The following is a 57,671-nucleotide window of genomic DNA, read 5'->3' as shown; positions in this document are numbered from 1 at the left end:
TCGGCCATACGCAGTCAGATACAGCGCTTCCTGATCCAGCATGCCCCCCGCGAAGAACGACAGAAATGGGACCGTGAGGCCCGCTGGCCGCGTGAGGTTTATGCCGAGCTCAACAAAATGGGTCTGACCGGGCTGACCATAGCCGAGGATTATGGTGGTGCCGGGCAGGATCTGGTCGCGGCGATTGCCGTTATTGAGGAGCTGTCAGCAGGCAGTGCGGCGCTGGCCGGGCCCTATATTCATACCTGCTTCTATGGCGGCATGAACCTGTCTGAAAATGGCAGCGAAGCGCAGAAGCAGGCGCTTCTGCCCAAGCTGGCATCGGGCGAGATGTTCTTCGCCTATGGCCTGTCCGAACCCAATATTGGCGGCGACCTAGCCAGCGTGGAAACCCGCGCTGCGCGCGAGGGTGACGAGGTCATTATCAACGGCGCGAAACGCTGGTGTACCGGCGCGGATTGGGCAGATTATATCTATTGTCTGGTGCGTTCGGGCGAGGCTGATGCGCGCTATAAAAACCTGTCTTTCGTGTTGGTACCCACCGATGCGCTGGGGGTGACGATGCAGGATATCGAGCATGTCAATCTGCGCTACACCCATAGTCAGGATGTTTATTTCGACAATGTCCGCCTGCCCGCCAGTGCGATTGTCGGCGGCGAGGAGATGTGGAACAAGGGCTGGCAACAGCTTGCCGGGCGCGCGCTTGATGTCGAGAAGCTGGAGATCAGCGCGGTGGCTCTGGGCATCACCCGCGCCGCCATAGCCGAGGCGTGGAGCTATGCGCAGGAGCGCGAACAATTCGGCAAACCGATCAGCCAGCATCAGGCGATCCGCCACAAGCTGGTGACAGCACGCACCAAATGGCAGGCGGCACGGCATATGCTCTATCACGCGACATGGCTGGCGCAGCAGGCGCGGCCCTGTTCGGTCGAGACCAGCATGGCCAAGCTGTTTGTCGCCGATACCGGGGTCGAGATTGCGCTCACCTGTCAGCAGGTGATGGGCAGCTACGCGCTGAGCGATAGTTATGAGCTGGAACGCCATGTGCGCGATCTGCTGGGCATGCCGATTGTCGGCGGGTCTAGTGATATGCAGAGGAACAATCTGGCGAGCTTGATGAAGTTGTGAGGATGTTATTATCGTCATCCTGAACTTGTTTCAGGATCTCAGGCCGTTGTGCGCTGTCTTGGGAGATCCCGAAACAAGTTCGGGATGACGAAGTGAGAGGAAGGTAGACAATGCAAGCCATAGAAACCATCGCCCCTTTGGGAAAAGCCGTGGCCGAACGCCTCCCCACCATCGCCAAACGCGCCGATGAGATTGAGGCCGCGCGCCGGCTGCCCGCCGATATCGCGCAAGATCTCGCCAGCATCGGCATCTTCGACATGGTCAAACCCAAAAGCCTTGGTGGGCTGGAAATGGCACCGCTGGATATTGTCGCCATCCTCCACGCCATGGCGCGCGCAGAAGCCAGTGTAGGCTGGTGCGCGATGATCGGCGCGACCACTGCGGTCAACGCCGCCTATATGCCGCATGATGTCGCCAAAGAGGTATATGGCACGCCCGGCACCATCACCGGCGGCGTGTTCGCACCTATGGGCCGTGCCGATGATATGGGCGATCACTATACCGTCAGTGGGCGCTGGCAATGGGGGTCGGGCAATATCAACTGCCACTGGCTGTGTGGCGGCGCGATGATCTTCAAAGATGATGAGTTGCAACGCCTCGACAATGGCGCGCCCTATCACCGGATGATGCTGTTCCCCGCCGATGATGTGGAGCGGATCGACACCTGGCATGTCATGGGCATGCGCGGCACCGGCTCGGGAGATCTGGCGGTGAAGGATGTGATGGTGCCCAAGGCGCGCTCGGTTTCGCTGATCGTCGATACTCCGGTCGAGCAGGGCCCGCTTTATACTTTTCCGGTTTTCGGGATGCTCGCCATGGGTGTCGCCTCGGTGGCGCTGGGCAATGCCGCTGGCGCGCTGGATGAGATCAAGGCGATGGCCAAGACCAAGAAAAACCCGGCCACCGGCAAGACCATGGCCGAGCGGCAGGTGACGCAGGTCGATATCGCCAAAGCCGAGGCCAAGCTGGCCGCGGCAGAGGCGTATTTCCGCGAGGCCATTGCCACCTGTTGGGAGGCGGCCATCAGCACAGGTGAACTTTCACCCGAACAGCGTGCACAGCTGCGCCTCGCCGGAGCCTATGCCACGGAATGCGCCGCCGATGTCGCCAAAACCGCCTATACGCTGGGCGGCGGCGCGGCGGTCTATGAGACCAGCAATCTGCAACGCCGCTTCCGCGATGCCCATGTGGCGACCCAGCATATTGCGACGGCGCATGGCGTCTATGAACTGGCCGGGCGTATCAGCCTCGGCCTGCCAACGGATACGGGGATGCTCTGAGCAATGGCAGGACTGGAGGACTTTGCTGGCAAGACCGCGCTGGTCACCGGCGCTGGTGCAGGCATTGGCGAGATGCTGGCGCGCAAGCTGGCCGAGGCTGGCATGACGGTGTGTGTGCAGGATATCCGCGAAGAGGCGGCAGAGGCCGTGGCCGATGATATTGGCGGAGAAGCCTTTGCGCTTGGCGGCGATATCAGCGACCGTGACAGCCTGGCCGCCGCAGCGCAGTCCCTGGCGGATCGCGATATTACCCTCAATCTGCTCTGGCTCAATGCCGGCGCGGGGGTTGGCGCGCCGGTGCTCAAGGGCAGAGCGAATGCGATTGACTGGGCCTTTTCGGTCAATGTCATGGGCATGATCTGGTCGATGCAGGCCTTCTGGCCGCTGCTCGAGGCTGCCAGCGGGCCGCGCCATGTCGGCTTCACCGCCTCCAGCGCATCCCTGGTCGCACCCGATGGTGACTTCCCACTCTATGCGCTCACCAAACATGGCAGCTTTGCCACTGCTGAAGCGCTGTCTGCCGAATTGCAGGCTGATGAGGGCATCGCCTCGACCATCTTATGCCCCGGCCTGCTCAACACCGATATCTGGGACGGCGCCCGCGCCCGCCCCAAACGCTTTGGCGGCGCCAAACGTATGGACCCGGCGATTTCTGGCATGTGGAAAGCAGCGCAGACCCCCGATGTGATGTGGCCGTTTATCGCGGAGAAAGTTGCCAGCGGCGGCGGGTATCTGGTCTGTCCGACTGATGCTGATTTGATCGAGCGGTTTGATGAACGCCATCAATCGATCAGGGATGGTTTTCGGCCACTATATTGAGCGTCCGCGCGCCTTTCAGCGCAGTCGCTTAGCAGCAAAAGCTCTTCCGGAACCAGATTTCAGATATTTCTCAAAGGCTTGAGCTTTGGCTTCATCGGCAAAAGCGACATAGCTGACCAATCGCCAAGGGCGGTGCTTTGCTGTGTGCGGGGATTGGCCGTTGTTATGGGCTTCGAGGCGTTTCTTCAGGTCAGCCGTTATGCCGGTATAGTATTGATCTGGGGCGTTGATGCTTTGCAGGATATAGACGTAGTGCAATGTCTCATCCCCCTATGCCTTTAACACAAAGCTTGGAGATTGTCTCGCCCTCCTACGCCGTTGGCTTCGGCGGGCAGCCTTCCCTTCCAACGTTCGCTAACGGCTGGCCTGCCAGCCGAAGCTTCCGTAGGAAGCGAAGGCTGGTGGAGCCTACCGGGATCGAACCGGTGACCTCTTCGCTGCCAGCGAAGCGCTCTCCCAGCTGAGCTAAGGCCCCATATTGCTGCCCCATTGGGATGGATGGGCAGACCAGAGGCAAGCGCTCTAGTCCAACCGCATCAGGGCATCAAGCAAAATTTTGAACCGCGACTGATCCGGGATCAGTTTTCGTCCTCATTCTCGTCATCGGCCTTTTTGACGCCGAGATCTTCGTCACCGCCCAGATCGACATCGCTGTCGGCGGTGTTCTCTTCCTCGTCAATGTCCAGATCCTCGTCATCGGCGAGATCGCTGTCATCGTCCTTCTTCTTCGAGTTATCCTCGAACGGCATGGGCTGTTTCGATTTCAGCACCGGATCTGCGTGCCACTCATTACCGCATTCAATGCAGGTTATCGGGTCATCATTGCCCAGATCGTAGAAACGCGTACCGCATTTCGGGCATGTATGCTTGGTTCCCCATTCTGGCTTGGCCATGATTCGTCTCGATCTCTCTGTGATAATGCGCCAACTACCCAAAGGATAAAGGCTTTTATGGTTGCCGCCGATGCTTTGGCGGAAAATTGGCGTGCGCCTTGCCATAGCTTTGCGGCGCTGTCAAAAGCCCAGTGCACGCTACGCTCTATTGCACATAGGCAATTGGCATTTCAGATCAAGCAGCGAAAGACGGACCGCCCCCATGTCGCACAGCTCTTCCGACCCGATGCCGTGGCGCTTTGCTCCGGGCAAGCCGCTAAGCGGCTCGCTGACGGTGCCGGGCGACAAGTCGATCTCGCACCGGGCGCTGATCCTGTCGGCGCTGGCGGTGGGGAAAAGCCGGATCAGCGGCCTGCTCGAGGGTGAGGATGTGCTGGCGACGGCTGCGGCGCTGCGGGCCATGGGCGCGACGATTGATCGTACCGGCAAAGGCGAATGGCAGGTCCATGGTGTTGGCGTGGGCAGTCTGCTGCAACCCAATGGCGCACTCGATATGGGCAATAGCGGTACCTCGGCGCGGCTGCTCATGGGGCTGGTGGCAAGCCATCCTATCGCCGCGAGCATTATTGGCGATGCCTCGCTGTCGTGCCGCCCGATGGCGCGGGTGACCGCACCGCTGGGGCAGATGGGCGCCCAGTTTACCACCAGTCCGGGCGATACCCTGCCGCTGATAGTGCAGGGCATCTGCCCCGCTATTCCAATCCGTTACCGGCTTCCGGTTGCCTCGGCTCAGGTTAAATCGGCGATCATGCTGGCGGCGCTCAATACCCCCGGCATCACAGAGATTATCGAACCGGTGCCGACGCGCGATCATAGCGAAAATATGCTACGAGGCGCAGGTGCGGATGTTCGCGTCGAGTGTGATGATGATGGCACGCGGCATATCTTCGTCACCGGCGAGGCGGAACTGAAACCGCAGAATATCATCGTACCCGGTGACCCATCCTCGGCGGCATTCTTTATCGTCGCGGCGCTGATCGTGCCAGGCAGTGATCTCGTCATCCGCAAGGTCGGCATGAATCCGACTCGCGCCGGACTTATCACCCTGTTGCAACAGATGGGCGGCGATATCACTGAAATTGACCGCCATGATGTCGGTGGTGAGCCTGTCGCCGATCTGCGGGTGTGCGCCAGCGCGCTCACTGGTGTCGAGGTCGATCATGGGCTGGTGCCGAGCATGATCGATGAATTCCCGATCCTGTTTGTCGCGGCCGCTATGGCAAACGGGATGACACGTACCAGCGGTCTCGACGAGTTGCGGGTCAAAGAATCCGACCGTCTTGCCGAGATGGCGCATGGGTTGAAGGCGCTGGGCGTCATGGTCGAAGAAAATCCGGACGGGCTGGTTATCGAGGGGCGCGACGGTGCGCCTTTCACACCCGCCGCGCCGGTATCGATCGACAGGGTGCTCGATCACCGGATCGCGATGAGCTTTGCCATAGCCGGGCTGATGACCACGGGCGGTGTGACCATCTCTGATATGGCGCCGGTGGCGACCAGCTTCCCCGATTTCAGCGCGCTGCTGCTGCGGGTGACCGGAGGCCAGGATGCCAGCGCGGGACTGACTGTATGAGCATGGCGGACATATTCGGCTGGATCGGTTCGGCGCTTATCATCATCGCTTTTGCCTATAACAATATCCGCAAGCGCCCGCCTGATATGATCTTCAACGGCATCAACTTCGCCGGAGCGGCATGTCTGGCGGTATCGGTGTGGCAGAATTTCAACCTGCCGGTATTTCTGTTGCAGGTGATCTGGATGATCATTGCCGTTTATGGCATGGGATCGCTGATCCTTCGCAGAGACAATTCAGTGACTGATGCCGGAGACGGCCAGAATAATCGCGGCTAAGCCAGTCCATGCCGATCAACTATTATTTTTACGGCGAAATGTTCACCTTTTCGAACATGCTCGACTTTCGCGGTCGTGCCACGCGCCGCGAGCTTGGTGTTTTGGCCCTGAGCTATATGATCGTCTTGCTCATCCTGGGATATCTGTTTCCCGAAACCGCAATATTGCAACTGCTTTTCGGTGGCTATCTCCTCCTCGCGCTGATGGTGCGAAGGGTGCATGACGCCGACAGCGCATGGTGGGTGCTTCTGACGCTGTTTGTTCCGCTTATCGGGTATGGCATTGTGCTTTACCTGCTGCTGCGTTCCGGATCCTATGGCGAGAACAGCTATGGCCGTGATCCTCGGGGGCGGACCGACGATTATCTCTATTGAAACAACGCAATGATCATCGCGGTTGACGGACCCCGCAACGGTGTCGATAAGCTTCTTCCAATCGCCAACTCGCTGCAAACGATGGCGTTGGATGTTTCGCCTGTGGCTTATATTCTGCACAAAAGGACCATTGTCATTCCGAAAGCTTCCCGACGGTCGCTAAGCCTGTTTTTCAGTGCGCTTTGCCTGTTTGCGGCGTGTCCCGCATGGGCTGGGCAAGCGGGCCTTGTTGAAGCCTATGCCGATCCCGACCGCGAAGTGATGGTCCCGGTCGAGGGCGGGCGTGTTTATGTCCGGATCAATGGCGATCTGACCTCTGATGCCATACCGGTGATCTTTCTCCATGGCGGTCCCGGTGGGGTGCATAACGGCTTTGCGGCGATGCTCGGCCTCGCCAATGAGCGTCCGGTCATCATGTATGACCAGCTCGACAGCGGCCGTTCCGACCAGCCCAATGATCCGGACAATTGGCGTGTCGAACGCTTTGTCGATACGCTGGAGACAATCCGACAGACGCTGAATGTCGATCGGTGGCACATTGTCGGCCAGAGTTGGGGTTCCGCCATAGCGCTGGAATATACCGCCCGTTATCCGCAGCACAGTGTGTCGACAGTATTGGGCGGCACCTTTATCTCGACGCCGCACTGGATCACCGATGCCAACTTGCTGATTGCGGATTTGCCAGAAGAAAAGCTGCCGGTACTGGAAGCCTGTGAAAGCGATAATCCACCGCCGGCGGAGCAATGCCGCGCAGTCTTTACCATGCTCTATTCGCGTTATTATCAGCGTGTTCCATCCAGTGAGGCGGCTCGCGCCTATGCGGTACGCATTGGCGGCAATGGCCCTAATCCGATCATCTATCGCGGCATGTGGGGGCCGAGCGAATTCAGCTCTACCGGCATACTCAAAACCTATGATGCCACCCATTTGCTGCGCAAAGTCGATGGCAAACGCATCTTGTTCCTGATCGGCCAATATGATTCCGCGCGTATCGATACGGTGCAGGACTTTGTGCGGCTGGCGCCCGGTGCCGAACTGGCGGTTGTTCCGGGGGGAGCGCACAGCTTTATCCGCGACCGACCGCTGGAAACCGAAGCGATATTGCGCGGCTGGCTGGAACGGAACGACAAACCATGACCGTTATCGCCGTTGATGGACCCAGCGCTTCGGGCAAGGGCACGATTGCCAAGGCATTGGCCAGGCATTTTGGCCTGCCGCATCTCGATACCGGGCTGCTCTACCGTGCTGTCGGGCATAATGTCGCGCTGATGGGTGGCAATCCTGATGATCCAGGTGATGCGTTGGCGGCGTGCGCTTTTCCCGATGCCATGCTCGATGATCCGGTGTTGCGTGATGAGCGTACCGGCGGGCTGGCGAGCCGGGTCTCCGTGCACCCTGAAGTGCGCGAAGCCCTGTTCAAACGCCAGCAGGATTTCGCGCAACAGCCCGGCGGTGCCATATTGGACGGGCGCGATATCGGCACGGTGATTGCGCCCGATGCCGATGCCAAGCTGTTTGTCACCGCCAGTGTCGATGCCCGTACCGAGCGTCGGGTCGCGGAAATGGAGCGCTCTGGTGAGGTTCCCGATGCGGATGAAATTCGTGCCAATATCGAGCGGCGCGATGCCCGTGACAGTTCCCGTGCCGCCGCGCCGCTGATCCCCGCGATCGACGCACACTTGCTAGATACCTCGGATATGACTATAGACGCCGCCGTTCGCGAGGCGATTGCTGCGGTGAACAGCAGGATAGAAGGCCGTTAACGGTCCATCACGTACAATATGAGACCGGCAAGCGGGGGCGCAACAGCGCTTTCATCGCTTGTCGCTATTGGCGTATCTGCCTGCTGTGCAAAGCTGCTAACGCTTTGGGAATGCTGCCAATATATTCGGTATTGGCGGCAGTTCGGCCCAAGACCATCGGAGACAACCGATTGGCCGGAAAAATGAATATATAAGGACTACTTTATGGCCTCTGCGGCAAATCCAACACGCGATGATTTCGCGGCAATGCTTAACGAATCACTCGGTGGCGAAGATGGCGGCTTTGAAGGCCGCGTCGTCAAAGGCACCGTAACCGGCATCGAAAATGACAAGGCTGTCATCGATGTGGGTCTGAAATCCGAAGGCCGCGTGGCGCTGCGCGAATTCGCCGCGCCCGGCCAGAAAGCCGAATTGAAGATCGGTGACGAAGTCGAGGTCTATGTCGACCGCGTCGAAAATGCCGATGGCGAAGCGATGCTGTCGCGCGATCGCGCTCGCCGCGAAGCTGCATGGGACAAGCTGGAAAACGAATTTGGCGAAGGCAAGCGCGTTGAGGGTGTCATCTATGGCCGCGTCAAAGGCGGCTTCACCGTTGATCTTGATGGCGCTGTGGCGTTCCTGCCCGGCAGCCAGGTCGATATCCGCCCGGTGCGCGACGTTACCCCGTTGATGGATATCCCCCAGCCATTCCAGATCCTCAAAATGGACCGCCGCCGCGGCAACATTGTTGTCTCGCGCCGCGCCGTCCTTGAAGAGACGCGTGCCGAACAGCGTTCGGGCCTGATCCAGAACCTCACCGAAGGTCAGGTCATTGAGGGCGTGGTCAAGAACATCACCGATTATGGCGCATTCGTCGATCTGGGCGGCATTGACGGCCTGCTCCACGTCACCGATATGAGCTACAAGCGGATCAATCACCCCAGCGAAGTCGTCAATATCGGCGACACCGCCAAGGTGCAGATCATCCGCATCAACCAGGAAACCCAGCGTATCTCGCTCGGCATGAAGCAGCTGGAAAGCGATCCATGGGAAGGCGCTGCCGCCAAATATCCGGTCGGCGCGAAGCTCAGCGGCGCGGTTACCAACATCACCGAATATGGTGCCTTTGTCGAGCTGGAGCCGGGTATTGAAGGTCTGGTCCACGTTTCCGAGATGAGCTGGACCAAGAAGAATGTCCATCCGGGCAAGATCGTCTCGACCAGCCAGGAAGTCGAGGTCATGGTGCTCGAAGTCGACAGCGACAAGCGCCGAATTTCGCTTGGCCTGAAACAGGCGCAGAGCAACCCATGGGAAGCCTTTGCCGAGGCGCATCCGGTGGGCAGCGAAGTCGAGGGCGAAGTCAAGAACGCCACCGAATTCGGACTGTTCATCGGTCTCGATGGCGATGTCGACGGCATGGTGCACATGTCGGATATTGCCTGGGGCATTTCCGGCGAAGACGCGCTCAACCTGCACCGCAAGGGCGAGCAGGTAAAGGCGATCGTGCTCGATATCGATCCGGAGAAGGAGCGTATTTCGCTCGGCATGAAGCAGCTTGAAAAAGGTGCTCCGGCTGTTGGCGGCGCCGCTTCCAGCGGTCTGCGCAAAGGGCAGGTTGTTACCGTTACCGTTCTCGAGGTTCGCGACGGCGGTCTCGAGGTTCAGGCGGGTGAAGATGGCGCCACCGGCTTCATCAAGCGTTCGGATCTGGGCCGTGACCGTGACGAGCAGCGTCCCGATCGTTTCCAGACCGGCCAGAAGTTCGATGCAACCGTCATCGGCTTCGACCGTTCGAAAAAGCCGAATTTCTCGATCAAGGCGCTGCAGCTTGCCGAAGAGAAGCAGGCGGTCGAGCAATATGGCTCTTCCGACTCGGGTGCCAGCCTGGGCGATATTCTCGGTGAAGCGCTGAAGAAGAAAGACTGAGCCGCTTTCCGCTGGCAGGCAACGCAATGCCCAAACGGGGACGGACAACAGTCTGTCCCCGTTTTTGTATCATCTTGTGATATCATCGCCGTATAACATTGTATTATCTCACAACTTCTGCCACTATGCATGTTTCGAGCGCAGCCGTAGCGAGCAGGCATGCGCAAAGCCGATGCGGAGAGATGATATTCGGCGCAGATGATCCCGGTCGCTTATGGTTCCTTGGGAGTTCAGCTTATGATCCGTTCAGAGTTATTGCAGAAACTGGCCGATGAAAATCCAGGACTCAAGCCGGACGAGATCGAGAAGATCGTCGATATTTTCTTCAACCAGATCATCCAGCAGCTGGCCGATGATGGTCGTGTCGAACTGCGCGGCTTTGGCGCTTTCTCGACCCGCAAGCGTGAGCCACGCAAGGGCCGCAACCCACGCACCGGTGAACCCGTCGATGTCCCTGCCAAGCGTGTGCCCTATTTCAAGCCGGGCAAGGAAATGCGTGAGCGGCTGAACGGCTGAGGCCTACCGCTTGCCGTCATCAGGACCGGCAAAAATCACCGCGCAACAAATCCGGCCTTCCCCCTCTTGCACTTTGGCCCCTTGCACTTTGGCCCCTTGCACTTTGGGGTGCGTGATGCGACAGCGCTGGCGTAGCGAGCGGACGTGGCGAAATGGTAGACGCAGCAGACTTAAAATCTGCTATCCATAACTGGGTGTGCGGGTTCAAGTCCCGCCGTCCGCACCAGCTTTTCATGATCTGATAATGCCCTTGCTCCTAGCTCCCGCATTCTTCCTGATCGCGCTGCTTTATGCTGCGGTCGGTTTTGGCGGCGGGTCGAGCTATACTGCGCTGCTGGCGCTGGCGGGCACGGACTATCGTATCCTGCCGGTGCTGTCGCTGATCTGCAATATCGCAGTGACCAGCGGTGGGTGCTGGCGCTTTGCCCGGGCCGGCCATATTCCCTGGCGGCGGGCATGGCCACTGGTCGGTATCGCGCTGCCTTGCGCCTGGGTCGGCGGGCTGTTGTCGGTGTCGCAGCCGCAATTTACCGCCTTGCTTGGGCTATCGCTGCTGGTCGCCGGTGGCATCATGCTGTTTTACCAACCGCCGCTGGCTGTTGCCGAAGCTGCGCCGGAGCATAAGGCGCCGCCCATCATGCTGTTGCCGATGGCGGGTTTTCTCGGCCTGCTGGCGGGCATTGTCGGTATTGGCGGTGGCATCTTTCTTGCGCCTTTGCTCTATCTCGCCCGCTGGGGTGACAGCCGCGCCATTGCCGGCACCGCATCGCTGTTCATCGTCGGCAATTCTTTTACCGGCCTGTCGGGCCAATTTGCCCGACTGGCGGATGATGGCACGGCGATTGCCGCGCTTATCGGCTATTGGCCGTTGCTGCCTGCGGTGCTCGTCGGCGGTGGTATCGGCTCCTGGCTTGGCGCGAAGAAATTACCGCTGATCTGGATGCAGCGCGGCACTGCCGTACTGATCCTGATGGTTGCGATACGGCTGATTTGGCTTACAGTCGCCGGTCTATGACGCCGCCCTTGCCCGCTTCACCACTTGTCGACATGCATGACCGTGCGGTGCGCTATGTACGGCTGTCGGTAACTGATCGCTGCGATCTGCGCTGCACTTACTGCATGCCACGGGATCAGACATTTGCGCCGCGCGCCGATCTTCTCAGCCTGGAGGAACTGGACAGGCTGGCAAGCCTGTTCATCGCTCATGGCGTCGATCATATTCGCATCACTGGAGGCGAACCGCTGGTGCGCAGCGATACGCTGCCGCTGATGCGGCGGCTGGCACGGCATCTGGATGGTGGAGGCCTGAGCGAGCTGCTGCTGACCACCAATGGCACAAGACTGGCGCGCCATGCCGATGCGCTGGCCGATCTGGGGCTAAGACGGGTCAATGTGTCGCTCGACAGCCTGCGGCCCGAGCGGTTTGCCGCGATCACCCGACTGGGCCGGTTGGAAACGGTGCTTGACGGCATTGCCGCCGCCAGTCAGGCTGGGCTGGCGGTCAAGATCAACATGGTTGTTGATGGTCGCGATCCTGTTGATGCGGTGTTCGAGACGGTCGAATGGGCGCATGGCCAGGGCCATGACATATCGCTGATCGAGAAGATGCCAATGGCCAGTGGCAGCGAGGATTGTGGCTATGTTTCGTTGACGGATGTGCGGCACAAGCTGGCGGCGCGCTGGACGCTGGTGCCGCTTGATGTTCGTACCGCGGGGCCGTCGCATTATGTCGCGGTGAAAGAAACCGGTGGTCGTATCGGTTTTATCACACCGATGAGCGACAATTTCTGCGCCAGCTGCAACCGCATCCGTATCACCGCAACCGGGCGGCTCTATCCCTGTCTTGGTCACGACCTCTATTTTGATTTTCGCCATATCATGCGCGGCGGCGGTGACGATGCGGCGCTGGCGGAACTGACGCGCAAGGCATTGCGACAGAAGCCGGCGCAGCATGATTTCGTCGCCGCGCATGATGCCGGACGCGCAGCCGTGACGCGGGCGATGGCGGTGACCGGCGGATGACCGGAGAGCCGAAAATCATACTGCACGCCTATGGCGCGGTTGGCGATGTGGTTGCCACGGGCGAGCATTCCATCGATGGCGCCGCTACGGTGCAGGCGCTGCTCGACCGGTTGTGCGTGGCCAATGCAGCGTTGCAGCCGCTTATCGATCAGCCGCGCTTTCGTGTCGCTGTCGATCAGGTGATTGTCGAACCGGGTCATGCGCTGGCCGGAGGTGAAGAGGTGGCGCTGCTGTCGCCGGTCAGTGGCGGTTAGGACATGACAGGCAATGATCATGTCCGTTGCGCCAATGGTCCGATTGACCCGGAGGCCGAGCATCGCGCAGTGCGTCAGAAGATCGCAGGTGAGGGTGCAATGGCCAGCTTTACCGGTATAGCGCGGCCGCATAGCGATGATGCGATGGCAGCAGAGATTACCCTATTACGGCTGCAGCATTATCCCGGCTTTACCGAGCAGAGTATCGCTGACGGCATAGAGCAGGCGCGGGCGCGCTGGCCGCTGGGACACTGCCATATTGTCCATCGCATTGGTGATATGGTGCCGGGCGATCCCATTGTCTTTGTCGCAGCCACGGCACGCCATCGGCGCGCTGCCTTTGCCGCAGCCGATTTCCTGATGGACTGGCTGAAGACCGAGGCCGCTTTCTGGAAATGCGAGATCACCCGTGCCGGCAAGAAATGGATAGCGCCGCGCGATCAGGATTATCGTGACCGCGAGCGCTGGGAGGAAGGTCAGAATGGCTGACAAGATGACGCATTTCGATAGCAAGGGCCGGGCGCATATGGTCGATGTCGGCGACAAGCCGGTGACCCGGCGGCGCGCCGTCGCCGCCGGACATATCACCATGTCGGCAACAGCGCTGGAGCAGGTGATGTCAGGCAAGGCCGGCAAGGGCGATGTGCTGGGCACAGCGCAGCTGGCGGGCATCATGGCGACAAAGCGCACCGCCGAGCTGATCCCCTTATGCCATATATTGCCGCTCAGCGCGGTAAGGCTGACACTCGAATGCGATCACGAAAAATCCTGTGTGGCGGTGCGTGCCGAGGTCGAGACCCGGGCGCAAACCGGAGTCGAGATGGAGGCGCTGACCGCAGTCAGCATTGCCTGCCTCACCGTCTATGACATGATCAAGGCCATCGACCGGACCATGGTGATGGGCGATATCCGGCTGGTGGAGAAATCGGGCGGACAGTCGGGTGACTGGTCAGCCGGCTAGCCCCCGTAATTGGGTGGGAATAGCTTAGGGCACAATGCCGATCCCGCTTTCCAGACCCAGCGTATCGAAGTCTGCCGATGCGGCGGCGAGATCGGCACGGGCTGCAGCAAGGTTGAACTCTGCCTGCAAGCGGCGAATGCTGGCATTGGCGGCGGCTTCCTCACGCAGGTTTACCAGGAAAAAGTCACTGGCGCCGGCCAGGAACAGGCGGCGCTCACCGGCAGCCATTGTCTCGGCGGCCTGTTCTTCATCGCGGGCGATTTGCAGCAGATTTTCCGCTGCGCGCAGATCGATGATGATGTCGTTTATAGTGTTTTCGACCTGCTCCTCGACCTGTTGTCGGGCACGGCGCACCGCCTGCATTTGCGCCTGGGTCGCGGCGATGCGGCCGCGCGCCTCACGGCGTTGCAACGGCACCGAAAAGCGCAGGCCGACAATGGTCTCAAACCCGTCGCGCGAGGCACCGCCGGCACCCAGCGCGCCGAAGTCGTTGGAAACCTCGCCGAACACATCGAGCTTGGGCCGCAACAGGTTTTCGTCGAGTTGCAATTGCAACCGTGCCTGTTCGAGACGGGTTTCGACAATCTGGATGTCGGGACGGCGGGCCAGCACATCCTCGATGGTCTCGGTGCCGTTGCGGTCAAGCTGCGGCAACTGGTCGGGAATCGAACGCGGATCGGGTTGCAGCGGCCTGCCGTCATCGTCACGCCAGAACAGCGACAGCCGGTTTGCCGCCTGTTGCAGATTGCGCTCGGCCTGCACCAGCAAGGTCTGGCGTCGCAAGATATTCTGCCGGTTCTCTGTGAGGATGATATCTGCCTGTGCGCCCAGCGCTACCTGCCGTTCGAGGCCGGCCTGCCGATCATTGGCGAGGCTGAGCAGCTGGCGATAGATGCGCAGCTGCTGTGCCGCCGCGACCCAGCTATTATAGGCTTCGATGGCGCGCTGCTGCACCCCTATGGCGACGATATTGGTCTCGATCTTGGCCAGTTCGGCATTGAGCCGGGCATTGCGCTCGCCGAAGCGGCGTTCGTCGATCAGATTGTCGCGCAGCAGTGAATAGATGCCGCGTGCCTTGAGCTCGCCGACCTGATTGGTGAAGAAAAAGTCATTATAGACCGGGAAGCGCCCCTGCGAATTGCGATAGCCGACTTCGATCTGACCGCCATTATTCGCCAGCGGCTGTACCGCCTCGGCATTGATATATTGGCCGCCGTAAAAGCCGGTGAGATAGGAATAGCTCTCGGCGTTGAACACCAGATCGAAGGCACCCTGTGCCGCGGTGATGCGGGCATTGGCCGATTGCGCTTCGGCCAATGCTTCGAGGATTGCCGGGGCATAGCGGGCCGAGCTATCGAGCAACCGGTCGAGCGTCAGCATCTGCACCGCCGCGGGCGGGGTGCCGGCCCCTGCCTGATCACCATCGGGGATATCCAGCGCAGACCGGGCCTGATCTTCAGGACCGTCACTAGGCGCGGTACGCTCAAGCGGAGCGATGACCTGCGCCGCAGCCGGATTCGCGGTGCCGGGCAACAGCGCGATAAAAGCTGTCGTGGAGAATATGGAAAGCGTTGTTCGCAAGCGGTCTGGCTTACGGGACATTGGCTCCGCCTCCGGGCGAGTCATCGGTAACAGGCTGCAGCGGGAAGTCGTTGAGCTGGCGCCACAGTTCAAAACCAACGGTGACTTCCTGCATCAGGACCCAGCCGCGCACTGTCGCGCCGAGGCGGACAAAGGGTTCTTTCGGCCAGGGTTCCTTGTCCGGATGCTCCACCACCAATACCCGGAACAGGCCATTGGGGGAGCTGGCAAGATCGATAGACTGCACCTGGCCATCGAAGAAACCGAGTGCAACCGAGGGCCAGCCGGAAAACTGGATTGCCGGCCATCCCTCAAATTCCAGTCGCACCGGGCGTCCCGGCTGGATCAGCGGCACGTCACGGCCATCGATATAAAGCTCGACAACGCGCTCGGCCTCTATCGGGGCAAAGGTTGCCAGCACATCGCCCTGGCTGACCAGTGTTGCATTGTCGCCGCCACGAATGCGCTGGATCAAGCCGTCGCGCGGTGCGCGTACCAGCTGCACCGACTGGCGGCTGAGATTGATGTCGATGCGCTGGCGCTCGGCCAGCGCTTCGGCCAGTGTCGCTTCCATCTCGGCAACCTGGATACGCGCCAGCTCATATTCGCGCCGCGCGCCCAGACCTTCCTCGAACAGCGCACGGTCGCGGGTAACGTCGAGCCGGGCGGTGGCCAGTGCGCTTTCAGCTGCAGAGATGCGAGCATTGACCTGTGCCCGCTCCGCCTGCAGCCGCTGCAGCAGCTGCGGGTCATTGTCGGTGAGCTGGACAATCGGATCGCCTTCCTTCACCGGCTGGCCATCCTGCACGAACCACTCCTCGATCCGGCCGGACACCAGGGCAGTGACATTCTGCACCCGGTCCTGCGGGTTGAGCGCGATCACCTGTCCGCTTCCCGACGCGGTCTGTACCCAGGGCACGAAGGTCACAAACAGGCCGATGAAAATCAGGCTGGTCACAACAATCCATTTGAACACCCTTTGCGGCCTCGGCATTTTCAGTGAGGACAGGGTGTGGAAGTGCCGGATATGATCCTTGTAAGAGCTCATCTCTCTACCCCAAGGCTGGTTCGGTTCTTTGTTTTGGTCGCTTTGCACAAAGCGGCCAGTGTCTCTGCGTCATCGACAATTTTCTGTTCGTCACGACCGACCCACAGATACTGGCTGTCGGGACGACCAGTATTGCGTCCGGTAAAGTGAATGGTTGTTGTACCATCCTTGGCAAGGTCACAGCCAATAGTGTGGAGTATCTCCGGATCGATCATGTCGAACAAGGATGTCAGGATCAGTATTCGCGGCTGACGCATCATCGCGCCGGCCAGCTTCAGTGCCATGGCCTCGCCCAGTGACAGCGGCCAGCCGGTGGTCGATAACGGCGTATCCATGCCCTTGGGCAGCCCCGCAATGCGTTCGGTCAACCCGACCTTGTCGATAACCTCCAGCGCGCCCGAGGACGACAGGGCGGGATTGGAAAGCTGGAGATATTCGCGCACCGTCATATCCACCATGGTGGGCCGGTCGAGGACCACGACATCGGAGCGCAGCTTGAAGCTGTCGATGTTGAGAATGTCGTGACCGCCCACGGTGATCATGCCACGTTTCGGACGGATATGGCGCTTCAGCGCATGGGTGAAGAAGCGCTGGGTTTCATGGTCTTCGGCCAGGGCACGTAAATGCGAGCCTCCGGGAATGCAGATGTTGAATTCGGTGGTGCCGCCGCGATCCGATGAAAACATGGTCTCGCGGAATTGCAGCATGCCGCTTTCCGGCTCATCGTGCGAGGTCGGTTTGTCGTCTTCCTGCTCGATATGGAAGATCAGGCCGATTTCCTCCGCCGCCGCGACCAGGTCATAGGTGATGTCGAGATAGGCGCCGAGCTGGCCAAGGCCGAAAAAGGCCGCCGACAGGATCAGTTCTGCCGCCACCAACTGGCCGATCGACAGCTGCTGCTGGATTACCAGCCAGCCACCCAGTGCCAGCAGCCCGGCGCTGGAAAAGGCATAGAGCAACAGGAAGCTCACCGTCTGGGAGAAGCTGAAGAAAAAGTGGCGCTTGCGCTGTGCCATATAATTGGCGGTGACCACTTCGGAGCGGTCCATGGCATAATCAACATGGCGCTGCGATTTGTAGAAGCCGTTGGAGATGCCGACATTTTCCAGCCAGTGCGCTGCCTCATATTTGGCATGGCTAAGCGCAATACCGCTGCGGATGGCACCGCGGGTCCAGATCAGCAGGATGAGAAAGGCAAAGAAGATCACCAGGCCGTTAAACGCGAGGAAGAACGGATGGTAGAAGGAGGTGACGGCAAATCCGACCGCCGATTGCAGGATGATGGTGAACGCCCCGACGAGCAATGACGGCACCGCCTTTTGCACCGTAACCACGTCGAAATAGCGGTTGAACAGGTCCTCGCGCTTGGCGTCCTGGAAGAACGGATCGCAGGCATAGATGGCGCGGGTTGTGATTTCTGCCACCAGCCGGGCATAGAAGCGACGGATGAACATCTCCATCACATGCACGCGCAGCGCACTGAGCAGCACCGCGATCAGCAACAGCACCAGCAGCGCCATGGACAGCGTCACCAATGGTGTCACCAATGCGGTGTTGGCGACCGAATTGATCAGCATCTGCACCGAGATCGGCGTCGCCAGCGACAATATGCTGACGCCAATGCCGTAAATCAGCGCAATGGTGATAAAGGGACGTTCAGGCGACAGCAGCTTGAACATCCAGCGCAGCGCCTCGCGCGCGCCTATTTCATGCTTTCCATCCGAAGCCATGTCACTCCACTCCCCGATGCGCAAACGCAGTCACGAATAAGGTTATCTCATTATTGCGGTGATGACGCACTAGCTAATAAAAATTTGATAGATGGCAATGCGATATATAGCGGTATTTTGATAGTTTCTGTCTATCATAATCCGCATCATATGGCTCCTGTCGCCAGCCGTTGCAGCGCCTGCTCGCGAATATATTCTGCCATCCAGCGATAGGTTTCTTCATAGGCTGCGCCGCGTCGCCACGCCATACCGATGCTGCGGCTCGCCTGCCAGTCCTCGACCTGCAGCCGCTTGACCATATCGACCCCGCCAACCTCCGAGCTGAGATAGAAATCGGGCAGAAGCGAGATGCCGAGCCCGGAACCTACCATCTGGCGCAGGCTGTCAAGGCTGGTGCCCTCATAATCACGCAGGATTTCAGCGCCCAGCTCATCGGCAATTCTCTTGGTCTGGATATGATAATGGTGTTTCGGGTCGAGGCTGAGAAAGCCGGTGCCGGCAAAATCATTGCGCTCGAGATGATCCTTCTTCGCCAGCCTGTGATCGGGTGGTGCGACAATATAGAGCGGCTCATGAAATAGCGGTTCGATCTCCAATGCGCTATTGTCGATCGGCAGTGGGGCGAGCAGGATATCGATACTGCCGCTGGCCAGTTCCTGTACCTGCTCCACCGGAATGCCCTCGCGAATATAGAGCCGCAAATTGGGCGCGAGCTGATGCAGCTGGCGCACGATATTGGGCATGAAATAGGGACCGATTGTCGGACTGACGCCGAAGCGCAGCGTCCCCGCGCGGCCATCACTGGCCTTGGTCGCGATATCCCTGAGATCACGAACCTCAACCAATATATTGCGCGCTTTGCTGGCAATTTCGCGGCCAATCGGTGTCAGTTCGGCACCACGACTCTCGCGTTCGACCAGCTTGACACCCAGACGCTGTTCGAGCGTTCTGATCTGTTGGCTGAGCGTCGGCTGGGAAACATGCACGCGATCGGCAGCACGGCCAAAATGACCGAGATCTGCGATGGCGATGAGATATTCAAGCTGGCGGAGTGTTGGCATCAAGTTACTATAGTTTCGATCAATTAAATTACCAGCACCAGTTTCCGCAGCGCGATATATGGCAGTGGACATTCTTTGCAGACATGGCGACATGGCGCGTGGATAATTTTCGTTCCCCGCCGCGATGCTGTGCCTTGTCATGCCCGGGAACGGCTGGAAATCTGTATTTCCCGGCGAGATGCATCAGGACTTTCGGTCACCGATGCTGGTTTCGCGGACAACAGATTAGCATTATGGCATGGACCGAACCGGCCACTGAGATGCCTATAGATTCATTCTATCATGCGGTACCGTTTCAAGTGATTGGATTTGCAGTCACCCGGCGTCTATTTAAATCTCAGCAAGCAGATGCAACCTGGCCCCTACAGGTGAAGTAATAATCAAGCATAGCTTGCTTTATACGGTGAGGAGTATTGCAAATGGCAAGTTATCTCGCAGTTCTCAGGGCAAGATTGGGCCGGATCAACCGGTTGATCGCCAGTTACAAGGCAGCTGGCCGTCCCGGTAACTCGCAGGACCTCTACCATGCCCGCAAGCGTCTCATTGATCGTATAAATCTCCTTGAATCCGGCCTGTCCCACCGGGCCGAAAATGTCGGCTGATGTCGGCACTTAAGTGACCGGCGCGGTCCTGTCTTGAGCACTCCCCCTAGGCTCACCTCTCATGATGACAGACCGCGCCGGCCTTTCTTTCTCTGATCCTGCATAATCCCCTGTCGCGCGCGATGTTTTGGCAGCTGCAATAGTGGCGGTGCCCCATATCTGTTCCTATATGCGCTGCATGCAGCATGATGCACATCCACAACGGGTGACGGTCTGGTATGACGGGGCATGCCCGTTATGCGTACGCGAGATCGCGGCGATGCGTCGGCTTGATCGTGGTGCCGCGATCGCCTTTGTCGACATCTCCAACCGCGATGACCCTGTCGCCTGTCCGTTGTCGCGCGATGCGCTGCTGGCGCGGTTCCACGCGCGTGACCGTGACGGGCAAATACATTCGGGCGCTGCGGCGTTTGCGGTGATGTGGCGCACCATTCCGCTGTTGAAGCCATTGGGTCATGCAGCACGCATTCCGCTGGTGCTGGCGGCGCTGGAATGGCTGTATTGCCGCTTCCTCAATGTACGACCATGGCTGCAAAAAGCCCTCAAAGCGCGATAGGCTGCTTTATTTCTTCAGAATGAAATCTTTGAGAAACGATAGTGCAAGCCCAACTATGCCAATAAACATCCCTGCGGCAACACCACCCTCATCCCATAGAAGATACGCGCCAACCAGAATGACTCCCAGAAAAGCCGCATAGAGTAGCCATGGTTTGGTCGTGCTAGCTGCTTTGCGCAGCCTTTTGGGCTTGAGCGGTGCTTTCTCGCACTCTTCGGGAAAGCACTTGCAGATTGCCTCATAGAACGCGGCAGTGCGTTCTTCTGAGAGACTTTCACCTCTTTCCAATGCGGCAAGCATGCCTTCGTCAATCGTATAGTCTGTGGCAGAAAGATAGGGTGCCAGCCTGTTGAGCAATTCCGGGCGCGACAGATTGAGCCGCTTCCTCAGCTTTTCGATATCCAGGTTCATACCGAGATTACCGGTTTGGCCAAGGCCTCCTGCTCAGCGCGATAAGCGCATCCCAGCAGCGGGATATCCGGGTTTTGCAACAGTACAACCGGTACATGATCAACGCGCGAACGGTGTTCTCTCCGCTTGGGATAGAAAGTTTTGAAGCGTGATGTAAGCAACCCCTTGCTCAAATCCCGCACAACGCCTCCCCACAGATAGACGGTATCGTTACAGTTGAATGTCAGAACGCTGTTGCCGCAGAAATTTGCGAGTATTTCCGCAAAGACCTCAACGGCATCGCTTGCGGCCTGATCCGAGCCGGTTTTGGCTCTTTCCATCACGCTTTTTGCATCGGCGTCCCAATCGGTCGGCTTTTCGAAACTGTGCTTCAGATAATGATTGTAAAGATCGACCAAGCCGCGCTTCGAGAGAAACTGCTCATATGATTTGATTTCGCCATATTCGCCGTTCGGGTATAGCAGGCGGAACTGGTCAGGGGACTCAGCGGCGAAAGTATGATGCCCTCCCTCCGAAGTCAGGATTATCGGGGACGGCAATTGACTCGGGGAGTTGATGATCGAGGCGATCCCCAATCCTTCTCCCGGGCCACATATCAACGAACGACTTTCGCGGTTTGAGCGGCTCCGTTCATTCGGGTGATACCGGCCATGGACAGAGAGATAGTCTTCTTCGGTGATCCCGATACGCTCCAGCTTGATAACCCCATAGCCGAGAGCAGCAAAGTCGTTGATCAAAACGCATTGGGCTTCGGGAAAGCCATGGTCAGAAACGTGTTTCTCGATTTCGGCTTCGCTGATCGTCCAGCCTTCATTGTTGGTAATCTTGACCATGCCACTGTCAATGGGCCCAGCCGCACCAATAACAATCCGGGTGATCTTCTTTTCCCCGAAATAGCCTTTAACCTCTGAGAGATATTGATCCATCATCAGATAGATATGGGGAAATGCGGTATTTTCGAATTGCCGCTTATGCTCGAGCTTTTCTTTATCGGGATCGAAAATGCCCCAGGCACCGATACTTCCACCGAGATCGCAGCAAAGGAACATTGCGTTTTCCCCCGTCAATTCCGGATATGATAGATAGTTGCTGGAGTGATATTTCGATTTTTCCAAATCATAACCGCAATCCAGCCAATCCATAATTGATGTTTGATAGGATGGCAATGTGCCTAAGGGGTGACCCCCAAACTGGCCTGCGTCACTGCAAGGCATTGAAATAAAAATATTTCAACTTCTGCCATTTGTAAAAAAAATTCCACAAAACCCGGCCAGTATATCATAAATATGTCGGATGTACCGAACCGACTCGATGCCGTAACAATCGATTGCGGCCTGTAAACTCCCTGATCGTGGGACGCTCTGCCGGTAAAGGGGAAGACAATGCGATGGATGATTGGGCTTGTTGTCACAGCGGCCGCCATGCTCTCGGCATGTGCGGACGAACAATCGGGGGAGATGCCGGTTCCCGAGGTCACGGTGCAGCAGCCCGAAACACGCAAGATTGTCGACTGGGACGAGTATACCGGCCAGTTCGAGGCGGTTGAAGCGGTTGAAGTACGCGCCCGCGTGTCGGGCTATCTGCAGAAAATCTATTTTCGCGAAGGTGCCATTGTCCGCAAGGGTGACCTGCTGGTGCAAATCGACTCACGCCCGTTCGAGGCGGCGCTGGCAGAAGCGCGTGCAGCCTATGAAGGCGCGATAACCCGGCGCGACCTCGCCAAGGCCGATCTGAGACGCGGGGAGATATTGCTGGCGGAGCAGGCCATCAGCCAGGAAGAGTTCGACACCCGCCAGCAGGCGCAGAAAGAGGCGCTGACAAGCGTTGCCGCGGCAAAGGCTGCGGTGCGTCAGGCCGAACTCGACCTGAGCTTCACCCGGGTGCGCGCGCCGGTGACCGGCCGCGTCGGCAGCCGTGAGATTACCGTCGGCAACCTTGTCTCGGGTGGTGGTCCGACCTCGACCTTGCTCACCACGATTTTCTCGGTGAGCCCGATCTATTTCTCGTTCACCGCCAATGAGTCCGCCTATCTCAAATATGTCCGGCAAAATTCGCAGGGGTCGCGGCCTTCATCACGCGATGTCGCCAATCCGGTGCGCCTCAAGCTGCAGGACGAGGACGATTTTGTCCATGAAGGCCAGATGAGTTTTGTCGACAACCGTGTCGATACCAATAGCGGCACGGTCGAGGGTCGTGCCATTTTTGACAATGCCGATGGACTGTTCATCCCCGGCATGTTTGGCCGACTGCAACTGCTTGGTTCGGGCGAATATGAGGCGATATTGATACCCGATGCGGCGATCCTGTCGGACCAGTCGAACAAGATCGTGATGACGGTCAACAAGGATAACATCGTCGAGCCGCGACCGGTTGAACTGGGATCATTGCAGGAAGGCAATATGCGTGTCATCCGCGGCGGTCTGGGCAAGGATGAGCGGGTTATTGTCGGTGGGTTGATGCGCGCCCGTCCGGGTAGCGAAGTGGTACCGAAACCGCCTGCCGATGCGCTGCCCGGAAAAGCCGGGCCGGACGCCAAAAAGCCGACGGCCCAAAAAGCGGGCAAGCCAGCTGATGCAAAGGCAGATGCGGACACGGCATCGTGAATTTTCCGCACTTCTTCATCGAGCGACCGATCTTCGCCGCGGTCCTGTCGATCCTGATCGTACTGGTCGGCTCGATCACCTATTTCAACCTGCCGGTGGCGCAATATCCCGAAATCGCGCCGCCGACGATCACCGTTACCGCGACCTATCCCGGTGCCGGTGCCGAAGTTGTGGCCGACACCGTGGCGACGCCGATCGAGCAGGAGCTGAACGGCGTCGAGAATATGCTCTATCTCTCGAGCCAGGCGACCGATGACGGGCGGTTGACGATCACCGTCACCTTTGCGCTGGGCACCGATCTCGATGCGGCGCAGGTGCTGGTGCAGAACCGGGTCAGTATCGCCGAGCCGCGCCTGCCCGAGCCGGTGCGGCGACTGGGTGTGATCACCCAGAAAAGCTCGCCCGACCTGCTGACTGTGGTGCATCTCTATTCGCCCGATGAAAGCCGCAGCCAGCTTTATATTTCCAACTATGCGCTGCTACAGATCCGCGACACGCTGGCGCGGCTTGATGGCGTCGGCTCGATCACCATCTTCGGTGCGCGCGAATATTCGATGCGGATATGGCTCGACCCCGACAAGATGTCCGGCCTGCGGATCACCGCCAGCGATGTCGTTGCCGCATTGCGCGCCGAGAATGTCCAGGTCGCCTCGGGCATTTTGGGGCAGCCGCCGCTGGCGGTGGATACCGCCAACCAGATAAGCGTGCGCACGCTCGGGCGGCTTCAGGAACCCGAGGAATTCGAAAACATCGTGGTCAAGACCGAGGCCGATGGCAGTGTCACCCGGGTGCGCGACATTGCCCGGGTCGAGCTGGGCGCGCAGGATTATTCGACCAATGCCTATCTCGATGACAGCCCCGCTGTCGCCATCGGCATATTCCAGCGCCCCGGCTCCAACGCCATCGAGACGGCCAGGAATATCGAGGAAACCATCGAGACGCTGAGCGAGGATTTCCCGGATGGTCTCGCCTATGACATTATCTACAACCCGACCGAGTTTATCGCGGAATCGGTCAATGAGGTTTACAAGACGATCTTCGAGGCGGTGATCCTGGTGACGATTGTCGTTTTCGTCTTCCTGCAAAGCTGGCGCGCGGCGCTGATCCCGATTGTCGCCATACCGGTGTCGCTGATTGGCACCTTTGCCATCATGGGCGCGCTCGGTTTCTCGCTCAACAATCTCAGCCTGTTCGGCCTGGTGCTGGCCATCGGGATTGTTGTCGATGACGCCATTGTCGTCGTCGAGAATGTCGAGCGTGAACTGGGCAATGGCAAAACGCCGAAAGAGGCATCGCATGTCACCATGGACGAGGTCGGCGGCGCGCTGGTCGCGATTGCGCTAGTGCTGTCAGCGGTGTTTGTGCCCACGGCTTTCATCACCGGCATATCGGGGCAATTCTACCAGCAATTCGCGCTGACCATCGCCACCGCGACGATCATCTCCGCGTTCAACTCGCTGACGCTGTCGCCGGCGCTTGCGGCGATCCTGCTCAAGCCCGAAGGTCATGAGGAAGGCGGAGCGAAAAACCGTTTTCAGGCGATGCTTGATCGCTTCTTCGCCTGGTTCAACCGCAGCTTCGACCGGCTGGCGGAGAGCTATGGCAATATTACCGCCAAGCTGATCCGCATGACCGGCGCGGTGCTGATCGTCTATGCGCTGTTGCTGGGGGCCACGGCATGGCGCTTCAACGAAACCCCGACCGGCTTCATCCCCGAACAGGATCAGGGCTATCTGATCGTTGCCATCCAGTTGCCGCCGGGCAGTTCGCTGTCGCGCACCGACAATGTGCTGCGCCGTGCCACCGATATGATCCTTGAGACACCGGGCTTCACCAATACCGCCGGCTTTGCGGGGTTCAGCGGTGCGACCTTCACCAACGCCCCCAATGCCGGGGCGATCTTCGCGGTGATGGACGAGTTTGATGAGCGCGACGGTGCGCTGGAATTGCTGGCCCAGCTCAACCAGAAGCTGCAATCGATCGACGAGGCGTTCATCATCGTGATCGCCCCGCCGGCGGTGCGCGGTATCGGCAATGCCGGCGGTGTGCGGATGATGGTGCAGGATCGCAGCGGTCAGGGTGTACGCGAGCTCAACAATGCGACGCAGCAGCTGATCGCCGCCGCCAATCAGGATCCGCGCCTGGTCAACGTCTTCACTTCCTATGAAACCGCGACGCCGCAGCTTTATCTCGATATCGACAGGGTCAAGGCGCAGCAGCTTGGCGTGCCGATTACCGATGTGTTCAACACGCTTGAAGTGTTTCTCGGCTCGGCCTTTGTCAATGACTTCAACTATCTCGGTCGTACCTATCGGGTCAGCGCCCAGGCCGATGCGCCCTATCGCATGGCGCGCGAGGATATCTCCCGGCTGCGCGCGCGCAATGCCCGTAGCGGCGAGATGGTGCCGATAGGCAGTGTGGTGAATTATCGCGACATTACCGGTCCGTCGCGCCAGCCGCGCTATAATCTGTTCCCCGCAGCCGAGGTCGATGCCTCGGCGGCACAAGGCATCAGCTCGGGCGAAAGCATCGCTGCAATGGAAGAGGTCGCCGAACAGACCTTGCCCGACGGTTTCTCCTTCGAATGGACGGGGCTCGCCTATCAGCAGATCAGCGCCGGATCGACCGCGGCCCTGGTTTTTGTCTTTGCGGTGGTGATCGTGTTTCTGGTTCTGGCGGCACAATATGAAAGCTGGCTGCTACCGCTGGCGATCATCCTCATCGTACCGATGTGCCTGCTTTCGGCGATTGTCGGCGTCGGGCTGCGCGGCATCGACAACAATATCCTGACTCAGGTCGGGCTGGTGGTGCTGGTCGGGCTGGCGTCGAAAAACGCGATCCTGATCGTCGAATTCGCCAAGCAGCGCGAAGATGGTGGGCTTGATCGCTTCGCTGCGGCGGTAGAGGCGGCCAAGCTGCGGCTGCGGCCGATCCTGATGACCAGCTTTGCTTTCATCCTCGGTGTGGTGCCGTTGATGACAGCCAGCGGTGCCGGCTTTGAGATGCGCCAGGCTCTCGGTACTGCGGTGTTCTTCGGCATGCTCGGCGTCACCATTTTCGGCCTGTTCCTGACCCCGGCCTTTTACGTACTGTGCCGCAGCTTTGCCGCACGCGGCAAGAAGGACGATGACCAGGCAGAGCCACCCGCTGAGCCGGGTCCCGACAAACCCGCGGCGGAGCCGGCAGAATGAGCGCGCGGCGGAGGACATCGCCCCCCCGGCTGGCGATCAGCGCCGCTCTGGCGCTGCTGGTCAGCGGCTGTCTGGTCGGCCCGGACTATCGCGGGCCGCCGGGCATGGCGGAGCTCGACAGCGAAGTGTTCACCCGCGCCGCTATTGCCACTGCAACCTCGGACGAGCCGGTCGAACTGTGGTGGCAGCAGCTTGGCGATCCGCAGCTCGATGCGCTGATTGCGCGCGCCTTTGACAATAACCGCAACCTTGCCGAGGCACGCGCCAATTTGCGCGCCTCGCGCGCGGTGTTGCAGGGCAGTCAGCAGGAATTCCTGCCCGGCGGCGGGCTCAACGCTGCCTATACCCGCCAGCGCTTCTCCGAAGAGGCGCTGATCTTTGGCGGGCAGGGCGATGATTTCTCCATTCCCGATCAGGACATTTACAGCCTCGGCGCTGATACCCGCTGGGAAATTGATCTGTTCGGTCGCATCCGCCGCGGCGTTGAGGCATCGCGTGCCCGTGCCGAAGCGGCCGAGGCGGTGCGTGACGATTTGCTGGTCAGTGTTGCCGCCGAGGTGGCCAGCGCCTATGTGGCGCTGCGCGGTGCCCAGAAGCGCCTTGCCGTAGCCGAACGCAATGCCGCCAATCAGGAGGACAGTTTCAAGCTGACCGAGGTGCTGCTGCGTGGCGGCCGGGGCACCCGGCTCGATGTCGAACGGGCGCGGGCGCAGCTGGCCAATACGCTGGCGACCATACCGCCGCTCAAAGCCCAGTTTGACGTGCAGGCGCACCGGCTCGGGGTGCTCACCGGCGACGGGCCGACCGCGTTGCGCGAGACGCTCAGCGAACCGATGCCGATTCCGCGCATGCCGATACTGATCGGCGTTGGCAGTCCTGCCGATCTGTTCCGCCGCCGCCCCGATATCCGCGCCGCCGAGCGTGAACTGGCCGCGGCCACCGCCGATATCGGCATCGAGACTGCGGATTATTTCCCTACGGTGAGCCTTACCGGCAGCGGCGGTTTCCAGTCGAACACCACCGGCAATCTGTTGCAGGGCTCGGCGCTGCAATTCACTGTGGGGCCGCAACTGATCTGGAATCTGCTCGATCTCACCCGCATACGTGCCCGGGTCAAGGCTGCTGGCGCGCGCGCCGATGCCGCTGCGGCGCGCTATGAACAGACGGTGCTGCTGGCGTTTGAGGAAACCGAAAATGCGTTGACGCTGTACGGCAATGAAGTGCTGCGCCGCAAACAGCTCGGTGAGGCCAGCGAGGCGGCGCGCGAAGCGGCGCGGCTGGCGCGGCTGCGCTATGACAATGGCGTCGACGATTTTCTCGCCGTGCTCGACGCCGAACGCGTGGCGCTGGAAAATGAGGACGCCCGGGTTGTCAGCGAGATTGAGGCAACACTCCAGGAAATCGCGATCTACCGAGCGCTGGGAGGCGGCTGGCAGAGCCGCGCGCGCGACGAGGCGGCGGAAGCAACGGGGCAGGATTAAGGGCTGCAGCTGCCCGAAACCCCAAGGCCCCGAAACCCCAAGGCAACGCTATCGATCTTCCGGCGCTGAAAGAAATGGTGCCGCTTACGTGACTCGAACACGTGACCCCATCATTACGAATGATGTGCTCTACCAACTGAGCTAAAGCGGCAAACCGTTTTCCGGCGGTCATGGCGGGGCATGACAATCGGGGCGCTTCTGTGCTGGCGCCGCGCAGGCCGTTACCAGCCCATGCCGTCGGGTGCAAGCCCTGCAACACCGATCCGGGGGTGCCTCCACCCGTGTTCGTAACAGCTGTTAACCACGGATTTACTATATTGCGCCAAAAGGGGCAGGAACAGGCACGTGTGATGGGGCGATTATGGATAACCACCGCGATATTGACCGGACCGGCGATAGCGGCAGATCATATGCGGACAACGCCTTGAGCGAAGGCGACAACGACCATGGCGCCATTGATGATGAAGCCGTGGTCGACCGCAAGCATCAGTTCGGCAATGACGAGCGTCGCATGCATGTGCGCGCCTATAACCATTGGGTGATGCTGCTCGGCGACAAGTCCTATCCTGCCATTGACGATCTCGATCTCGACAATCTCGACGACTTTGCCGAAAACAGCGTGCTGCTGGATTTTACCTCGGGTATCGAAAACCCGGCCATCTCGCACATTGGTACAGCGGTTGCCGAGGCTTCGGACATCAGCGAAGACATTGCCTATGTCGCCGATATCCCCGGCCGCTCGCTGCTGTCGCGGGTCACCGACCATTATATGGAAATCATCGCCAACCAGGCACCGATCGGTTTCGAGGCCGAATTCGTCAACCAGAAAGGCGAGACCGTACTCTATCGCGGTATATTGCTGCCTTTCTCCTCCGATGATGACAGTATCGATTTTGTCTTCGGGGTGATCAACTGGAAGACGCTGGCGGATCAGGCCAGCACCGATGAACTGCTGCTCGAAGTCGAGCAAGCACTCGATGCGGGTTCGGATATTGGTTTTGATACACCGCTATGGCAAAAGGATGGCGAGAAAGCCGAAGAACCGCGCAGCGCCGATATCGCATTGCCTGAAGTCGCCTTTGGCAAGCAGCTCGCCGCACCCCAGCCTGCAGATGATCCGGTTGCGGAAAATGCACCGCTGCCGGGCCAGGTGCGGCGTGACACGGTGGCGTTTTCGGTCTCCGCTTCTGCGGACCTGTTGCACAGCGATGATCTCGACTTTGGTTTGACCGTGCCCCAGTCTGAGGCAGAGGCTGTCGATGCTGAATCCGACACAGCAACCGCACCCGAAGCCGAAGCCAATCTGCGCGACTGGTTGAGCCATGCCCGCGAACTGGCGCGCAAGGCGCAGACATCGGAAGACCGCAGCCGGACCGCCCTGTATCAGGCGGTTGGCCGCGCCTATGATGTGTCGCTGGTGGCCCGGCGTGAGCCCGAGGCGCTGGCCGAAATTCTCGACCAGGCCGGGATCGTGATGCAGGAACGGGCACCGATGACGCCGATCGTCAAGCTGGTGTTCGGCAGTGATTACGACAAGACCCGGCTCACCGAATACGCCACCGCGCTGACCCATGCACATCGCCAGCAGCTTGGTTTCGGAGAACTGCCCGACTTTCTTTCCGGCTATGAAGGCGGTCTCAAAGGCGTTGTGCGCGAGGAACGGCGGCTGCGTCGCCCCGAAACCGCACAGGTCGATCCGGCACAGAAGCTGAATAGTGCCTATAATGCGCTGCGCCAGGCTCCAGCGCTGTCGCTTGATAGTCTCGACTCGGGCGACAGCGAGTTTGCGGTGCTGGTGACGCGGCGCAATGCCGAGGGCAGGATGGAGATTGTCGCGGCCCTGGCCGATGACCGGGTCACCGATCATGTGGTGCGTAAAATCGCCGATTGACGGGGTTTGTGCCGGTCTTCAGCGCCATTCATTTTCGCTACGGAACCGGGTGAGCGCGCGCTCTTTCTACACAGTTTGCCCCTGCCCTGCTCAAGGTGCTTGAGCGGCGCACAGAAAAGGCGCATAGGCGGCAGACAGACTTTCCATTTCCGCTCGAGGCCCTGAATGTCCCGCGCTGCTCCCGGCAAAACCTCCTCCGCTCAATCCACTCCCTCCGATGCAGATGAAGAACTGCTGACGGCGTTGCAAAATGCCTTCTCCCATGGTGCGCTGCCCGGGGAGAATGAAGGTTTTCACGATGAAGCATGCCGCATTGCGGCGGCGTTCGCGCTCAAGACGATGAAGCATCGTGCGCGCTCCAAGCCTGCGATCGCGATCGAGAGTGTTATCGGCAGCAATGGCCGCCGCCATTTGCGTATGGCGATCATCAATCGGGACATGCCTTTCCTCGTCGATTCCATTGCCAATGAGGTCAGCGCTGCTGGTCTGGCGATTGACCGGATCATCCACCCGGTGCTTTCGGTGCGGCGCGACGGAGATGGCATGCTGACAGCGATCATGCCGCGTGATGCTGCGGGCGAACGGCAAGAATCGATTGTCTATATCGAGATGCAGCGGGCGGATGCAAAGGTTCGTCGCCAGCTGCATAAAGCGATAGAGCAGATGCTGGCCGATGTCCGCGCCACGGTCGAGGACTGGCCGCTGCTGCAACAGGCCATGGCCAGCGATGCCGAGAATATTGCCGATCCCGAAGGTGCCGCGCTGCTGCGCTGGTTCCTTGATCGTAACATGACCCAGCTGGCGCATCTGGTATGGAATATCGAGGGCGGCACCACCGATGAAAAGGGCCTGGCCCGGGTTGCCAAACAGCCTCTGCTCGCCGAGAGCAGCTATGCCAGGGCCATGGGCTGGTTCCAGAATGGCGGCGCGGTGCCGCTGATCATCAAGTCGAACCGCCTGTCTTCGGTGCACCGCCGGGTGCCGATGGATCTGGTCATCCTGCCGCAGCGCTCCGACGGGAAATTGACCGGACTGTCGGTCCATGCCGGGATATGGACCAGCGCGGCTCTCGGAGCAGCGCCGGACAAGGTACCATTGCTCCGGGCGCATCTGAAAACGATCAACGACAAATATGGTTTCGATCCGTCCGGCCATGCGGGCAAAGCGCTGTCGCACGCAATGACGGCGCTGCCGCATGACCTGCTGATCGCCTTTTCCACTCAGGATATCGAGAGTGCGGCGCTGACATCCATGTCACTGGCCGACCGGCCGCGTCCCAAGCTGATCACCATTGAATCGGCACTGGAACGGCATCTCTTTGCCTTTGTCTGGCTGCCGCGCGATGAGGTCTCGACCGGTCGGCGTATTGCGATTGAGCAGATGCTTGTTGAAGCTGCCAATGCCAAGACACTGAGCTGGACGATATCACTCGAGGATGGCCAGGTGGCGATGCTGCGCTATGTGCTTGACCTGCGTGACAATGGCCACATTCCCGATGGCGACAAGCTTGATGCCCAGCTCAAGCATATGGTTCGCGGCTGGCTCCCCGAAGTGGAGAATGCGCTGGCCGAATTTGGTGAGGACAGCCGTGCCGCGGCTCTTGCCAGCCGCTATGCCGAGGCTTTTCCTGCAGGCTACCGGATGGAGTCCGGGGCCAAGGAGGCGGCGATCGACATATTGCGGTTGCGCGCGCTGAGCGGCGGGAAACGCCGGTCGGCACGGCTCTATGCGGTATCCGGCGATGCTACCGATGCGCTACACCTCAAGCTCTACAATGTGCGCGGCTCGATTGCCTTGTCCGAGGCGGTGCCGGTGCTCGAGCATTTCGGCTTCGATGTTCTCGAAGAGGTACCGACGCCGCTGGCCGATGGCGAACTGGGCTATGTCCATGATTTCACCCTGTCTGCCCAGGGCGACGTCAAACCCGAGACGCTGCTCGAGCGTGCCAATCTGCTTGAAGAGGCGATCGGCAATGTGCTGGACGGCCGGGCAGAGGATGACGGTTTCAACCAACTCATCACGATCAATGGCCTGACCACCAAGGATGTCGTCCTGCTGCGTGCCTGGTTCCGCTATCTGCGCCAGACCGGCATGCCCTACGGGCTGAGCACCTTTGTAGACGCGCTGCGCGATGCGCCGCTGGTGACCCAGTCGCTGATGGTACTGTTCCGCGCCCGCCATGATCCGGCCTTTGACAAGGATCGCGACCATGCCGAGGATCTGGCATTGCGCAGTATCCGCAACGGCCTGACCCAGGTGTCGGCGATCGATGACGATCGTCTGCTCAGGCGGCTACGCGACCTGATCATGGCGATATTGCGCACCAATGCCTTTGCTCCGGGTCGCGGCGAAGTGCTGGCGTTCAAGATCGAGAGCGCCAAGGTACCGGGCCTGCCCAAGCCGCTGCCCTGGCGGGAAATCTTCGTCTATGCCCCCAGTGTCGAGGGTGTCCATCTGCGTGCCGGTGCGGTAGCGCGTGGCGGTCTGCGGTGGTCTGACCGGCGCGATGACTTCCGCACCGAGATACTTGGCCTGATGAAGGCACAGCGGGTGAAAAATGCGGTGATCGTGCCGACCGGGGCCAAGGGCGGTTTCTTCGCCAAATCGCTGCCCGATCCGGCGCGTGATCGCGATGCCTGGGCTGCAGCGGGCAAGGAAGCCTATAAGAAATTCATCCGTTCCCTGCTGTCGATTACCGACAATATTGTCGATGGCGCGGTGGTGCATCCCGATGGGGTGCATGTGCGCGACGGCGTTGATCCCTATTTCGTCGTTGCAGCGGACAAGGGCACTGCCACTTTCTCGGATACTGCCAATGCCATCGCCGAAGATGCCGGTTTCTGGCTTGGTGATGCGTTCGCCAGTGGCGGCAGCCAGGGCTATGACCATAAAGCGATGGGCATCACCGCGCGCGGTGCCTGGGTCTCGGTGCAGCGACATTTCCTCGAAATGGGCATCGATGTGCAGAGCCAGCCGGTCAATGTCATTGGCTGTGGCGACATGTCGGGCGATGTGTTCGGCAATGGCATGCTGCTTTCCAAGGCGATCAGGCTGGTCGCAGCCTTCGACCATCGTAATATCTTCATCGACCCCGATCCCGACCCGGCGAAAAGCTGGACCGAGCGCAAGCGGTTGTTCGACCTGCCGCGCTCGAGTTGGGAAGACTATGACACCAGGTTGATCTCCAAAGGTGGTGGGGTGTTCTCCAGGGCACAAAAGTCGGTGACGCTGACGCCCGAGATCCAGGCGCTGCTGGGTCTGGAGCAGGAAGAGATAGAGCCTGATGCGCTGATCTCCTCTATCCTGAAATCGCAGGCCGACCTGCTGTGGTTTGGCGGCATCGGCACCTATGTCAAAGCGGCGTCGGAAAACAATGTCGATGTCGGCGACCCGTCCAATGACGGGTTGCGCGTCAACGCCGAGGATCTGCGCTGCAAGGTGATAGGCGAGGGCGCCAATCTGGGTATTACCCAGGCCGCGCGCATTGCCTTTTCGCTCGAAGGTGGACGGGTCAATACCGACTTTATCGATAACAGTGCCGGGGTCGATTGCTCGGACAATGAAGTCAATATCAAGATCGCCCTGGGTCAGGCCGTACGGGCGGAGCGGCTATCGACCGAGGATCGCAATGCGCTGCTCGAAAGCATGACCGATGCCGTGGCCGAACTGGTGCTGGCCGATAACCGGTTTCAGGCACTGGGCCTGTCCATTGCCGAGAGCGGCGGTGCCGCGGCATTGCCTTCCTATATCCGGCTGATCGAGACATTTGAGGAAACCGGTCGGCTCGACCGCCAGGTCGAGGGTATTGGTGATAATGACCAGCTCAAGCGCCGGATCGCTGACGATCAGGGCATGACCCGACCCGAGCTGGCGGTGTTGCTGTCGACCGCCAAGCTCAGCCTGCAGGACGCCATCGAAGCCAGTCCGGTTGCCGATGATCCGTCGATGCTGCCTGACTTGCTTGCCGCGTTCCCCGAAGCGATGCAGCAGGATTATCATGGCGAGATTACCGGGCACCAGCTGCGCAAGGAGCTGATCGCTACCAAATTGGCAAACCGTATCATCAACCGGCTCGGTATCATCCATCCGATGGAACTGGCCGAGGAAGAAGGCTGCTCGCTGGGGCATATCGCCGTCGCCTTTGTCGCCGCCGAACGGCTGTTCGACATGACCAGGCTATGGGACATGCTCGACAATGCGGTAATGGATGAGCAGGTGCGACTGATGCTGTTCGACCGTGCTGCGCTGGCATTGCGCTCGCAAATGGCGGACATTGTGCGCCAGAGCAATGCGCGGACCCAGCCGGGCACCATAGTCACCGATTTTGCCGATGGCGTCGCGGCGCTTGCCGGCAAGGTCGACGAGCTGCTGAGCGATGAATCGCGCTCGCAGCACCGGGCGCTTGAGGAGACACTGCACGGCGAAGGTGCTCCGGAGGAACTGGCACGAATGATCGTTCATGTGTTCAAAATGGACGGCGCTATCGGTTTGGCTGCTCTGTCGCGTGAGTCGGGTCTGGCACCCGATGTCGTTACCAAGGCCTTCTCCCATCTCGGCTCGGCCCTGGCGCTCGACTGGGTGCAGATGACGGCGGCGCGGATGAGCCCGACCGATCCGTGGGAGCGGCTGCTGGTCTCCGGCATGGCGCGCGATTTCCAGCAGATGCGGCGTGAATTCCTGACCGATGTCGATAATCCGGAGGCGCATGTTGCGGCCTGGATCAAGGCCAATGCTGATCGCATCGCCCAGTTCCGCCGGTTGGTGAAACGGGCGCAGCTTGCGGTGACGCCGAGTGTATCGATGCTGGCGCAGATCGCCAGCCAGGCGCGGATTTTGCTGAGCGGCGGTTAGGCTCTAACCGTCAATACCCAAATAGCGCAACGTTTGGCCAAGAGAGTTGATAATACCATGGGCGAAAATGAGCGGCAGAATATTTTTACGACCAGTCCAGATATATATCAGGGCGAAAGCCAAGCCGGCCGCTCCGGTGACGAGTGCACCATATAGGCCCTGATAATAATAGTGCCGATAGCCGAAGAAGATGGATGAGAGGAGTGCGGCGACAATATCTGCTCTCAGCCCGCCGCCTAAAAAGCTGCTTGACCGGTTGATGATAAAGGCTCTGAACAACAGTTCCTCGAAGAATGAACCATGTGTCCAGACCAGAGCCATCATTCCGATATAAGCCCAGAAATTACCTTCGACATGATCAAAGCGGCCACTGGTCCCGATGTCTTCAAAAAACTGGCTGGCAATAAACTGCATGGAACCGGTTGCAGCAAGAAAAGCGACCACGGACAGAAGCGTTAAAGCAGCTATCTTCCACCAGCTTTCCGGCCATTTAAGACCCAGTGCTTTCCAGCCTGAACCCCGCCGCCATAACAGATAGGTGGCGACTATCATCGCGCTGGTGGTAGAGGCGGGGCCGGCATAGAGATAGGTAAAGGGTAGTAGCGACTGCTTTACGCAAACCAGTACCGCCATAACGATGAGCAAGTCGCCAAGTGCACCGAGATGCCATCGGCCATTTTCCTCTTTTGAAGTTTCGACTGGCTGTATTTCTGCGAGCAAGGCGAGGCCCTTTCCCAAATTTGGTGTATTATCTGATTAATACACCAAATTTGGGTTTGCAAGCTATTGTTTCACATCAGCTCAAAGACTTTGCCAGCTCCAATATGCCGTGAATTGTCAGCCCAACCAGCCCGCCGACCAGCGTGCCGTTGATGCGGATGAATTGGAGGTCGCGGCCAACCGCGCCTTCGACCCTTGCGGTCAGCGTTCCGGCATCCCAGCCGCGCACCGTCTCGGATATCAGCCTGACAATCTGGTCGCCATAGCGGGTGGCGACGCCGACCAGGGTGCGCCGGGCAAAGCGGTTGACCTGAATCTGCAACGGGCCTTCCCGGGTCAGCGCTTCGCCAACCTGTTCGAGGCTTTGGCCGAACTGGCCCGACATCGCACGATCAGGGTCACGCGCCGATGTCAGCAGCGCCGTGCGTCCACGTTCCCACAGCCCGTCAATCCAGCGCCCCATGGCCGGATTGGCCAGCACTTCGGCTTTGATATCGGCAACACGCTGGTGCATCACCGGATCGTTGATCAGGTCATGCGCCAGTGAAGCCAGCCCTTCCTCAACCTTTTCACGTAGCTGGTGATCCGGATCTTCCGACACTTCAACAAGCAGCTTGTACAGGCCATCGACCACGCCATTGGCCAGCCGGTCATCAAGTCCGGTCCAGCGCATGATGGTGTTGGCCTTGTTGTGCACCATGTCGCGGATCAGATGCTCATTGGCCTCCAGGGTGCGTGCGGCCCAGCGGATCATCGAGTCCATCAGTGGCTGGTGTCGGCCATCGGCGATTGCTGCCTGGAGAATGCGGCCGAGCAGCGGCGCGATATGCAGTGCGCCCAGTTGCTTGCGCAGCGCGGTCTTGACGATGCCGCCGAGCCGCTCGTCATCAAGCGATTCCATGATGTCGGCGAACAGGCTGGACAGGCCGAGCCGCATCGCGCTCTCGCCGGTGGCATCACCCTCATGCTCGCGCAGCAGGAAACGGCCGGCGGCCGCAGCGACATTCATGTTGCGCATCCGTCGCGCCATCACCTTGGGGATCAGGAAATTGGCGCGCAGGAACGACGCCATGGTGGTGGCAATGCGGTCCTTGTTCCTGGGGATGATCGCGGTGTGCGGTATCGGCAGGCCAAGCGGATGGCGGAACAGCGCGGTGACCGCGAACCAGTCGGCAAGGCCGCCGACCAGAGCTGCCTCAGAAAAGGCGACAACATAGCCCCAGGCGTGATGCTGCTGTTCGAGCTGCAGCGCGGCGATGAATATCAGCGCCATCAGGAACAGCAGGGAAGTCGCGACGATGCGCATGCGCCGCGCGCGATCATCCTGTGCCTGGATTTGCCCCCCGGAGAAGCCAGTATTGCGTACTGACGTCACTCGGCAGGTTGTATACCCGGTTTGCCCGCCGTGTCATCACCCGTATTTGGCACCGCACTGCCGACAGGCTTGGCATCGCCGGGATTGTAGGTGAGCAATTTGCGCCGCAGCCATGGCCCAACCCGCTTTTCAACACCATCGGCCAGGCTGAAACCGGCCGGCACGATCAACAAGGTGAGCAGGGTTGACATGATCAGACCGCCAATCACCACTGTGCCCATCGGTGCGCGCCATGCGCCATCTCCGGACAGCGACAGTGCCGTCGGTACCATGCCTGCGGTCATGGCGACAGTGGTCATCACAATGGGCTGGGCACGCTTGTGTCCGGCTTCCATGATCGCTTCGAATTTCTTGGTACCGGTGGCCATCTCCTCAATGGCAAAGTCGATCAGCAGGATCGAGTTTTTCGACACGATCCCGAGCAACATCAGCACCCCGATCATCACCGGCATGGAAAGCGGCTGGCCCACGGCCCAGACCAGAAAGATACCGCCCAGAGGGGCCAGTGCGAGCGAGCACATGTTGACCAGCGGTGACATCAGACGCTTATAGAGCAGCACCAAGACTGCGAAGACCAGGAAAATACCTGCAACCAGCGCAACAATGAAGTTGTTCAACAACTCAATCTGCCATTCTGCATCACCGACGGGGGCAGTGCTGACCCCGGTTGGCAAATTACGCATTATCGGCAGATTGTTAATCTGTTCTTGTGCCGTACCTGTCACGACACCTTTAGCCAGATCAGCACCGATAAGCACACGGCGACTCTGGTTGAAACGCTGGATCGATGTTGGTCCAGCGCCATAGCTGATATCTGCTACACGGCTGAGCGGGACGGAACCGCCTGATGCTGTCGGCACGGGTAGATTCTCAATGGTCGAGAGGTCCTGCCGTGAAGACTGTGGTAGCATCACGCGAATCGGAATTTGCCTGTCGGAAAGGGAGAATTGGGCAATATTCTGCTCAATCTCGCCCAGTGTTGCAATGCGGATAGTCTGGCTCAGGGCTGCGGTAGTGATACCCAGCTCGGCCGCCAATTCGGTCCGCGGCTGAATGATAATTTCTGGGCGGCTCATATCGCCCTCGACACGCGGTGCGACTAGCGTATCGAGTCCTTTCATCTGTTCGACCAGATCAGCTGCCGCCTTTTGCAGCACATCAGGGTCAGAACCCGCCAGCAACACGGTCATGTCACGGCCACTGCCAAAGCCGCCAGACTGCGACTGAAAGCGTACACGCGCATCTGGTGTTTGCGCCAGTACCGGAGCAAGGTCGCGCTCCCATTCGATGGAGGTTTTTTCGCGATCTTTCTTCAGTGTAATGAAGATGCTGCTTTCCCGACCCGACCGGACGCGTTTCAGCGCCATCTCGACTTCGGGCTGCTGATACATGAGCTCAGCTACCTCATCGACTATCCGTTCTTTTTGCTGAAGCGTCGTTCCGGGGACCACATCTATCGTAATCTGACTGGTGTCAGAATTTGTAGTCGGCTGAAATTGGGGCGGCGTGATTGCAAACAGGACCAGTGTCAAAATGAATGCCACCAGGCCAACACCCATCATCCATACCCGATGGTCAAGCATTCTGGCTCTTACCGCAGCATATTGGGCGCGGCGGGTGAAATAGTTCGCATCATAGCCCATGAAGGTGGCGGAAATCATAACCAAAACAAATTTGGTAAAGCGGCCAAGAAGATATACCCCCAAGATAGCACCCGCGGCACCTAACAGGGTTTGCCACGACAGCATGCTGTTTTCCTGATCCGGACTCGGCGCAGCTGTTGTCTCAGCAGCTGATCCGAATACGGACTGCAAGAGCAAATAGGCCGCGATAACGCCTATACCCGTAAGGAGAGAAAACAGATGATCCCACCAATGGACCGGAACTTTTGGCAACGCGTTGCGCCATTTGATAGAATTGCTCGCATCAAGCGTCCAGCGCAACACACCAATATAACGGTCCATCAGTGGACCTTCGCCGTGTTCTGCATGCCCTTTCGCCTTGAGAAAATAGGCAGCCATTAGCGGTGTTATCATACGCGCGACCGCCAGTGACATCAGCACCGAGACCACAACGGTGATGCCGAAATTCTTGAAAAACTGGCCGGATATACCTGGCATTAAGCCAACCGGCAGGAATACTGCGACAATGCAGAAGGAGGTGGCAACAACCGCAAGGCCGATTTCATCGGCAGCGTCTATAGAGGCCTGATAGGCGGATTTCCCCATCCGCATATGGCGCACAATATTCTCGATCTCCACAATCGCGTCATCGACGAGGACCCCAGCGACCAGTCCCAAAGCCAGCAGCGACAGCTGGTTGAGGTTGAAGCCAAACAGATCCATGAACCAGAAGGTCGGAATGGCAGACAGCGGGATAGCTACTGCGGAGATAATGGTCGCGCGCCAGTCGCGCAGGAAGAAGAAGACAACAACAACCGCCAATATCGCGCCTTCGACCATGGCGGCGATTGAGCTTTCATATTGGTCTTGCGTATATTTGACAGTGTTGAAAAGCTTGATGAATTTGATGCCCGGATTTTCTGCTTCGATCTTGGCAATCTCTTCCAAAGCCTCTTCATAAGTCGATACATCGGACGCCCCTTTGGCGCGCGACATGGAGAAATTGACGACCTCTTTGTTTTTCACCTTGCTGATTGATGTCCGTTCGGCAAAGCCGTCGCGAACGGTGGCGACATCCGATAGTTTGATAGAGGTCCCGTTAAGCAGGCGTATCTGAGTCTGCGACAGCTCATAGGCATCTTTGGAGTTGCCGAGTACACGTACCGATTGCTGCGCGCCGCCAACTTCAACCCGTCCGCCTGCGGCATTGAGATTGACCTGGCGCAGAACATTGTTGATCTGGCTGGCCGTAACCCCCAGCGATTGCATCTTGGCCGGATCCACGATGACCTGAATCTCGCGATCAACGCCGCCAAAGCGATCAATTTCGGCCATGCCATTGATCTTGAGCAGTCGCTTTGAGACTGTATCGTCTACAAACCAGCTCAATTGCTCGATGGTCATATCATCGGCTTCCACAGCAAAGATGCCGAGAAAACCGCCAGCGATCTCGATCTTGCTGACAAACGGTTCCTGAATCCCGTCGGGCAGGCTGCCGCGGATTGAATCTACTGCATTCTTAACCTCGGAAACCGCATCATTGGTATCGGTGCCAACGACAAATTCGACGGTCGTATTGGAGATGCTCTCGCTGGCTGTGGAGGTGATCTGGCGAACGCCACTGATTGATCGAACCGCCGATTCCACACGCTGGGTAATCTGGTTCTCAATCTCGGTTGGGGCCGCGCCGGGTTGTGTAATCGAAACGGCAACAGCAGGAAACTCCACATCCGGATTGTTGACCACATCCATGCGTGCAAAGCTGAGCATTCCAGCAAACAGAAGTCCGGTAAAAAATACCAGAGGTATTACCGGGTTACGGATGGACCATGCGGAAATATTGCGAAAATTCATTGTCCTGTCCCAATCTGCTTGATGCCTGCAGTTTTGTGCCTTCTAGCTCTCGCCGCCATTGTCCGCGGTTGCGACTTGCTCGCTTCCGCGTAGCTGGGGGTTGACCGTTTCACCTGGGTTGAGGAATCCGGCGGCGTATAGCACAACCTTCTCATCGCCGGCCAAGCCCGAGGTGATGGTAATACCGCTGGCATTCACCCCGCCGGTTTCAATATCGCGGCGTTCGACTTTGTTGTCTTTGCCAACAATATAAACATAGGCACCCTTGGTGTCGCTCTGTATCGCCGATTCCGGCAGCACTGGAGAGTTTGTTGCGCCGCTGACAATGGCGACGCTGCCAAAGCCGCCCGGGCGTATGGCCGGGTCATAGGCCAGAGCAATACGGGCAATACCCTGACGCGATTGTTCGCTGATAATGGGCGCAACTTGCCAAACCTGACCCTCAAAGCTCTTGTCCGTACCGGTTGGCGTAACCTTTGCAGTGACACCATTGGACAGCCCTGCAAGATCGCTTTCGCTGAGCTGGGCGCGCAATTCCATTTCTCCTCCAGCGGCGAGACGAAACAGCACGCCGGTACCCGCGCCGACAACCTGTCCCGGCTCGATATTGCGTGCGAGCACCAGCCCGCTGGCCGGTGCAACTATATTCAAACGCCCCTGGCGCGCCTGAAGTTCCTTGAGCTGCGCCTTGGCAACTTCGACCCGGGCAATAGCCTGGTCGCGGGTAGCGGTTCTCTGGTCAACATCGGCCTGCGAGATGAAGCCGCGGTCGACGAGTTGCTTGGCGCGGTCGAGCTGGTTCTGTGCCAGCCGTGCATCGGCTTCAGCAACAGCAATCTGAGCCGCTTGGGACCGGGTCTGCTGGCTTTGCACCGACTGGTCGATAACCGCGAGCGTCTGGCCGCGGCGCACCCATGTGCCGGGCTCGACCAGCACCCGCATTACCTGACCGCCTTCACCGGCCACGCCAATCGGCATTTCGCGCCGCGCCGCAAAGGTGCCGGTGGCGTTGATGACGCGTTCCACGGTGCTGCTGCCGGGGACGATCACCGTTACCGCCTGGCTGCTATTCTGCTCGTCATCGGCTGCAGCGACAGTGGTGTCGCCAACGCCGCCGCTGACAAAATAATAGACTCCGCCAATGATGGCGGCGATCGCTATGATGACCGCAATAAGGATATTGCGGCGGCGTGGGCTCCGGGCCTCGTCGAGATACACATTCTCGACCGGCGTCTCGACCCGCTCACCCCTAATGTCACTCTCATATTTCATCCAGCGGCTCTCTCATTACACCAATATGGCCCCTTGCCCGGGTCATGTGGCAATCAGCCCGCACTCCCGGACGGGCATGAATTTCGGCCTGACAAGATAGTGTATTACCTTAGTAATTCACCATTTGCAACGGCACCAGTCAATTGCTGCTGTAATATGCTGTCGTCACCGGCGATGCAATTGAGCCGCGTGACCTTTGTCGAATAGAACGCATCTTTCGTCCACCAGCGGCGCATTTTTCATGATCCGATACGCCATCTGGTAAAAAAGCCCGCACCGCAAAGCTGCGGCACGGGCCAGATATCCCTGTAATATTGGCTTTTGCCAGAGACTTTAGCGCACTTTGCCGCGCTGGATCAGATTGAGAATGCCGAGCAGGATTACCGCACCGACGAACGAGGTTACCAGTCCCATGATCGAGAAGGTCTGGATCGAGCCGCCAAAGCCGAGGAACGAACCGACCCAATTGCCGATAAACGAACCGATAATGCCGACAACGATGTTCAAAAAAATGCCCATGCTGGCATCACGGCCCATCACCATGCTGGCCAGCCAGCCGGCGACTCCACCTACGATAAGTGCGATAATCCAACCCATATATTCCTCCTCAAACTGTCAGAAGCGATGCCATTATGACCTGCTTTCCGGACATGTGTATGAATGTCGCGGGAGGTGCCAAAACAAGGGGCCGGCGACAACAGTCTTTTTCGGCAATGCCTGGGCCATCATCGCTTTAATCTCGCTGCGGGATACAAAAAAAGCGCCGTTAAAGGCGCTTGCGGGATTATCTGTGACAAGGTGGCAATAAAGGTAAAATCTGCCCGGGGACTGTTTCCGCCTGGCTGATGGCAGGGGCAGAACCGGGACTTGGCTGCGTCAATCCGGCTCTGCCACAAACGATCAATGCGATTTAGTATTTCTGCTGACGCTCGTACAGGTCTCGATAATGCTGGATGCGGGTGACGCGCAGGCCGGGCATGCCGGAGCGGTCGACAGCGCGCTGCCAGGAAGCGAATTCCTCCAGCGTCAGGTCATAGCGTTCGCACACTTCATCGATGGTCAGCAGGCCACCATTGACCGCAGCCACGACTTCGGCCTTGCGCCGGACCACCCAGCGGCGGGTGTTCGGCGGCGGCAATGTGTCCAGCGTCAGCGGTTCGCCGAGCGGGCCGATTACACGTGCCGGTTTGATTTTCTGGTTCTCAATCATGCAGCCCTCAATCTCAAATTCAATGTCATGCCCTGTTATGTATCACTATATATTCGACCGTTTTCCAGATGCTGAATGCGCAAGGTAAACAGCCTGTTTACTTTCTCTTTCAGCCGTCTTTCCCGCTCGCTTCATCGTGGCTTGCGGCCCCATTTTCGCAACCACCCCCGGCGCTGCAATCACCCCCGCTATCGACGAAGCTGCCCGATCCTGCTCCCGCCCGGACCATGTGGTCGGCATCGCTGCTCAACAGGCTGATGCGCGCCTCCAGAGAGTCACTGGCGGAAATGGTCCGGCCCTTATGATCACCAACATCCCGATAGTTTCGGCCCAGATGCGAAAGTGCGATCAGCTCGCTATAGCTGACCGAATGCAACTGACGTTTCTGGTCCTGATCACGATACCATTGCGGCACCCGTCCATGTGGGAAGTTCATGTCCATGCATGGGTTTATATATTTGCGCCCCATAAAGTCCGGTAAAGGCGGCGTTGACGGGTGATTAGCCTTGGTTAATTTTGGGTATTGGCCGAGGCGCTATTGGCGGTTTTGCGTCACTTCTTGCGCGTGGAGGCAATAAAATTAAGCGGCAAAAAATTGCCGCAGCGGCCAGAATCTGCCGTAACCGGTGCCGAGTCACCCCGCTTATTGACTGGAAAAACGGCAGCGATCCGCTTATGTGGCGCGCATGACTGACACCGCTCTTCCCACCATTCGCCAGCAGGCTGACTTCCAGTTGGGCGACGACCTGACCGGCAAGCGCATCGTTGTCGCCATGTCGGGCGGCGTCGATTCATCGGTGGTGGCCGCGCTGGCAGCAGCCAGCGGTGCGGAGACAATCGGCATCACGCTGCAGCTTTACGATCATGGCGAGGCAGTGAACCGTACCGGCTCCTGCTGCGCCGGTCAGGATATCCGTGATGCCCGTGCCGTGGCCGAGCGGCTGGGCATTGCGCATTATGTCTTCGATCATGAAAGCCGCTTTCGTGAGTCGGTGATTGACAATTTCGCCGATGAATATCTTGCCGGTCGCACGCCAATTCCGTGCATCCAGTGCAATATGGGTGTGAAGTTCACTGATCTGCTGTGCATGGCGCGCGACCTCGGTGCCGATTGTCTTGCCACCGGCCATTACGTCCGCCGTGTCGTCGGTGCCGGCGGCCGGGCGCAGCTGCACCGTGCCTTCGATCCGGCGCGCGACCAGAGCTATTTCCTGTTCGCGACCACCGATGAGCAGATCGACTATCTGCGCTTTCCGCTGGGGGATATGCCCAAGCCGGTGGTACGCGAGATTGCCAGGGAGATGGGGTTGGCGGTTGCCCTCAAGCCCGATAGCCAGGATATCTGTTTCGTGCCCGATGGCGATTATGCCCGTATCGTTCGCAAGGTGCGCCCCGAGGCCGAAACCATGGGCGACATCGTCCATATTGATGGCCGGGTGATGGGGCAGCACAAGGGCCTGATCCATTACACTGTCGGCCAGCGCAAGGGACTGGAAATCGGAGGCCAGCCCGAACCGCTTTATGTTGTCCGCCTCGATGCGGCTAAGCAGCAGGTGATTGTTGGTCCGAAGATCGCGCTGGCGGTGCAGTCGGCGACCATTCGTGATGCCAACTGGATTGGCGGTGCGCCCGATAGCGACAGCACTGCTGAGCTGACCGTCAAGGTGCGGTCCTTGTCCAAGCCGGTTCCGGCGCGGCTCGATGGTGAGACCATCCGCTTCCTCAAGCCTGAATATGGCGTGGCGCCGGGGCAGGCGGCGGTTGTCTATAGCGGCGACAGGGTGCTCGGCGGTGGCTGGATCGTAACCACCGAGCCGTGGCAGAGCGACCGCAGCGACGCTGCCTGATCGCCAAGCGGGTGGCAAAGGCCACTATTCTCCTGCATCGCTCATTGCAGGTTCAGCCAGGACATCCCATATCGGAACAGTCACGTTGAACGCCCCGGCGCTGGTTTCCGGGTGTAGTTAACGGATTTGGCATTTTTGCAACTTTGCCGCATGATGCCATATAGCTTGAGATAGAATCATGCGATGAAGCCCTTTTCTGCGCAGGTTTCAGGAATGTAAAGGACCGTTACATGGCTGCCTCCCGACTCTTCTCCTCAAATATCATCGGCGCGTCGCTGCTTGTTACGGCGCTGGCAACGATACCGGCGACAACCGCCGCGATTTCCGCAGTCGATGCAAAATCCTATGATGGCATGGAAGAGTTTCTGACGGTGCTGCAGCGGGTGCGCAGCGATTATGTCGAGGAAGTCACCGAGGAAGAGCTGATGCGCGGTGCGATTGATGGCATGCTCGCCAGCCTCGACCCGCATAGCAGCTTTCTCGATGCCCGTGATTTCGAGAATCTGAGGACCCAGACCGATGGCTCTTATGGCGGTCTCGGCCTGTCGGTGACGATGGAGGATGGCGCGGTCAAGGTGATCGCACCGACCAAGGACACCCCGGCCTATCGCGCCGGTATCAAGGCGGGCGATTTTATCACCCATCTCAACGGCAAGCTGATCTTTGGCGGTACCCTTGACGAGGCGGTTGATCAGATGCGTGGCAAGCCGGGTACTTCGATCAACCTTACTATTGTGCGTCAGGGCCGCGACAAGCCGTTCGATGTCGACATTACCCGCGCGATTATTGAGCTGACCCCGGTCACCTGGGAAATCGACGACAATATCGGCGTTATCAGCATTTCGAGCTTCACCTCCGATGTTGGCAAGGATGTCCGCAACGCCATTGGCGAGATCGAGGAATCGCTGGGTGGCAAGCCCGATGGCTATGTTCTCGACCTGCGCTCCAATCCTGGCGGCCTGCTTGATGAAGCAGTGGCGGTGAGCGATGTCTTCCTCGACAAGGGGGAAATCGTCTCGCAGCGCGGCCGTCGCCGTGGCGATGTCGAACGTTTCTTTGCCCGTCCCGGCGATTATGCTCGCAACCTGCCGGTAATTGTGCTGGTCGATGCCGGTTCGGCTTCGGCTTCGGAGATCGTTGCCGGTGCGCTCAAGGATCACAACCGGGCGCTGGTTATGGGCGAGCAGACCTTCGGCAAGGGATCGGTGCAGACGCTGCAACCACTGTCCCGTACCACCGCGCTCAAGCTGACCACGGCGCGCTATTATACGCCCAGCGGTCGCTCGGTGCAGGAGGGCGGCATCCGTCCCGATATTGTTGTGCCCCAGCTTTCCGACCCGGATTACAAGACCCGGATCAAGTTCCGTGAGTCCGACCTGCGCAGCCATCTGATCAATGAGAGCGGCATTGATGATGATGTTCTCGAAGATGACGAGATCGATGATCCGCGTTTCTCGGCCAGTGTCGAGGATCTGGAGAAACAGGGGGTCAATGATTTCCAGCTGCATTATGCGCTGGAGACCATCGGTCGCACCACCGCTGCGACCGAGCGGCTCGCCGCGCGCACCGGGCTGACCAAAGGCACCAACTGATCCGACACGCCATGACAGGGAACCCATGGCCATGAAATGGGCCAGTCGCCTGGCCTTTGTGATGCCCCTGTTCCTGATTACAGGTGCGCTGATCAGCCAATATGTCTTTGGCCTTTACCCTTGCGAGATGTGCATCTGGCAGCGCTGGCCGCATTATGGCGCGATCCTGCTCGCCGGGGTGTCGCTGCTGGTCTCCAGCCGCGACATCGCCAAGCTGTTTACCGCCCTTGCCGGGCTCGCGATACTCGGCTCGGGGCTGATCGGCGGTTTCCATGCCGGGGTGGAATATGGCTGGTGGGAAGGGATTACCGCCTGTTCCACCGGGTTCGAACAGGGTCTCGACGCCGATCAGATCATGGACGCCATATTGGATGCGCCGATCATCCGCTGCGACGCTGCGCCCTGGGATTTCTACGGCATATCGCTGGCTGGCTTCAACTTCCTCTTGTCGCTGGGCGCGGCAATTGCCATCTTCATGCTGATGCACAAGAGCAGGAAGGCAGGATAACATGGCCGACAGTAACAGCGCTGCCAAACCGGGTCCTAATGGTGCCGATATCGATGCGATGATCCGCGTCGATCAGGCGGGCGAATTCGGCGCGACGCGCATCTATGAAGGCCAGCTTGCGGTGATGGGCAATCGCCACCCTTCCGCACACGCCATTGCTGGCATGGCCGAGCAGGAAAAGGTGCATCGCGAATTTTTCGATCGCATCATGGCCGAGCGCGGCGTCCGCCCGACCGCGCTCCAGCCTTTCTGGGATGTCGCCGGTTTCGGCCTGGGTGCCGCCACCGCGCTGATCGGTCCAGAAGCTGCTATGGCCTGCACCGTTGCGGTCGAGACCGAGATCGATAAACATTATCAGGAGCAGCTCGAGGAACTGGGTGACAGCGACCCGGAACTGTCCGAGGCGATCGCCAAATTCCGCGAGGAAGAGCTGGAACACAAGCATGAGGCGCTGGAGCAGGGCGCCGAACAGGCCCCGGCCTATCCGCTGATGACCGGCGCCATCCGCCTCGGCTGCCGCGCCGCAATAGCGCTTGCCAAGCGCATATAATCTATTCCATGGAATAATCGCTGCGGCCAGATGGCGTTTGGGGGTTTCACCGCCCATTCAGCCATGATGGCCTAGGACAGGACAACCGCCGCCATGCGCAGCATGGTGATGCAATGGAGACGGATATATGCGCAAGGGTTCACCGCTGATCATCATGGGGGCGATGGTCGCGCTGTCAGTGCCGCAATTGGCCCATGCCGAGATGAGCGCCCAGTCGGGCACCCAGTCGAGCGAGCTGCCGCCTTATATTGTCGAGAAGGTGACGCAGATTCCTGTCTATGGCGATGACGAGTGCGAGCCGTCGGTCGATGAGGACGAAATTGTCGTCTGTGTACGTTTCGACGAGGCGGAGCGTTTCCGTATTCCGCCCAATCTGCGCGATGATCCCAATAATCCGCGCAACCAGGCCTGGGCGCTGCGGGTGCGTTCGCTCGAGACAGTCGGCGCCTTTGGCACTGACAGTTGCTCACCCACGGGTACGGGCGGCTTTACCGGGTGCACCAACCAGCTATTGCGCAACTATGCCGCGGAACAGGAAAACAGCCCCGATGCCCAGGCCGGTCGGCTGATCGAACAGGCGCGTCAGGAGCGTCTGTCACGCATTGATGAGGAAGCGGCGCTGGTCGAGGCGGCCGAACTGGAACGCCAGTCCGAACTCGAAGCCTATCGCAAGGCGCGCGAGGCGGAAGAAAAAGCGGCGGCAGAGGCTGCTGCGGCAGCGGAAAGCGAAGACGTCGAGAGCGATCTTGCAGTGCCGCCCCCGGCTGAAGACGAACCGCAGCAACCGTAAATTCGTCTCCCGTCTGCGGAGGGGTTGGCCGGTTTACCCTTCTGAACCCTGTTGTGCGGCAATCCATGCCGTCACATGCGCATCCAGCACATCCAGCGGCACCGCGCCTTGTTCGAGCACCGTGTCATGGAAGGCGCGCAGGTCGAAGTCCGCTCCCAGCGTTTCTTCCGCCTTGCTACGCAATTCCCGGATTTTCAGCTCGCCAATCTTATAGGCCAGCGCCTGTCCGGGCCAGCTGATATAGCGGTTGACCTCGGCCTCGATATTGGCCGGCGTCAGCGCGGTATTGTCGAGCATGAAGTCGAGCGCCTGCTGCTTCGACCAGCCCTTGGAGTGGATGCCGGTATCGACCACCAGCCGGCAGGCGCGCCACATTTCATAGGATAGCCGCCCCATATTCTTGGCCGGGGTGTCGTACAGCTCCATCTCGATCCCGAGCCGCTCCGAATACAGTCCCCAGCCTTCGACAAAGGCGGTGAAAAAGCTGCCATATTTGCGGAATTCGGGCATGTCGAGTTCCTGCTGCAGCGCAATCTGGTGGTGGTGACCGGGTACCGCCTCATGCACGCTGAGCGCCGGAATCTCCCAATAGGGCCGCTGGTCGAGCTTCGAGGTATTGACATAATAGGTTCCGGATATGCCGATTTCCGGTGAGCCGGGATTATAATAGGCGGTGGTGGTGCCCTCGGCGGTCTCCGCCGGGATTTCGCGAATGCCATAGGGCAGGCGAGGCAGTCGACCGAACAGGCTGGGCATTTTGCCGTCAATCACCTTGGTTACGCGTGCCACCTTCTCCATCAGTTCCTCAGGCGTCCTGGCATAATATTTCGGGTCGGTGCGCAGATGCTCGATAAACGCCTCGCGGCTGTCATAGCCGGCCTCGGCGGCGACCTTTTCCATCTCGGCGCGGATGCGCGCGACTTCATTCAGGCCGATGGCGTGGATTTCGTCTGCGGTCAGTTCGGTGGTGGTCATCTGCCGGATACGGAAGGCATAATAGGCATCGCCCCCCGGCTGTGCCGATACGCCGGGCGCAACGGCACAGGCCGGGGCGTAGCGGCTGACATACCAGTCGGCATGCTGGCGCAGCTCGGGATTGATCACATCGGTGATGATGCGCTCGGTACGCTCCGCCAGCGCGTCGAATTCGGCCTGCTCCATAACCGCCGGTTTGGGCCGGGTGAATGGCTGGTAGAAACGCGTCGTCTTCGGGTCCTCGGCGATCAGACCGGTGATCGACGTCTCATAGCCCTGCATCGCATCGCAGGGCAGGGTATAGCCACCGGCAATTGCCTGTTCGGCAATGGCGATATTGGTGTCGTTGATCAGCGGATATTGCTCCAGCCGGTCGACATAGCTCTGATAATCGGCGGCGTTGCGGAAGGGCGAGTTGGTGCCCATCCCGGCAAAGCTCTGGTGCCAGCCCGAGCGGTTGGTGAAGTTGATCACCCGCTGGCCAAAGCCGTTGCTCTCGATGCTCTCATTTAGCGAGCGTTGCAATATGCCGTAATTGACCCGCTGTTCCGGCGTCAGTGCGGCGCTGTCGATCGCTTCCAGCCGGGTGAGAAAGGCGCGCGACCGTTCCACCCGTGCATCCTGTGCCTCGAGGCTCGGGTCGGATACCTTGCCTTCATAGCCTGGGACATTCAGGGCGCTGGCGAAAACCGGGTTCTGGCTCAGCGCATATTGCCAGTAATCGTCGATAAGCTGGTCGAGATCATCGCCGGGTGTCGCCATTACAGGAGATGCTGCGGTCCATGCCAGTGCCAGTGCTGCCGCCCCCATCCATATTGCACGCCTGTTCATTGTCGCTCTCCTGCCATTCTGTTTTCCAGCGCCCTTTTCCATGGATTGTCATGCATTTGTCAAACCGATCCGCCATGATATGGAAAATGATCGGGGGAGTATCATGAAGCAAATCCTGTTCGCTCTATCGGTCATCAGCGCCCTGACCGGCTGTGTCAGTACCGGGGACAGCTATCCGGCACAAACGGTCGCCGATGCGGATGACCTGCCGCCGCTGGTGTTTCCCGAAAGTGCGCAACAGGCGCTGCGGCCCTATTATGCCGGGCTGGATCGTGACCTGCCGGTGGCCGGCCCCAATGCGCCGCTTGATGCCAGCCAGCCGCTGACGCGCATCGCCTTTGGTTCCTGCTATAATGAGAACCGCTCGGCGAAAATATGGGGCAGCATCGGCCGCACCGATCCCGACCTGTTCCTGATGATCGGCGACAATATCTATGGCGATACCGGCGCCACTTGGGCCGCCGACCTGCCGAGCGTGAAGCAATCCTATGCCAAGCTGGCCGCGATTCCCGAATTTCAGCAATTTCGTGCCAAAGTCCCGATGCTGACCAGCTGGGACGATCATGACTATGGTGCCAATGATGCCGGGGGCAGCTTTGCATTCAAGGAATATGCCGAGCGTCTTTACGAGACCTTCTGGGATGTACCGAGCGAGGTCAAGGCGCGGCCCGGCGTCTATGAGAGCCGGATGGTCGGCCCGGAAGGCAAAAGGGTGCAGATCATCCTGCTCGACACCCGCTATTTCCGTTCCGATCTGGCGCGCAAACCTTATCGCATGGAACGCTGGGCGATGGGCAATTATGACGAGGACAGGGATCCCGAAGCGACGATATTGGGCACCGAGCAATGGCTCTGGCTGGCCCAGGAAATGCGCAAGCCCGCCGACCTTCGGCTGGTTTTCTCCTCGATCCAGATGATCACCAGGGCGCATGATTTTGAGAGCTGGTCCAATTTCCCGCTCGAACAGGAACGGTTTTACAGCCTGCTGACCGCCTATAATGTCGACAATGCGGTGCTGCTCTCGGGCGACCGGCATTCCGGCGCGCTGTATCGCACCCAGCTGCCGGGGATGGAAAAACCGCTATGGGAGCTGACATCGAGTTCGCTCAACTTTTCCTTCCGCAGCGGCGATACCGGCGATCGTGAACCCGATAGCGATCGCGTCGGCGGATTTTTCAGCGACGAGAATTTCGGCCAGATCGACATTGACTGGGATGAGAAGCAGGTACGGCTTACGCTGCTGACCAGCGATGGTGAGACGCTGATCAGTCGCGAGGTTCCGGCGCTACGCTGACAGCATTGTCGCCATTTTGTGCCGCCATCTGTGTCATCTTCTCCAGCAGATAGGCGCGCATCGCATAGGCGGTTTCGGTCGCCAGCGCATGCACCGTCAGCGGGAACACCACCGAGCCGCCGGCAACGCCGATAGTAACGCTGGCCTTGTCAAAGGCGCGTTCGATGATGTTCTGGCTGACATCGACCGACTGGATCTTGCGCAGCGGCAATATGGTGTGTCCCTGTCTCCAGAAACCGCTGCGGACATGCAGAAAACGGTCGGTGCTGGCATAAAGGTGATGTTTCCAGCGCAGCCAGCCGATAAGGGCAATCAGCGGTGCCAGCAGGATGAGCAGCAAGAGGTCGGGTCCGGCCTGGATCGCCGAGACAATACTGACAGCGATTACCAGCAACAGCATTGCCGGTATCACAGGGATCAGCCAATAGCTGTGGGCTACGCGATTGAGTGCATCATCCTCCAGCGCGATGTCGATATCGGCGCGCGCGGCGATATCGGCAACTTCATGTTGCCGTGCCAGCGGTGCCACCATATGGTCGCTGCCCTCATCCCCATCGCTGGCGAGTGACTGGAACTTCAGGGCCTTCCAGCCAAAGCGGCGACGTACCGGACCAGTAATGACGAGGGCGGCCTGCACCCGGTGGATCGGCATTGCCACATCGGTGAGTGTCAGCAGGCCGCGACGGCGACGAAAGGCATTGTCCGTCTGGTCGAGCCGGAAGCCATATTCGCGCAGCACCACCGTGATCAGCCCGGTGACAAAGCCAACAAATAGCAGTCCGGTCAGGCCCGCAAGAGCGGCAAAGACCTGTCCGATCACTCCGCCCACATTGCGTAACCTGTCGATTTCGCCGCCGACATCGCTGTCTGTTACGGCATCGATAATGTTCTCGGGGTTCAGCACCTCATCGGGGATGAGAAAATCGAAATTCTGCAGCAACGCGAACAGAAAGGCGAAGATCGCCAATGAGAAGCTGAAGATTCCGAGGATGAACAGCCGGCGGCCGTCCATGGTAAAGATGGTTATGGCTTCGCTCTCACTGGCAACGCTGTCAGCTGGTGCAGCGCTTGCGCCATCGGCGCTTATCGCATCCGTTCGTGCTGCTGTGCTGTCGGCCTTGCGTTCCCTTATGGTATCACGCAGCGCATCGGCGCGAGCGAGGGTGACCGCATCGAGCGAGGCATCTTCGCCGCCGCCGCTGCCGGTTTCCAGCTTGACCTTGGCAAGGCCGAGTATCCGGGCGAGCAGATTTTGCTCGATATTGACGTCTTGAATCCGCTGATAGGGAATGGACCGGCTGTTGCGTGACAATATGCCGCTGGTAACCCGGATTTCCTGGCTGTCGAGCAAGAAAGTGAAGCGCGACCAGCGCAGCCAGACGAGAAAACCCGATATGGCGAGGATCAGCAGGAAGACCAATGCGACAAGGCTTATGGTCAGCGCATCCTGATCGCGCATGGCAAAGCTGATCGGTACGGCGGCGAAAATCAGGCGCGGTACGCTGGTGATGATGCCGATAGCGACACTCAGCGGATGCAGGCGTTCGGCTTCTGCATGACTCCCCACCGGTTCGTCTTGCCGCGACATGGGTGGCGGCATGGGCGCGTCCATGGCACCCATTGTCTCGCTCATATCATTTCCTTGCGGATATGGCGGCGCATTTCCTCACGCATGGCATCGGCGACACCGGGCTCGAGACCGGGCAGGGCGACAGTGCTGTTATGGGTGCCAGCGGTATGCACCACCAGAGTCGCAACACCGCATAGCCGCTCGACCGGCCCCTGTCCGACATCGATATGCTGTATCCGGTTGAACGGGACGATGGTATCGGTACGGAACAGGAAACCGCGCAGCACCCGCAACCGGTCATCTTCCAGCGCATAGCCCCAGCGGCGATATTTGCGTTCGGGCAGCGCCACAACGGTCAGCGCATAAAGTGTCAGTGCGATCAGGCTGATCACGCCAAAAATGCCGGTCTTCTCAGCCAGCGCAGCATCGGCAATCACCAGGCCGAGCAGCACCGGCACCAGCATGATGGCGGTGCTGATACGGATTACCTGGCGTTGCGGCGGATGCAGCGGTGTCAGGCCGAGATTATAGCTCCCCTCCAGCGGTGCGCCGATACGGCCATAAGGCCCTATGGCCTCAACCGGATTGCCAGCTTCCATTGCCTGGTCCATGCTATTTCCCATGCTGTTGATATGGCTGTGCAACATGGTCATTGCAATATGAGAAGCAGCATTTCCAGCGCTCTGGAGCCATAAGATACGGCCGGGATATCACCGTGGATATAGGGCTATTTTCTCTCTTCGCCCGGGGCGAGCGGTTCGGGATCATACCATATTGTGATCAGCACCGGCGCGCCATCGACAGGTTCACCGTCAATCTCGCGTGGAAATATCCGGAACCGCTTCGATGCCGTCAGACTGGCCTGCCCGAAACCGGCTCCGGCCGGTGTTTCGGACTCAACGAAACAGTCGCGCACACGGCGGTTGAGCTTGACATTGCAGATCAGCTCTACTTCGCCGCTGACCTTGTTCCTCAGCGCCGCTTTGGGATAGTAACGCCGTAGCTGGTAATAGGTCATCTTCCTCACCCATCGGGCGGGTTCCAGCTCAAAGCCCGGGCCGATACCATTGCCGAAACCGTTGCCGATACCCCTGCCTATTCCGCGACCGGGGACACCACTGCCCGAACCGGGATTCTGCTTGCCCACTATGGCTGTGCTGCTGCCGTCAAATATCGATGTGTCCGGAGTGATATCGGGCGGTGTCGGCAAGACTGGTTGTGGCAGCGGCTTGATCAAGGGCATGGCTTCACTTGCTATGGCTTCTGACGGTTCTTTTCGTGGCGCCGCTTCTGCAACCGTCATTTTCGGCAGGCTGGGGTCTGTCTGTTCCGAACTGCCGCCTGCATTTTTGGCAGGTTCGGGCCATTCTTCCTTGATGATTTTCCTGTCCGGCACGGTTGGTTGCAGCACTGTCAGCGATTTGCCCGGATCGGGTTGTTCCTGCAGGATCACATTCATCTGCAGTGACCAGTATAACAGCAGAAATGTGAATAAAGACAGGATCAGAAGAGACCGTAAACGCGCTCTGCCGTCCGGCTCATAGACGCTATGGTGTGAATAGTGTCCCGTCACCGATCCCATGCGATATGATGTTGTTCGAAACGAAGGGTGCTGTTCATGCACTCTATTTAGTCATGCGGGCCGGGCGCAGCCAAATGTCAGAGATGGTGACCGCCAATAGATGCTCTCTATTGCGACTGTGAAAAGCCTATTCTGCTGGCTTGCCCGGCCCTGTGCCGGCACTTCGCAGGGTTGTCGGCGCGGTCGGATATCAGAGTGTAGCGGCATAGAGCCGGAGCAATGCAGCCCATGCGCGTTCCGCCTCGTCCTTGGCGTAAACCGGAGAATCGGCAACGGTCCAGCCATGGTCAGCGGCATAGACATCGACCTCTGCGCTGCGCCCGGTTTCCTCTGCCACTTTGGCCAGCACGGTCTTTGCTTCGGGCTGACGGGCATCATCATTCTGGGCGATGGCAAACAGGAAGCTGGCCTGGGTCTTGCCGATCAGCGCATGCGGGCTGGTTGGATTATCCTCGCGCACCAGCCCGCCGCCATGGAAGCTTGCGGCAGCCCTGATCCTTGTGGGGACACCGGCCGCGCTCCACACGGTGAACGGTCCGCCCATGCAATAGCCCTGATTGCCGATGCCGCGTGCGGTATCGACAGCGTCCTGTGTATCGAGCCAAGCGACCAGCGAACGCGCATCGGACTGGATCGCCTCGGCGGTCAGTTTCTTGCGCCATGGGCCTACCTTCTGAAAGCCACCTTCGGCGCGAAAAGCCGAGAAATCGGCAAATTGCGGCGCCGGTGTGTCGCGATAATAGGGGTTGGTGACGAGCACCGCATAGCCTTCCGCCGCCAGTCGCCGCGCCATCATCTTTTTCACTTCGCGCAAAGATGCGATATCGGGCCAAAGGATCACCGCCGGGTGCTTGCCCGAACCGGGATGGACAAAAAAGGCGTCATTTGTGCCATCGGCCATGGTGATTGCGACATCCTGTTCGACCAGTCCGCTTTCCTCCGCCTCGCTTTTGCTCATGCCGGTGCAGGCCATTAGCGCCGCTGCGCCGCCCAATACGGTAAAGCTGCGCCGGGTCAGTCCGTCGCTGTCCCATTTGGCCAGATCTTTTTCATCGCACATTGTCGGTTCTCCTGAGGATCAACTCCTCCCTCGCGAGACAGATTAGATGCTGGTCAGGGAAGTGCAAGCGGCTCAGGCCGCCTTTTTGCCGGTCAGCGCCGCCTCGGCCTGCTGCATCAGCTCGGCGATGATCGCGGCGACGCTCTGTTCTTCTTTGACCATGCCGACCGACTGGCCCGCCATCAGCGAGCCATTTTCGATATCGCCATCGATGACCGCGCGTTTGAGCGCACCGGCCCAGAAATGCTCGATCTCCAGCTGCGCCGCCTGCATATCGACTTCGCCTGCGTCGAGCATATTGGCGACTTCGCGCTGCTTTGCGGTGAATTCCTCGGTACCCTTATTCTTTAGCGCGCGCACCGGGATGACCGGCAGGCGCGGGTCGATCTGGACACTGGCGACAGCATCGCGGGCATTGCCTTTGATAAACGCCTTTTTGAAATTCTCATGTGCGATGCACTCATGCGCGCAGACAAAGCGGGTGCCGAGCTGGACGCCGGCCGCGCCCATTTCGAGATAGCTGGCAATGGCCTCACCGCGACCAATGCCGCCGGCGACGAATACCGGAATATCCTGGGCAATTTGCGGCAGCATCTCCTGCGCCAACACCCCTGTGGCGACCGGGCCGATATGGCCGCCCGCCTCCATGCCTTCAATCACCAGCGCATCGACGCCAGAGCGGATAAACTTTTTGGCCAGAGCCATGGCGGGCGCAAAGCAGATCAGCCTGGCGCCGGTTTCCTTGATCGCCTCGATACTACCCCTGGGCGGCAGACCGCCCGCCAGGACGATATGGCCGACCTGATGCTTGCCGCAAATAGCGATTAGCGTCATCAGATCTGGGTGCATGGTGATCAGATTGACGCCGAAAGGCTTGTCGGTGCGTTTCTTGGTTTCGGCTATCTCGGTATCGAGCAATTCCGGCGTCATCGCGCCACAGGCGATCACCCCGAAAGCGCCGGCATTGGACATGGCGCTGACCAGATGCCGCTCGGAAATCCAGCTCATCGCGCCGCATAGGATCGCGGTTTCGCAGCCCAGAAAATCGGTGCCACGTTGCATCAGGGATTGGGTTTTGGGGTAGGTCATTCCATTTTGTCCGTTTTTATATTCATCAGCTGAACTTGTTTCAGCATCTCGGCCTGCAAACACAGCGCTATCACTTTGGACCCTGAAACAAGTTCAGGGTGACGATCATGTTCTTATTGTGGGTTGCCCTCATCCTCGGCATCCAGCCCATAGGCGGTGTGCAAAACCCGCACCGCCAGTTCGGTATAATCCTCTTCGATCAGCACGCTGACCTTGATTTCGCTGGTGGTGATCGCCTGGATGTTGACACCGCGATCAGCAAGGGCAGCGAACATGGTGCTGGCGATGCCGGCATGGCTGCGCATGCCGACGCCGACGACCGAAATCTTGGCCACGCGGGTATCGGGGATCAGCCGGTTATAGCCGATCTCCGACTGCGCCTGGTCGAGCAGGTCGAGCGCACGCGGCAGGTCGGCCTGGGGCACGGTGAAGGTCACATCGGTCTCGCCCTTATCGCGACCGACATTCTGGATGATCATATCGACATTGATCGCGGCACTTGCGAGCGGGTTGAAGATCGCCGCCACCGCACCCGGCTTGTCGGGTACCCGGGTCAGGGTGATCTTGGCTTCATTCTTGTCATAGGCGATGCCGCTGATCAGCTGGCGTTCCATTTCGCTTTCCTCCACTTCGTCATCGCTGACGATCAATGTGCCGGGCAGGCTGTCCGCGGGTGGCGCATCATCGCCGGTGAATGACGACAGTACCTGGATGCGGACATTTTCCTTCATCGCAAGGCCGACCGAGCGTGTCTGCAGCACCTTGGCGCCGACGCTTGCCAGTTCGAGCATCTCCTCGAAAGTCAGCCATTTGAGCTTACGCGCCTTGGCAACGATGCGGGGATCGGTGGTGTAGACGCCATCGACATCGGTATAGATATCGCAGCGATCGGCATTGACCGCTGCTGCCACCGCCACCGCGCTGGTATCCGATCCACCGCGGCCAAGGGTAGCCACCCGGCCATTATCGCTTAACCCCTGAAAGCCGGGGATAATCGCAATCTCGCCAGATTGCATCGCGCTGATCAGTGCCTGGCTATCAATGGCATCGATCCGCGCCTTGCTGTGCGCCTCGATGGTGCGCACCGGCAATTGCCATCCAAGCCAGCTGCGCGCCTTGGCACCCAGCGACTGCAGCGCAATCGCCAGCAGTCCCGAT

At 59.3% G+C, this 57,671-nt stretch carries 50 protein-coding genes and 3 tRNA genes (2 of these 53 cut by a window edge); 29 read left to right on the top strand and 24 right to left on the bottom strand.

Translation table 11 applies throughout. The annotated features are described in order from the left end of the window. From AAFX04_11205 to AAFX04_11195, 3 genes are all read left to right on the top strand, one after another. A protein-coding gene (locus AAFX04_11205) for an acyl-CoA dehydrogenase family protein (GenBank protein ID MEO1045996.1) crosses the window boundary here: on the top strand, positions 1-1,128 show its 3' portion. The gene continues 51 nt to the left of window position 1, outside the view; 1,128 of the gene's 1,179 nt are visible here — the last part of the coding sequence; the start codon falls outside the window, past its left edge; it ends in the stop codon at positions 1,126-1,128. Positions 1,129-1,238: 110 nt separating this feature from the next. Then, a complete protein-coding gene (locus AAFX04_11200) occupies positions 1,239-2,408 on the top strand; it encodes an acyl-CoA dehydrogenase family protein (GenBank protein ID MEO1045995.1) in 1,170 nt (389 codons plus the stop codon). Positions 2,409-2,411: 3 nt separating this feature from the next. Further along, positions 2,412-3,227 (top strand): SDR family NAD(P)-dependent oxidoreductase, encoded by an 816-nt coding sequence (locus tag AAFX04_11195; GenBank protein MEO1045994.1) that lies wholly within the window; start codon positions 2,412-2,414, stop codon positions 3,225-3,227. A gap of 15 nt (positions 3,228-3,242) precedes the next feature. Here the strand turns inward: AAFX04_11195 and AAFX04_11190 are convergent, their stop codons facing one another. From AAFX04_11190 to AAFX04_11180, 3 genes are all read right to left on the bottom strand, one after another. After that, positions 3,243-3,485, bottom strand: a complete 243-nt coding sequence (locus AAFX04_11190; protein ID MEO1045993.1) for a GIY-YIG nuclease family protein — start codon at positions 3,483-3,485, stop codon at positions 3,243-3,245. A 141-nt stretch (positions 3,486-3,626) separates the two neighbouring features. Next, positions 3,627-3,702 (bottom strand) — tRNA-Ala (locus tag AAFX04_11185). A 103-nt stretch (positions 3,703-3,805) separates the two neighbouring features. Continuing rightward, positions 3,806-4,120: a TIGR02300 family protein gene (locus AAFX04_11180; protein ID MEO1045992.1), complete on the bottom strand. Its 315-nt coding sequence runs from the start codon at positions 4,118-4,120 to the stop codon at positions 3,806-3,808. Positions 4,121-4,322: 202 nt separating this feature from the next. On the opposite strand from AAFX04_11180, the gene aroA reads away from it, so the two are divergent. From aroA to moaC, 13 genes are all read left to right on the top strand, one after another. Next, positions 4,323-5,693, top strand: a complete 1,371-nt coding sequence (gene aroA, locus AAFX04_11175) for a 3-phosphoshikimate 1-carboxyvinyltransferase (GenBank protein ID MEO1045991.1) — start codon at positions 4,323-4,325, stop codon at positions 5,691-5,693. Continuing rightward, the gene (locus tag AAFX04_11170) at positions 5,690-5,971 is read left to right on the top strand and encodes a hypothetical protein (protein ID MEO1045990.1); all 282 of its coding nucleotides are present in this window, start codon (positions 5,690-5,692) and stop codon (positions 5,969-5,971) included. The genes aroA and AAFX04_11170 overlap by 4 nt, the downstream gene beginning before the upstream one ends. 8 nt (positions 5,972-5,979) lie before the next feature. Next, positions 5,980-6,345: a DUF805 domain-containing protein gene (locus AAFX04_11165; protein ID MEO1045989.1), complete on the top strand. Its 366-nt coding sequence runs from the start codon at positions 5,980-5,982 to the stop codon at positions 6,343-6,345. A gap of 261 nt (positions 6,346-6,606) precedes the next feature. After that, positions 6,607-7,482, top strand: coding sequence for a proline iminopeptidase-family hydrolase (locus tag AAFX04_11160; GenBank protein ID MEO1045988.1), 876 nt, complete (start codon positions 6,607-6,609; stop codon positions 7,480-7,482). Next, positions 7,479-8,108, top strand: coding sequence for a d(CMP) kinase (locus tag AAFX04_11155; GenBank protein ID MEO1045987.1), 630 nt, complete (start codon positions 7,479-7,481; stop codon positions 8,106-8,108). Before AAFX04_11160 ends, AAFX04_11155 begins: the two co-directional genes overlap by 4 nt. A gap of 204 nt (positions 8,109-8,312) precedes the next feature. Then, complete coding sequence (gene rpsA / locus AAFX04_11150; protein ID MEO1045986.1) at positions 8,313-10,013, top strand: 30S ribosomal protein S1; 1,701 nt, start codon at positions 8,313-8,315, stop codon at positions 10,011-10,013. 237 nt (positions 10,014-10,250) lie between these two features. Then, positions 10,251-10,529 (top strand): integration host factor subunit beta, encoded by a 279-nt coding sequence (locus AAFX04_11145; GenBank protein MEO1045985.1) that lies wholly within the window; start codon positions 10,251-10,253, stop codon positions 10,527-10,529. 138 nt (positions 10,530-10,667) lie between these two features. Further along, positions 10,668-10,755 (top strand) — tRNA-Leu (locus tag AAFX04_11140). An 18-nt stretch (positions 10,756-10,773) separates the two neighbouring features. Further along, positions 10,774-11,544, top strand: coding sequence for a sulfite exporter TauE/SafE family protein (locus AAFX04_11135; GenBank protein ID MEO1045984.1), 771 nt, complete (start codon positions 10,774-10,776; stop codon positions 11,542-11,544). Further along, the gene (moaA, locus tag AAFX04_11130) at positions 11,541-12,551 is read left to right on the top strand and encodes a GTP 3',8-cyclase MoaA (protein MEO1045983.1); all 1,011 of its coding nucleotides are present in this window, start codon (positions 11,541-11,543) and stop codon (positions 12,549-12,551) included. The genes AAFX04_11135 and moaA overlap by 4 nt, the downstream gene beginning before the upstream one ends. After that, on the top strand, positions 12,548-12,805 hold the full coding sequence (locus tag AAFX04_11125; GenBank protein MEO1045982.1) for a MoaD/ThiS family protein: 258 nt from the start codon (positions 12,548-12,550) through the stop codon (positions 12,803-12,805). The genes moaA and AAFX04_11125 overlap by 4 nt, the downstream gene beginning before the upstream one ends. Positions 12,806-12,808: 3 nt before the next feature. Beyond that, positions 12,809-13,294: a molybdenum cofactor biosynthesis protein MoaE gene (locus AAFX04_11120; GenBank protein ID MEO1045981.1), complete on the top strand. Its 486-nt coding sequence runs from the start codon at positions 12,809-12,811 to the stop codon at positions 13,292-13,294. Beyond that, the gene (moaC, locus tag AAFX04_11115; protein MEO1045980.1) at positions 13,287-13,766 is read left to right on the top strand and encodes a cyclic pyranopterin monophosphate synthase MoaC; all 480 of its coding nucleotides are present in this window, start codon (positions 13,287-13,289) and stop codon (positions 13,764-13,766) included. The genes AAFX04_11120 and moaC overlap by 8 nt, the downstream gene beginning before the upstream one ends. 24 nt (positions 13,767-13,790) lie before the next feature. Here moaC and AAFX04_11110 read toward each other — a convergent pair whose 3' ends face one another. From AAFX04_11110 to AAFX04_11095, 4 genes are all read right to left on the bottom strand, one after another. Next, complete coding sequence (locus tag AAFX04_11110) at positions 13,791-15,368, bottom strand: TolC family protein (protein ID MEO1045979.1); 1,578 nt, start codon at positions 15,366-15,368, stop codon at positions 13,791-13,793. Continuing rightward, positions 15,358-16,395, bottom strand: coding sequence for a biotin/lipoyl-binding protein (locus tag AAFX04_11105; GenBank protein MEO1045978.1), 1,038 nt, complete (start codon positions 16,393-16,395; stop codon positions 15,358-15,360). Before AAFX04_11105 ends, AAFX04_11110 begins: the two co-directional genes overlap by 11 nt. After that, the gene (locus AAFX04_11100) at positions 16,392-18,125 is read right to left on the bottom strand and encodes an ABC transporter ATP-binding protein (protein MEO1045977.1); all 1,734 of its coding nucleotides are present in this window, start codon (positions 18,123-18,125) and stop codon (positions 16,392-16,394) included. The genes AAFX04_11105 and AAFX04_11100 overlap by 4 nt, the downstream gene beginning before the upstream one ends. A gap of 146 nt (positions 18,126-18,271) precedes the next feature. Then, positions 18,272-19,186, bottom strand: a complete 915-nt coding sequence (locus AAFX04_11095; GenBank protein MEO1045976.1) for a hydrogen peroxide-inducible genes activator — start codon at positions 19,184-19,186, stop codon at positions 18,272-18,274. A gap of 419 nt (positions 19,187-19,605) precedes the next feature. On the opposite strand from AAFX04_11095, the gene AAFX04_11090 reads away from it, so the two are divergent. Beyond that, positions 19,606-19,788 (top strand): hypothetical protein, encoded by a 183-nt coding sequence (locus tag AAFX04_11090; protein ID MEO1045975.1) that lies wholly within the window; start codon positions 19,606-19,608, stop codon positions 19,786-19,788. 178 nt (positions 19,789-19,966) lie between these two features. Further along, on the top strand, positions 19,967-20,344 hold the full coding sequence (locus tag AAFX04_11085) for a DUF393 domain-containing protein (GenBank protein MEO1045974.1): 378 nt from the start codon (positions 19,967-19,969) through the stop codon (positions 20,342-20,344). A gap of 6 nt (positions 20,345-20,350) precedes the next feature. Here AAFX04_11085 and AAFX04_11080 read toward each other — a convergent pair whose 3' ends face one another. Next, positions 20,351-20,755: a hypothetical protein gene (locus tag AAFX04_11080; GenBank protein ID MEO1045973.1), complete on the bottom strand. Its 405-nt coding sequence runs from the start codon at positions 20,753-20,755 to the stop codon at positions 20,351-20,353. Next, positions 20,752-21,897: an ROK family protein gene (locus AAFX04_11075; protein MEO1045972.1), complete on the bottom strand. Its 1,146-nt coding sequence runs from the start codon at positions 21,895-21,897 to the stop codon at positions 20,752-20,754. Before AAFX04_11075 ends, AAFX04_11080 begins: the two co-directional genes overlap by 4 nt. Before the next feature lie 240 nt (positions 21,898-22,137). On the opposite strand from AAFX04_11075, the gene AAFX04_11070 reads away from it, so the two are divergent. From AAFX04_11070 to AAFX04_11060, 3 genes are read left to right on the top strand one after another with little or no spacing between them, the layout of a single operon-like run. Beyond that, positions 22,138-23,358 carry an efflux RND transporter periplasmic adaptor subunit gene (locus AAFX04_11070; GenBank protein MEO1045971.1) on the top strand — a complete coding sequence of 407 codons (1,221 nt, stop codon included), beginning with the start codon at positions 22,138-22,140 and terminating at the stop codon, positions 23,356-23,358. Further along, on the top strand, positions 23,355-26,549 hold the full coding sequence (locus tag AAFX04_11065; protein ID MEO1045970.1) for a multidrug efflux RND transporter permease subunit: 3,195 nt from the start codon (positions 23,355-23,357) through the stop codon (positions 26,547-26,549). Before AAFX04_11070 ends, AAFX04_11065 begins: the two co-directional genes overlap by 4 nt. Beyond that, positions 26,546-28,030: an efflux transporter outer membrane subunit gene (locus AAFX04_11060; GenBank protein MEO1045969.1), complete on the top strand. Its 1,485-nt coding sequence runs from the start codon at positions 26,546-26,548 to the stop codon at positions 28,028-28,030. Before AAFX04_11065 ends, AAFX04_11060 begins: the two co-directional genes overlap by 4 nt. A 75-nt stretch (positions 28,031-28,105) precedes the next feature. Here AAFX04_11060 and AAFX04_11055 read toward each other — a convergent pair. Then, positions 28,106-28,181: transfer RNA gene (locus AAFX04_11055), tRNA-Thr, on the bottom strand. 273 nt (positions 28,182-28,454) lie between these two features. Here AAFX04_11055 and AAFX04_11050 point away from each other — a divergent pair. Both AAFX04_11050 and AAFX04_11045 read left to right on the top strand, forming a co-directional pair. Next, positions 28,455-29,921 carry a hypothetical protein gene (locus tag AAFX04_11050; protein MEO1045968.1) on the top strand — a complete coding sequence of 489 codons (1,467 nt, stop codon included), beginning with the start codon at positions 28,455-28,457 and terminating at the stop codon, positions 29,919-29,921. A 165-nt stretch (positions 29,922-30,086) separates the two neighbouring features. Continuing rightward, complete coding sequence (locus AAFX04_11045) at positions 30,087-34,772, top strand: NAD-glutamate dehydrogenase domain-containing protein (GenBank protein ID MEO1045967.1); 4,686 nt, start codon at positions 30,087-30,089, stop codon at positions 34,770-34,772. Between the two features lie 3 nt (positions 34,773-34,775). Here AAFX04_11045 and AAFX04_11040 read toward each other — a convergent pair whose 3' ends face one another. The 7 genes from AAFX04_11040 to AAFX04_11010 all read right to left on the bottom strand — a co-directional run bounded on the left by AAFX04_11040 (position 34,776) and on the right by AAFX04_11010 (position 43,261). Then, on the bottom strand, positions 34,776-35,492 hold the full coding sequence (locus AAFX04_11040) for a type II CAAX endopeptidase family protein (GenBank protein ID MEO1045966.1): 717 nt from the start codon (positions 35,490-35,492) through the stop codon (positions 34,776-34,778). 76 nt (positions 35,493-35,568) lie between these two features. Further along, a complete protein-coding gene (locus tag AAFX04_11035; protein ID MEO1045965.1) occupies positions 35,569-36,798 on the bottom strand; it encodes a DUF445 domain-containing protein in 1,230 nt (409 codons plus the stop codon). Between the two features lie 65 nt (positions 36,799-36,863). After that, entirely contained in the window at positions 36,864-40,343 is a 3,480-nt protein-coding gene (locus AAFX04_11030; GenBank protein ID MEO1045964.1) for an efflux RND transporter permease subunit, read from the bottom strand. Positions 40,344-40,385: 42 nt separating this feature from the next. Further along, positions 40,386-41,615 carry an efflux RND transporter periplasmic adaptor subunit gene (locus AAFX04_11025; protein ID MEO1045963.1) on the bottom strand — a complete coding sequence of 410 codons (1,230 nt, stop codon included), beginning with the start codon at positions 41,613-41,615 and terminating at the stop codon, positions 40,386-40,388. A 333-nt stretch (positions 41,616-41,948) separates the two neighbouring features. Further along, positions 41,949-42,212 carry a GlsB/YeaQ/YmgE family stress response membrane protein gene (locus tag AAFX04_11020; GenBank protein MEO1045962.1) on the bottom strand — a complete coding sequence of 88 codons (264 nt, stop codon included), beginning with the start codon at positions 42,210-42,212 and terminating at the stop codon, positions 41,949-41,951. A 313-nt stretch (positions 42,213-42,525) separates the two neighbouring features. Next, positions 42,526-42,825: a DUF1153 domain-containing protein gene (locus AAFX04_11015; GenBank protein MEO1045961.1), complete on the bottom strand. Its 300-nt coding sequence runs from the start codon at positions 42,823-42,825 to the stop codon at positions 42,526-42,528. Positions 42,826-42,934: 109 nt separating this feature from the next. Then, positions 42,935-43,261, bottom strand: a complete 327-nt coding sequence (locus tag AAFX04_11010) for a hypothetical protein (GenBank protein ID MEO1045960.1) — start codon at positions 43,259-43,261, stop codon at positions 42,935-42,937. A 250-nt stretch (positions 43,262-43,511) separates the two neighbouring features. On the opposite strand from AAFX04_11010, the gene mnmA reads away from it, so the two are divergent. From mnmA to AAFX04_10985, 5 genes are all read left to right on the top strand, one after another. Next, positions 43,512-44,672: a tRNA 2-thiouridine(34) synthase MnmA gene (mnmA, locus tag AAFX04_11005; protein MEO1045959.1), complete on the top strand. Its 1,161-nt coding sequence runs from the start codon at positions 43,512-43,514 to the stop codon at positions 44,670-44,672. Positions 44,673-44,902: 230 nt separating this feature from the next. Then, positions 44,903-46,264: a S41 family peptidase gene (locus AAFX04_11000; GenBank protein MEO1045958.1), complete on the top strand. Its 1,362-nt coding sequence runs from the start codon at positions 44,903-44,905 to the stop codon at positions 46,262-46,264. A gap of 31 nt (positions 46,265-46,295) precedes the next feature. After that, entirely contained in the window at positions 46,296-46,772 is a 477-nt protein-coding gene (locus AAFX04_10995; GenBank protein MEO1045957.1) for a disulfide bond formation protein B, read from the top strand. Between the two features lies 1 nt (position 46,773). Continuing rightward, on the top strand, positions 46,774-47,322 hold the full coding sequence (locus tag AAFX04_10990) for a demethoxyubiquinone hydroxylase family protein (GenBank protein ID MEO1045956.1): 549 nt from the start codon (positions 46,774-46,776) through the stop codon (positions 47,320-47,322). 127 nt (positions 47,323-47,449) lie between these two features. Continuing rightward, positions 47,450-48,112: a hypothetical protein gene (locus AAFX04_10985; protein ID MEO1045955.1), complete on the top strand. Its 663-nt coding sequence runs from the start codon at positions 47,450-47,452 to the stop codon at positions 48,110-48,112. Between the two features lie 33 nt (positions 48,113-48,145). Here AAFX04_10985 and AAFX04_10980 read toward each other — a convergent pair whose 3' ends face one another. Then, complete coding sequence (locus tag AAFX04_10980; protein ID MEO1045954.1) at positions 48,146-49,918, bottom strand: DUF885 domain-containing protein; 1,773 nt, start codon at positions 49,916-49,918, stop codon at positions 48,146-48,148. A 103-nt stretch (positions 49,919-50,021) separates the two neighbouring features. On the opposite strand from AAFX04_10980, the gene AAFX04_10975 reads away from it, so the two are divergent. Continuing rightward, a complete protein-coding gene (locus AAFX04_10975; GenBank protein MEO1045953.1) occupies positions 50,022-51,212 on the top strand; it encodes an alkaline phosphatase D family protein in 1,191 nt (396 codons plus the stop codon). On the opposite strand, the gene AAFX04_10970 is transcribed toward AAFX04_10975, so the two are convergent. From AAFX04_10970 to AAFX04_10945, 6 genes are all read right to left on the bottom strand, one after another. Beyond that, positions 51,184-52,845 carry a PH domain-containing protein gene (locus tag AAFX04_10970; protein MEO1045952.1) on the bottom strand — a complete coding sequence of 554 codons (1,662 nt, stop codon included), beginning with the start codon at positions 52,843-52,845 and terminating at the stop codon, positions 51,184-51,186. The genes AAFX04_10975 and AAFX04_10970 overlap by 29 nt on opposite strands. Next, entirely contained in the window at positions 52,842-53,405 is a 564-nt protein-coding gene (locus AAFX04_10965) for a PH domain-containing protein (GenBank protein ID MEO1045951.1), read from the bottom strand. The genes AAFX04_10970 and AAFX04_10965 overlap by 4 nt, the downstream gene beginning before the upstream one ends. A 104-nt stretch (positions 53,406-53,509) precedes the next feature. Further along, positions 53,510-54,241: an energy transducer TonB gene (locus tag AAFX04_10960; protein ID MEO1045950.1), complete on the bottom strand. Its 732-nt coding sequence runs from the start codon at positions 54,239-54,241 to the stop codon at positions 53,510-53,512. A gap of 313 nt (positions 54,242-54,554) precedes the next feature. Next, positions 54,555-55,424 (bottom strand): dienelactone hydrolase family protein, encoded by an 870-nt coding sequence (locus tag AAFX04_10955; protein ID MEO1045949.1) that lies wholly within the window; start codon positions 55,422-55,424, stop codon positions 54,555-54,557. Positions 55,425-55,496: 72 nt separating this feature from the next. Beyond that, entirely contained in the window at positions 55,497-56,513 is a 1,017-nt protein-coding gene (locus AAFX04_10950; protein MEO1045948.1) for a nitronate monooxygenase, read from the bottom strand. 113 nt (positions 56,514-56,626) lie between these two features. Further along, positions 56,627-57,671, bottom strand: the 3' portion of a protein-coding gene (locus AAFX04_10945) for an aspartate kinase (GenBank protein MEO1045947.1). The gene runs 230 nt beyond the window's last position; 1,045 of the gene's 1,275 nt are visible here — the last part of the coding sequence; the start codon falls outside the window, past its right edge; it ends in the stop codon at positions 56,627-56,629.

The organism is Pseudomonadota bacterium (assembly GCA_039818985.1).
Lineage (GTDB): Bacteria > Pseudomonadota > Alphaproteobacteria > Sphingomonadales > Sphingomonadaceae > Alterisphingorhabdus.
This window is presented reverse-complemented; position numbering and strand designations above follow the sequence as displayed.

Excerpts from the sequence above, each read along its gene's own strand:
- AAFX04_11090 (MEO1045975.1), top strand. The coding sequence starts at position 19,606 with ATGGCAAGTTATCTCGCAGTTCTCAGGGCAAGATTGGGCCGGATCAAC.
- AAFX04_11105 (MEO1045978.1), bottom strand. The coding sequence starts at position 16,395 with ATGAGCTCTTACAAGGATCATATCCGGCACTTCCACACCCTGTCCTCA.
- AAFX04_11045 (MEO1045967.1), top strand. The coding sequence starts at position 30,087 with ATGTCCCGCGCTGCTCCCGGCAAAACCTCCTCCGCTCAATCCACTCCC.
- AAFX04_10965 (MEO1045951.1), bottom strand. The coding sequence starts at position 53,405 with ATGGGAAATAGCATGGACCAGGCAATGGAAGCTGGCAATCCGGTTGAG.
- AAFX04_11095 (MEO1045976.1), bottom strand. The coding sequence starts at position 19,186 with ATGCCAACACTCCGCCAGCTTGAATATCTCATCGCCATCGCAGATCTC.
- AAFX04_11170 (MEO1045990.1), top strand. The coding sequence starts at position 5,690 with ATGAGCATGGCGGACATATTCGGCTGGATCGGTTCGGCGCTTATCATC.
- AAFX04_11010 (MEO1045960.1), bottom strand. The coding sequence starts at position 43,261 with ATGAACTTCCCACATGGACGGGTGCCGCAATGGTATCGTGATCAGGAC.
- AAFX04_11080 (MEO1045973.1), bottom strand. The coding sequence starts at position 20,755 with ATGAACCTGGATATCGAAAAGCTGAGGAAGCGGCTCAATCTGTCGCGC.
- AAFX04_11145 (MEO1045985.1), top strand. The coding sequence starts at position 10,251 with ATGATCCGTTCAGAGTTATTGCAGAAACTGGCCGATGAAAATCCAGGA.
- AAFX04_11020 (MEO1045962.1), bottom strand. The coding sequence starts at position 42,212 with ATGGGTTGGATTATCGCACTTATCGTAGGTGGAGTCGCCGGCTGGCTG.
- aroA (MEO1045991.1), top strand. The coding sequence starts at position 4,323 with ATGTCGCACAGCTCTTCCGACCCGATGCCGTGGCGCTTTGCTCCGGGC.
- AAFX04_10950 (MEO1045948.1), bottom strand. The coding sequence starts at position 56,513 with ATGACCTACCCCAAAACCCAATCCCTGATGCAACGTGGCACCGATTTT.
- AAFX04_10990 (MEO1045956.1), top strand. The coding sequence starts at position 46,774 with ATGGCCGACAGTAACAGCGCTGCCAAACCGGGTCCTAATGGTGCCGAT.
- AAFX04_11165 (MEO1045989.1), top strand. The coding sequence starts at position 5,980 with ATGCCGATCAACTATTATTTTTACGGCGAAATGTTCACCTTTTCGAAC.
- AAFX04_11030 (MEO1045964.1), bottom strand. The coding sequence starts at position 40,343 with ATGAATTTTCGCAATATTTCCGCATGGTCCATCCGTAACCCGGTAATA.
- AAFX04_11025 (MEO1045963.1), bottom strand. The coding sequence starts at position 41,615 with ATGAAATATGAGAGTGACATTAGGGGTGAGCGGGTCGAGACGCCGGTC.
- AAFX04_10975 (MEO1045953.1), top strand. The coding sequence starts at position 50,022 with ATGAAGCAAATCCTGTTCGCTCTATCGGTCATCAGCGCCCTGACCGGC.
- AAFX04_11035 (MEO1045965.1), bottom strand. The coding sequence starts at position 36,798 with ATGCGCATCGTCGCGACTTCCCTGCTGTTCCTGATGGCGCTGATATTC.
- AAFX04_10960 (MEO1045950.1), bottom strand. The coding sequence starts at position 54,241 with ATGAATGTGATCCTGCAGGAACAACCCGATCCGGGCAAATCGCTGACA.
- AAFX04_11120 (MEO1045981.1), top strand. The coding sequence starts at position 12,809 with ATGACAGGCAATGATCATGTCCGTTGCGCCAATGGTCCGATTGACCCG.
- AAFX04_10980 (MEO1045954.1), bottom strand. The coding sequence starts at position 49,918 with ATGAACAGGCGTGCAATATGGATGGGGGCGGCAGCACTGGCACTGGCA.
- AAFX04_10955 (MEO1045949.1), bottom strand. The coding sequence starts at position 55,424 with ATGTGCGATGAAAAAGATCTGGCCAAATGGGACAGCGACGGACTGACC.
- AAFX04_10995 (MEO1045957.1), top strand. The coding sequence starts at position 46,296 with ATGAAATGGGCCAGTCGCCTGGCCTTTGTGATGCCCCTGTTCCTGATT.
- AAFX04_10970 (MEO1045952.1), bottom strand. The coding sequence starts at position 52,845 with ATGAGCGAGACAATGGGTGCCATGGACGCGCCCATGCCGCCACCCATG.
- AAFX04_10985 (MEO1045955.1), top strand. The coding sequence starts at position 47,450 with ATGCGCAAGGGTTCACCGCTGATCATCATGGGGGCGATGGTCGCGCTG.
- AAFX04_11060 (MEO1045969.1), top strand. The coding sequence starts at position 26,546 with ATGAGCGCGCGGCGGAGGACATCGCCCCCCCGGCTGGCGATCAGCGCC.
- rpsA (MEO1045986.1), top strand. The coding sequence starts at position 8,313 with ATGGCCTCTGCGGCAAATCCAACACGCGATGATTTCGCGGCAATGCTT.
- AAFX04_11015 (MEO1045961.1), bottom strand. The coding sequence starts at position 42,825 with ATGATTGAGAACCAGAAAATCAAACCGGCACGTGTAATCGGCCCGCTC.
- mnmA (MEO1045959.1), top strand. The coding sequence starts at position 43,512 with ATGACTGACACCGCTCTTCCCACCATTCGCCAGCAGGCTGACTTCCAG.
- AAFX04_11085 (MEO1045974.1), top strand. The coding sequence starts at position 19,967 with ATGCAGCATGATGCACATCCACAACGGGTGACGGTCTGGTATGACGGG.
- AAFX04_11075 (MEO1045972.1), bottom strand. The coding sequence starts at position 21,897 with ATGGATTGGCTGGATTGCGGTTATGATTTGGAAAAATCGAAATATCAC.
- AAFX04_11135 (MEO1045984.1), top strand. The coding sequence starts at position 10,774 with ATGCCCTTGCTCCTAGCTCCCGCATTCTTCCTGATCGCGCTGCTTTAT.
- AAFX04_11000 (MEO1045958.1), top strand. The coding sequence starts at position 44,903 with ATGGCTGCCTCCCGACTCTTCTCCTCAAATATCATCGGCGCGTCGCTG.
- moaA (MEO1045983.1), top strand. The coding sequence starts at position 11,541 with ATGACGCCGCCCTTGCCCGCTTCACCACTTGTCGACATGCATGACCGT.
- AAFX04_11195 (MEO1045994.1), top strand. The coding sequence starts at position 2,412 with ATGGCAGGACTGGAGGACTTTGCTGGCAAGACCGCGCTGGTCACCGGC.
- AAFX04_11160 (MEO1045988.1), top strand. The coding sequence starts at position 6,607 with ATGGTCCCGGTCGAGGGCGGGCGTGTTTATGTCCGGATCAATGGCGAT.
- AAFX04_11200 (MEO1045995.1), top strand. The coding sequence starts at position 1,239 with ATGCAAGCCATAGAAACCATCGCCCCTTTGGGAAAAGCCGTGGCCGAA.
- AAFX04_11155 (MEO1045987.1), top strand. The coding sequence starts at position 7,479 with ATGACCGTTATCGCCGTTGATGGACCCAGCGCTTCGGGCAAGGGCACG.
- AAFX04_11125 (MEO1045982.1), top strand. The coding sequence starts at position 12,548 with ATGACCGGAGAGCCGAAAATCATACTGCACGCCTATGGCGCGGTTGGC.
- AAFX04_11070 (MEO1045971.1), top strand. The coding sequence starts at position 22,138 with ATGCGATGGATGATTGGGCTTGTTGTCACAGCGGCCGCCATGCTCTCG.
- AAFX04_11100 (MEO1045977.1), bottom strand. The coding sequence starts at position 18,125 with ATGGCTTCGGATGGAAAGCATGAAATAGGCGCGCGCGAGGCGCTGCGC.
- moaC (MEO1045980.1), top strand. The coding sequence starts at position 13,287 with ATGGCTGACAAGATGACGCATTTCGATAGCAAGGGCCGGGCGCATATG.
- AAFX04_11180 (MEO1045992.1), bottom strand. The coding sequence starts at position 4,120 with ATGGCCAAGCCAGAATGGGGAACCAAGCATACATGCCCGAAATGCGGT.
- AAFX04_11110 (MEO1045979.1), bottom strand. The coding sequence starts at position 15,368 with ATGTCCCGTAAGCCAGACCGCTTGCGAACAACGCTTTCCATATTCTCC.